A 56,474-nucleotide genomic window follows, 5' to 3' on the forward strand; every position below is an offset into this window, starting at 1 on the left:
GCGACGCCGAGAACGATCAGCGGGTTCAGGCTGTCGAAGGTGCCCTGGATGCCGAAGATGATCCGCCCGCCGCGCGGGGCCTTGGGGTCCGCATAGGGAAGGTGGGCGAAACCTGGGGGCAGGGCGGGCTGGCCGTGCATCGCTATGGCGTGCTGCACCGGGGCCGAATCAGCCAAGGCCGAGCCGCCGCGCGCCAGCAGGGCGAGCGGACTCAAGGCGAGCATCATGTTGACCCTGCGGCGGCTCATCGCCAAGGGCGATCGGCAAAAATCCATCGTAAGACCTGATTCCCTACGTAAGAATAGCATGGGCCGCCGGCCGTCACGCAGCTATTCGGGCTGGAAACCGACGCGCGAACTCGCTAAAGGCGAGACCGGGTGTCATTCAAACGCCTCAATCGCCCTTGATGTGCACGGCTTGCTATGGCCGGCGTCGTCATGCGATTGGGCCGTCGGCGGTGACGCGCGGCTTGCGAAGTCGTAATCCCCGAATTCGCCTGATAAGGAAAGACAGAGAATGTCCGCTTCGTTTCGCCTGTCATCGTCTGCTCTAGGGCTGGTTCTCAGCGCGGCGGTCGGCTTCGCGCCCGTCGCGGCTTTCGCGCAGGCCCAGCGCCCCGCGGCTCCGGCCCAGCGCCCTGCAGCCCCGCCGGCTCAGCAGCCTGCCGCCCCGGCGCAGCAGCCCGGCGCCGCTCCCAGCGGCCCGACCGTCGTCCAGGTCAAGCCCGAGCCGTCCCAGACGAGCTGGACCAAGGTCTGCGGCAAGGACCAGGCCGCCAACAAGGAAATCTGCTACACCACCCGCGACTTCGTCTCGGATCAGGGTCAGCCGGTGCTGGCCGCCGCCGTCTATGACGTGAAGGGCGACCCGAACAAGATCGTGCGCTTCCTGATGCCGCTCGGCCTGCTGCTGCAGCCCGGCATCCGCTTCGGCGTGGACAACGCCCAGCCGACCGGCGGCCGCTACGCGATCTGCTTCCCGAATGGCTGCTTCGCCGAGGCGCAGGTCAAGGACGACTTCATCAACGCGATGAAGAAGGGCACGACGCTCAACATCAGCGTTCAGAACCAGGGCGCCCGCGAGGTGACCTTCGCCATCCCGCTCGCCGATTTCGCCAAGGGCTTCGACGGCGCGCCGATCGATCCGAAGGTGCTCGAGGAGCAGCAGAAGCAGCTTCAGGACGAACTGGCCAAGCGCCAGGAAGAGCTGCGTCAGCGCCTTGGCGCCGGCGGCGCCAATGCGGCCCCGGGTGCTGCTCCGGCGCCGGGCGCGATGCCTGCCCCCGGTGCTGCTCCGGCGACCCCGCCCAAGCCCTGATAGGCGCAGTCGGAACACGAAATCGAAAGGCCGGCCCTTGGGGGCCGGCCTTTTGCGTTTATGGCTCCGTTGCGGGAGTCTGTTCCGAGGGAACCAAGCCGTCTTTCCGGGGCTTCGCGTGAGCGAAGAGCCCGGAACCCATGAACACGGCGTTAGATGATAGGACTCGTCGGGCCGGCGCCGTTATGACGGGCCGTCGTGGTCATGGGTTCCGGGCTCGGGCCTGCGGCCCGCCCCGGAATGACGAGGATATTTCCGGTGGGGGGCGGCGGGATACCCGAGCTTCGCCGCCTCAGTGCAGCTCGGTATGATCGATCCGGTAGCGGCCCTTCCGGTCGCGCCGGAAGAACTCCTTGGCGCGTGGATGGCGAATGGGCGCGCCGGAATCGTCACTGACGAGGTTCTGCTCGGAGACATAGGCGACGTATTCCGTCTCCTCGTTTTCGGCGAAGAGATGATAGAAGGGCTGGTCCTTCGACGGGCGCATGTTCTCCGGGATCGCCTCCCACCATTCCTCGGTGTTGGAGAAGACCGGGTCGACGTCGAAGATCACGCCGCGGAACGGGTAGATGCGGTGCTTGACCACTTGCCCGATCCGGAATTTGGCCGAACGCGCTTCCATGACTCATCCATACTGAGCCGGCCGATCCGCCGCCGGCTTACGTTCTCGCCGCCCTTGCGAGAGCAATGCGTCGTAAATGCGTCGAAATCAATCGATCACCCCGTATTGTCCCATCACATTCCGTAGCGTTGCGCGAGATCGGGGTCGCGGGCCGCGACCTGGCGAGCGAGATCGACGATCACTTTGGCCTGCTTCCAGGTGGCGTCGTCCTGCATCTTGCCATCGATCATCACGGCGCCGGAGCCATCCGGCATCGCCTCAAGGATGCGCCTGGCGAAGGCGACCTCGGCCGGGTCGGGGCTGAACACGCGCTTGGCGATGTCGATCTGCGAGGGATGCAGCGTCCAGGCACCGGCGCAGCCGAGCAGGAAGGCGTTGCGGAATTGCGCCTCGCAGGCGGCGCCGTCGGCGAAATCGCCGAAGGGGCCGTAGAACGGCTTGATCCCTGCGGCCGCGCAGGCATCGACCATCTTGGCGAGCGTGTAGTGCCAGAGATCCTGCTGAGCGACGGCGCGCGGCCCGCCATCGGGGGAGGGGTCCGCGATCACCTTGTACTCCGGGTGCCCGCCGCCGACCCGTGTCGTCTTCATGGCGCGCGAGGCGGCAAGGTCGGCGGGGCCAAGGCTCATGCCGTGCATGCGCGGCGAAGCGGTCGCGATCGCCTCGACATTCTTCACACCCTCCGCCGTTTCCAGGATGGCGTGGATCAGGATCGGTTTCGGCAGGGCGTGGCGTGCCTCGAACTGGGCGAGGAGCTGATCGACATAGTGGATGTCCCACGGCCCCTCGACCTTCGGCACCATCACCACGTCGAGCTTGCCGCCGATCTCGGCCATGATCGCGGTGATATCGTCGAGGAACCAGGGCGAGTTCAGCGCATTGACGCGGGTCCACAGGCCGGTCTTGCCGAAATCCACCGCCTTGCCCATGGCGATGAAACCATCGCGGGCGGCCTGCTTGGCCTCGACCGGGATCGCGTCCTCCAGATTGCCGAGCACGATGTCGACCTGGGGGGCGAGCTCGCCGACCTTGGCGCGGACCTTCTCCAGATGCGGCGGCACGAAATGGATCATGCGCTCGAGCCTGAGTGGCAGCTCTCGATAAGGATCCGGTGCGCCGATCGCGAGCGGACGGAAGAACTGGCGCGGCGTCTTGGTCGTCATCGGCGGCTCCTGTTGCGTTGCAGCAATGTGAACCAGGTTGCCGAGGGCGTCCATGATGCTTTTGACGACTGCTAGGATATTGTGCCTAAGCCAATATTCCTATCGATCCTGGTGGGTAAATTTACCTAGGCATATGGTCCTTCGGTGGCGATGCGGCGCTCAGCGCCGCTGGCTGGCCAAGAGGAGCCGTTCGGGGCGATCCTGGCAGGCGCGGTAACCATCGCCGCTCTTTCTGCCGATAGAACGGATTTTATCGACTACATTGCGTTCGGTTCGCGCGAAAACCCGGTGCGGCCATTGCATGGAGCGACATGCGGCCGCTATGACCGACCCCCGCAGCCAGTCTTTCCACCTGCGTCTCGAGACGCTGGATGCGCTGCGCCTCCTGGCCGCGCTTTCAGTCGCGCTGTTCCACTTCGGTTTTCGGGGCCTGACGCTCGATCTGACCGATGTCGCGCTCCCCAGCTATGAGGCGGTGCTCAAATACGGCTACCTCGGCGTGCAGCTGTTCTTCGTGATCAGCGGTTTCGTGATCGCCTATTCCGCCGAGGGGCGGACGCCGACCCAGTTTGGCATTGCCCGCTTCGCACGCATCTACCCGACCTTTCTCCTGTGCATGACCGTCACCTTCCTGGCGGTGGTGGCTTTCGGCAGTCCGCGCCTGCATGCGACGGCCATGCAATGGGCGGCCAATCTGATCATCAAGCCGGCGCTGCTTGGCCAGGAGGCATTGGACGGCTCCTACTGGTCCATCTTCTACGAGGTGGTCTTCTACGCCTGGGTCTTCGCCTTCATGGCCATGGGGCTGTTCAAGCGTGCCAACTATCCGGCGATCGTCGTCGGCTGGCTGCTGATCTCCGTCATCGACCGGGCGACGATCTCCAGCGGCGTCATGCGCTATCTCGTCCTGACCGATCAGAGCGCCTTCTTCTGTGCCGGACTGCTCCTCTATGCCGCCTTCCGCGATGGCTACCGCCGGAAGACGATTGTCCTGCTCGGTTTCAGCACTGTCGTCGCGATCTACCAGTCGCTGCAGCTCGCGCAATGGAGCCGGGAGCACTATCAGGTCGGCTACAGCGACACCGTGGTGGCGGCGGCCTGCATCGCGATCATCGCGATCGTGGCTGCGGCGATCCGGTTTCCGCAGACGCCCCTGCCGTCCCGCCTGATGCTGGCGGTCGGTGGGCTGACCTATCCGCTCTACCTGCTCCACCAGCACATCGGCTATGTGGTCTTCAATCAGGTTGGCTCGGCGATGCAGCCCCTGCCGCTGGTGGTCGTCGTGACGCTGGGGATGGTCGTTGCCTCCTATCTGATCTGGCGCTTCTTCGAACGCCCCGCCCAGAGCTGGACGAAATCCGTTCTGACACGGTTGGTGCCAGGCATGCCGGCCGCCCTGCTGTCAGGGCATGGCGCACGGCGGAAGGAAGGGATTGCCAACTGATCGCCTTCGCGATTTAGGCTCGGGGCCGATCAGTTGGATTGTCTTGTGTTTCTTCGTCTTTTTCCGGGACGGCGAGCGTCAACCCGGCTCGCCGGGCCGTCGAGGAAAATGGAGCCATCCGCGGATCGTCCGGCCCCTTGGCCGCCCTGATGCCAGGATCGATCGCTTCCCGATGGCCGACCTTCTCAACATCTTCAATCTGGTCGCGCCCTTCTTCGGGCTGATCCTGCTCGGCTTCGCCATTGGCCGCTACAAGCAGCTGCCCGAGGAAGGGCTCGCCTGGCTGCAGTTCTTCCTGATCTATGTCGCGCTGCCGCCGCTGTTCTACCGGCTGATCGCCGACAAGCCGCTGAGCGAGCTCGCCAACTGGAAGTTCATCGCCGGCACGACCACGGCGACCTTCTGCGCCTTCTGCCTCTCCTTCGCGCTCGGGCTGAAGCACAACAAGGGCGACATGCCGCAGGCGGTGATGCAGGGCGTCGCCGGGGCCTATTCCAACATCGGCTATATGGGCCCGCCGCTGATCCTGGCGGCGCTCGGGCCGGAGGCCAGCGCGCCCGTCGTGCTGATCTTCGTCTTCGACAGCGTCCTGCTGTTCTCGCTCGTTCCCCTGCTCATGGCCGTCGCGGGTGTCGAGAAGAAGAGCGTGCTCGCCACCAGCCGCGAGGTGATCTGGCGGGTGTTGAGTCATCCCTTCAACGTCGCGACGCTGGCCGGCGTGCTGGCGAGCTATTTCAAGCTTGAGCTGCCTACGGCGATAGACCGGATAGTGCTGTGGCTCTCGCAGGCGGCTGCGCCCTGCGCGCTCTTCCTGCTCGGCGTCACGGTGGCGCTCAGGCCGATGAAGACGATGCCCGCCGAGGTTCCGGGGCTGGTCGCGATCAAGCTCCTGCTGCACCCGCTCTTGGTCTGGGTGCTGCTGTCGGCGGTGGGCGGCATCCCGGCGCACTGGATCTATGCCGCGATCATCATGGCGGCGCTGCCGCCGGCGCTGAACATCTTCGTGATCTCGACGCAGTACCGCGTGGGCGTCGAACGCGCCTCGGCCTGCATCCTCGTCGGTACCATCGTCTCGATGATCACGCTGCCGGGCTTCCTGTGGCTGGTGAAGACGGGCAGGATAACGGCTGATCTCTTCCATTGAGGTACCGGATGCTGCCGCTGGACGATCTGCTGGTTCTCGATTTCTCGACGCTCCTGCCCGGTCCGCTGGCGAGCCTGTTCCTGAGCGAGGCCGGCGCCCGCGTCATCAAGATCGAGCGGCCGGGCGGCGAGGACATGCGCGGCTTCCCGCCGCGCTTCGGCGAGACGGCGGCGCCCTTCGCGGTGCTCAACCGTGGCAAGGAAAGCGTCGAGATCGACCTCAAGGCTGTGGATGCGCTGGCGCGGCTCACTCCGCTGATCGCGAAGGCCGATATCCTGATCGAGCAGTTCCGGCCGGGCGTGATGGAGCGACTCGGCTTCGGCTATGAGGCGCTCAAGGCCCTCAACCCGTGCCTGATCTACTGCTCGATCAGCGGCTACGGCCAGCACGGCCCGCGCGCGCAGGAGGCCGGCCACGACATCAACTATCAGGCGCTTGGCGGCCTGCTCGGCCAGTCGCTCAAGCGTGGCGAGACGCCGCCCTTGCCGCCGCCCCTCGTCGCCGATATCGCCGGTGGCACCATGCCGGCCGTGCTCAACATCCTGCTGGCGCTCAGGCAGCGCGAGCGCAGCGGCGAGGGCTGCCATCTCGACATCGCCATGGCCGATGCCATGCCGACCTTCGCCTGGTACGGGCTGGCGCAGGGCCAGGTCACCGGCTCCTTCCCCGATGGCGGCGAAGGACTCTTGACCGGAGCGAGCCCGCGCTACGGGCTCTACGCCACCGCCGATGGCTGGTTCCTCGCCGTTGGGGCGCTCGAGCCCAAGTTCTGGCAGAGCTTCTGCGAGGGCATCGGCCTCGACGAGCGGCTGCGTGACGACCGTCGCGATCCCGAGGCGACCCGCGCCGCGATCGCGCGGATCATTGCGCGGGAAAGTGCCAGTCACTGGCGCACCGTGATCGAGCCGCTGGATTGCTGCTGCACCGTGGTCCGCACGCTGGAAGAGGCGGTATCCGATCCGCAGATGACGGCCCGCGGCCTGCTCGACGCGCAGGTCGAGGAGCCGGGTGGTCGGCGCATCGTCTCGACGCCGCTGCCGCTGGCGCCGGTGTTTCGGGAGCGGGCGGAGGGGCTGCGGAAGGTCGCTGCCAGTGGAGCGGACACGAGTAGGGTGCTGCAGGCCGTCATTCTCGGGCGAAGCGAAGCGTAGACCCGAGAATCTCTGGCCGACAGAAAAACAGGAGCCTCCCCCGGCAGGAGATGCTCGGGTCAAGCCCGAGCATGACGCTCAGTTTTCAGCGCCCCGCACCGCCCGCCAGCCCCTGCCGCATCACGAAGCGCCGCAGAGGCCCGATCTGCGAGAGCGCCAGCAGCCCCGCGCCGCGCATCAGATCGGCCGGCAGCAGATCGGTCAGCAAGGTGCGGTTGAGCGCATCGACGGCGCCGGTCCGTAGCCGGACGTCGGTCTGTCGCGCGGCATCGTAAGCCGCGATCACCGCTTCGCTGCCGGGGTCCGAAGCGCCTTCGAGCGCGTCGCGTAGCGCCGCGACGTCGCGCAGGCCGAGATTGAGCCCCTGCGCGCCGATCGGCGGGAAGACATGCGCGGCCTCGCCGATCAGCGTCATGCGGTCGGCGCCGAAGCGGTCAACCGAGAGCCCGCCCATCGGGACCTTGCCGCGCGGCCCGCTCACCGTCATCGCGCCGAGCAGCGACTGCACCTGCCTTTCGACCCGCAGGGCGAAAGCCGCATCGTCGAGCGCGGTGATGTTCTCTGCCTCCGAAGGTTCGAGCAGCCAGACCAGCGAGGAGCGGCGCCCGGGCAGGGGGACAAGCGTGCAGGGCCCCTGACGCGTGTGGAATTCGGTCGAGGCCTCGCGATGGTCGCGGCGGTGCTCGAAGATCCCCGTCAGCGCCACCTGCGGATAGCGCCAGTCCCGGCTCTCGATGCCGGCCGCGGCGCGCACCTGCGAATTGCGCCCGTCGGCGCCGATGACGAGCCGGGCCTGCAGTGCAAAACCATCACCGGAGAGGCGGATTCCGTCGGCCTCCGGTTCGATGGCGCGCACGAAGCCCGGGATCATCCGCAGGCCGGGGAGCTTGCCGACCTTGTCGGCCAGGATCGTGGTGAGATCGGCATTCTCGATGTTCCAGCCGAAAGCTTCCAGCCCGATCTCGGAGGCACGGAACTCGACCGGTGGCTGGCGGAACAGGCTGCCGCTGTCGTCGACGAGGCGCATCAGCGAAAGCGGCGCCGACTTGGCGAGCAGGGCATCCTGAACGCCGAGCTCGGCCAGCAGGCGCCAGGAGCCGTCGAGCAGCGCCACGGTGCGCCCATCGCGGGGCGTCGCGACCGGGCCTAGCAGGGCGACGCTGCGCCCTTCGCGGCTCAGCGCCAGCGCGGCTGCGAGGCCGACGGCGCCCGCGCCCACGATGGCGATATCGACCGGATCGGCGGTGTGCGTGCTCATGGTTCTTCGCTAGCCGATGAGCTGCGTCTTGGCCACGGTCCGCAAAGTCGCAAGGTGCGTTCTGCGTTCGGCAAGGATGCAGCTTTCCCGCGCGATGAACTATGGTCGGCCATCCATCCAAGGGAGATGCCATTCATGGTCAAAGCCATTCGCGCCCATAAGACCGGCGGTCCGGACGTTCTTCAGTTCGAGGACGTCACCTTGCCGCAGCCGGGTCCCGGCGAAATCCTGATGCGGAACGGGGCAATCGGCCTCAACTTCATCGATACCTATTTCCGCTCGGGCCTTTATCCCGCTCCGCAGTTGCCGTTCACCCTGGGCAATGAGAGTGCGGGCGAGGTGCTCGCGGTCGGCCCGAACGTTACGGAGTTCAAGCCGGGCGATCGTGTCGCGGTCGTCTCGGCGCTCGGCGCCTATGCCGAGGAACGGATCGTACCGGCGGCCTCGGTCGTTGCGCTGCCGGAGGGCATCTCCTACGAGGCCGCGGCCAGCATGATGCTCAAGGGCCTGACCGCCGAGTATCTGCTCCACCGGACCTACAAGGTGAAGCCAGGCGACACGATCCTCGTCCACGCCGCCGCTGGCGCGACCGGCCTCATCCTCTGCCAATGGGGCAAGGCGCTGGGCGCGACGGTGATCGGCACCGTCGGCTCCAAGGAGAAGGCGGAGTTGGCGAAGGCCCACGGCGCCGACCACGTCATCAACTATCGCGAGGAGGACTTCCCGGCGCGGGTGAAGGAGATCACCGGCGGCAAGCTCTGCGACGTGGTCTATGACGGCGTCGGCAAAGACACCTTCATGAAGTCGCTCGACACGCTGAAGCCCTTTGGCCTGATGGTGTCCTTCGGCAATGCCTCCGGCGCCGTCGATGCCTTCAACCTCGGCGTCCTGTCGGCCAAGGGCTCGCTCTATGTCACGCGGCCGACGTTGAACACGCACACTGCCAAGCGCGAGACCATGGTCGCGATGGCGAAGAACCTGTTCGAAGCCGTCACGAGCGGCAAGGTCAAGGTTCCGGTCAACGCGACCTTCCCGCTGAAGGATGCGGCGGACGCCCATCGCCTGTTGGAATCGCGCGGCACTACCGGTTCGACCGTGCTGATTCCCTGACCAAGGTCGTCATTCTCGGGCTTGACCCGAGAATCCCATGACCAGAGGACTCTGGTTTCCGAGATGCTCGGGTCAAGCCCGAGCATGACGTCGGTTAACAGTCACACCATGCGCCCGGGCAACTGGGCGCATTTTTTTGCGGAGCATGAACCCAGGCGAGAAATGCCGCGACGAATGGTTGCCAGCGCATGCTGGCGACCATTCGGGACTCGACGTTCATGTCGACCAAGTTTCGGACCACCGTTTTCCTGTTCGCGGTTCTGGCCCTTTCGGGCGTCGCGCTGGCCCAGCAGGCCAGAGGAACCGGCGGGCAATCCGCGGCGCATGCTGATGCGATCCTGCAGGGCGCAGACCAGGGACGCGTCCGCGTTCCCAACGCGCTTCGCCTGCGCTACGCCGAGACCGGCTGCACGACCGGCATTTGCTCCGAGCCGCCGAAATCCGGGCCGGTCGACGCAGCTCCCGCAGGCGATGCCTGCAGCAGCCTCGGCACGGCGCGCGACCGCAACGGCCGCGTCATCCGCCGCCTCTGCGCTTTCAACTGAAGGTGCTCCATTTCCCCGCAAAGAATCCGTCATTCCGGACAAGCTGCGAAGCAGCGCCGATCCGGAATCCATCGAGAGGCGCCAGAGCCCTATGATGGATTCCGGGTCAAGCCCGGAATGACGGCGTGGTTCTCTTCAAAGGCCAGACGCAGCGGAGCGGCGTTCGTAGGGCTCAGACCGCGATACCGTGCAGGTCATAGGCGTCGGCACGCTCGATCTTCACCGTGACGATGTCGCCCGGCCGAAGTGGCCGGCGGCTCGCGACATAGACATTGCCGTCGATCTCGGGCGCATCCCATTTCGAGCGGCCCTTGGCGACGGTCGGCCCGGCCTCGTCGATAATGACCGGGATGCGCTTGCCGACGCGGCCCTTGACGATGCGGGTGGAAATCTCGGCCTGCGCCTTCATGAAGCGGTGCCAGCGCGCCTCCTTCTCCTCCTCGGGGACGAGGGCAAGGCCGAGGTCGTTGGCCGGCGCGCCCTTGACCGGCTCGTATTTGAAGCAGCCGACGCGCTCCAGCTTTGCTTCCTTCAGCCAGTCGAGCAGGAACTGCACATCTTCTTCGGTCTCGCCGGGGAAGCCGACGATGAAGGTCGAGCGGATGGCGAGGTCCGGGCAGATGTCGCGCCACTTGCGAATGCGGTCGAGCGTGCGGTCCTGGTGGGCCGGCCGGCGCATCGCCTTGAGGACGCTGGGCGAGGCGTGCTGGAAGGGGATGTCGAGATAGGGCAGCACCAGCCCCTCCTGCATCAGCGGGATGACCTCGTCGACATGCGGATAGGGGTAGACGTAGTGCAGGCGCACCCACATCCCCATCTGCCCGAGCTCGCGTGCGAGCTCGAAGAAGCGGGTGCGGATCTCGCGATCCTTCCACATCGAGGGCGCGTATTTGATGTCGAGTCCGTAGGCACTGGTGTCCTGCGAGATCACCAGCAGCTCCTTGACGCCGGCCTTGGCCAGCTTCTCGGCCTCGCGCAGCACGTCGCCGATCGGCCGCGAGACGAGGTCGCCGCGCAGCTTCGGGATGATGCAGAAGGTGCAGCGATTATTGCAACCCTCTGAAATCTTGAGATAGGCGTAGTGCCGCGGCGTGAGCTTCACGCCCTGATCGGGCACGAGATCGACGAAGGGGTCGTGCTTCGGCGGCACCGCCTGATGCACGGCCGAGACGACGCTCTCATAGGCCTGCGGGCCGGTGATCGCGAGCACGTTCGGGAAGACGTCGCGAATCTGCTCAGGCTCGGCGCCCATGCAGCCGGTGACGATGACCTTGCCGTTCTCGGCCATCGCGGAGCCGATCGCCTCCAACGACTCGGCCTTGGCGCTGTCGAGGAAGCCGCAGGTGTTGACGATGACGAGGTCGGCGCCAGCGTGGCTCTTGGAGAGCTCATAGCCCTCCGAGCGCAGCGAGGTGATGATCCGCTCGGAATCGACGAGCGCCTTCGGGCAGCCCAGCGAAACGAAGGAGATTTTCGGCGCGACGGCGTTCATCGGCTGATGGCTCGGTCAATCTGTGAAGGAGAGGCTGCCGCGTCGGAGCACGGAAACGGCGCTTCCTTTGAACCTTTTCAGTCTGTTTGGCAATGTCGCGCCGCTCAACCGGGCCGCGCGCCTTTCTCGGCATACTCCGCCATCAGCGCGCCATAGGCCGGAAAATCGGGCTGCGTCGCGAAGCTGTGGGCTGCCGAGGTCGTGGCCCAGGGCAGCTTGTGGCTGGTCCAGACCTCGACGAAGGGCGCGAACCAGCCATGGTCGTCGAGCATGCTCGGGCGGAGGTTGACGAGGTCGTCGAGCTGTTCCGGGCACGTGAACATCCAGCTCAGGCAGTACCGGCAGAAGAAATGGCGCGTCGCGCCCTTGAGACCACCCAGCACCGGTTCGCCCTGCGTGACGGCGAATCCCGCGGCCGGCACGGCCAGCGTCAGCGAGAAGGCGCTCGCCGACATGCGCTGGCAGCCATGGCAATGGCAGGCGGAGGCGAGAAGCGGCGGCGCGCTGATGGAGATCCGCGTCCGTCCGCAGCGGCATCCGCCGGCCCAGGGAAGCTTCCAGTCGCCCGCCATCGGGTTCCCGCCGTCCGCTTCAGGCCGCGGCGCCGGTCGCGACCGGTCGCTCCGGATCCTGCGTCCAGTCGGTCATCGAGCCATCGTAGAGCGCGACCTCGTCGCGGCCGAGCACCTCCGACAGCACGAACCAGTTGGCCGCGGCGGAATGGCCGGTGTTGCAGTAGGAGACCACCGGCCCCTGCGGCACCGCTGCGAAGAGCTTCTCCAGCTCACCCTGCGCCTTGAGCTTGCCGCTGCCCGGTTCGAAGGCTCCGGCATAGTCCCGCTGGATCGCACCGGGGATATGGCCGGCGCGCGTCGCCTCGGCCGACTTCTCGCGCCCCTCGAAATAGCTGGGACCGCGCGCATCGACGAGGCTCGCCTGCTTGCTGCGCGCGGCGACAAGGGTGGCGTCGGTCGTGCTGCGCAGGCCCTGCTGCGCTACGACGGGATAGGAGTCTGCGCTCTTCGGCGCGGAAGGGCCGCGCTCGACCGGCCGCTGCGGATCGGCGGTCCAGCCCTTGAAGCCGCCATCGAGGATCGCCTGCTGGCCGTGGCCGATGAATTTCAGCGTCCAATAGACCCGCGCCGCCGCGGCGAAGTCGGTCGCGGCAGTGCCGGCCGGGACGATGACGACGTCGTCATGCGGCCTGATTCCGAGCCGTCCTGCGAGCCCCGCAAGATGGTCGAGCGGCGGCAGCATGCCAGGGGCATTGCCGATCTTCGCCCGCCAGCCATCGGCTGCGTAGTCGGAGTGAACCGCGCTGGGGATATGCCCGGTCTCGAAGGCGTCCTTGCCGCCATCGGCGGCGGTGCGGATGTCGATGATGACGAGGTTCTCGCCGCCGAGCCGCGCGGCCAGCGCTTCCGGCGAGATCAGCCCTGCGAGTTCAGCCCTGCTCATTCAGCAGCCTCCTTGTGCAGTTCGTCGATCACATCGAGGCTGTAGCTCATCTCGGCCGTTGCCCCGAGCATGATCGAAGCCGAACAGTATTTTTCCTTCGACAATGTGACGGCGCGTTCCGCCTTGGCGTGGGACAGGCCTTTGCCGGTGATGCGGTAGGCGAGATGGATCTTGGTGAAGACCTTCGGATCGGTCGTGGCGCGCTCGGCCTCGACCTCGACCTCGCAGCCGGTGACCGATTCACGGCCCTTCTTGAGGATGCTGACGACGTCGAAGCCGGTGCAGCCGGCAAGCCCGATCAGCAGCATCTCCATCGGCCGGATGCCGATATTGCGCCCGCCATATTCGGGGGCGCCGTCCATCATCACGGCATGGCCGCTGCTGGCCTCGCCCATGAAGGCCATGCCTTCCACCCATTTCGCGCGTGCTTTCATCGCGATCTCCTTCCGGATCGAGGACCGGCGGCGAAGCGCCGCCCGGATTCGTCGGGGAGGCTATGGCATCGGGCCGAAAAGTGGAAACCGGTTTTCGGCACCGCCCGATGTCGAAGAATGCCGGGTCAGGCGGCGGCGAACAGATTGCCATGCGCGATGCGCAGGCGGACCCGCTCGCCGATCGCCGGCGCGACCTGGCTGGCGAGATCGACGTCGAGGCGCTTCTTCAGCCCCTCGACCGCCACTTCCGCCCGGCGCAGCGGGCCGTTGCGGCGCAGGTACTCGACCACGCCGGGCAGGGCCAGCGGCGTCTCGTCGACGATGCGCAGATGCTGCGGCCGGACATAGAGCGAGGCCGGGCCACCCTGGTTCTGCGACAATCCGCCCAGCACCGGCCGGTCGCCGAAGAAGGCCTGGCTGCCGACGACCTTGACCGGCAGCTTGTTCACCTCGCCGAGGAACTCGCAGATGAAGGGCGTCGCCGGGTGGTCGTAGACGTCGTCGGCCGAGCCGACCTGCTCGATGCGCCCTTCGTTCAGGATCGCGACACGGTCGGCGAGTTCCAGCGCCTCTTCCTGGTCGTGGGTGACGAAGACGGTGGTGTGACCGGTGCGGCCATGCAGATCCCGCAGCCAGGCGCGCAGATCCTTGCGGACCTTGGCGTCGAGCGCACCGAAGGGCTCGTCGAGCAGCAGCACGCGCGGCTCGATGGCGAGCGCACGCGCCAGTGCCACGCGCTGGCGCTGGCCGCCGGAGAGCTGGCTGGGATAGCGCTTCTCCAGACCCGGCAATTGAACGAGATCCAGCAAGCCGTTGACGCGCTTGCGGATTTCATCATTGCTCGGGCGCTCGTGACGCGGCCGGGATTTCAGCCCGAAGGCGATGTTCTCGGCGACGTTCATCGTCTTGAACAGCGCATATTGCTGGAAGACGAAACCGATGCGCCGGTCGCGCAGGGAAAGGTCGTGCGTATCGGTCTCGCCGAAGAGGACACGGCCGCGATCGGCCTGTTCCAGCCCGGCGATCAGGCGCAGCAGCGTGGTCTTGCCCGAGCCCGACGGGCCGAGCAGCGCGACGAGCTCTCCCGGTTGGATGTCGAGTGAGACGCCGCGCAGCGCCGGGAAGTTCTCGAAGCGCTTCTCGATGGTCTCGATGGTGACGGCGACCGACATGGCCCAGCTCCTTCGTCCGCGGGGTCAGTGGCGGCGGCTGGCGGCGATCGCATCGCCGTAGCGCCATTCCAGCAGGGTCTTGAGCACGAGGGTGACGAGCGCCAGGCCCGCCAGCAGCGAGGCCACCGCGAAGGCGGCCGCGCCCATGTACTCATTGTAGAGGATTTCGATGTGCAGCGGCATGGTGTTGGTCAGGCCGCGGATCTTGCCCGAGACGACCGCGACCGCGCCGAATTCGCCCATCGCGCGAGCGTTGCAGAGCAGGACGCCGTAGAACAGGCTCCACTTCACGTTCGGCAGCGTCACCGCGAAGAACACGCGCCAGGGCGAGGCGCCGAGCGTCAGCGCCGCCTCCTCATCGGCCGAGCCGAGCGACTGCATATGCGGGATCAGCTCGCGCGCCACGAAGGGGAAGGTGACGAAGACCGTCGCCAGGATCAGCCCCGGCAGCGCGAAGACGATCTTGATGTCGTGCGCCTGCAGCCACGGGCCGAAATAGCCCTGCGCGCCGAAGAGCAGCACGAAGACGAGGCCGGAGATCACCGGCGAGACCGAGAAGGGCAGGTCGATCAGGCTGATCAGCAGGTGCTTGCCGCGGAACTCGAACTTGGCGATGGCCCAGGCGGCTGCGATGCCGACGACCATGTTGAACGGCACCGCGATCGCCGCGACGAGCAGCGTCAGCCGGATTGCCGACAGCGCATCGGGCTCGGTGATCGCGGCGCGATAGGCTTCCCAGCCCTTGGCGCTGGCCTCAACGAAGACCGTGACGAGCGGCAGCAGCAGGAAGAGCAGCAGGAAAGTGAGCGAGACCGCGATCAGCACGATCTGCACGCCGAGGCTCTCGCCGCGCGCGCGGCTGGTGCTGCGAGGTGGCTGCGTCGCGGCGGCGGAGGGCAGTATGGCGTCAGACATCGCCGAACCTCCTGCAGGCGCGGGCCTGGATCAGGTTGCCTACGAGGATCAATGCGAAGGAGATCAGCAGCATCGTCGTCGCCACCACGGCCGCTCCGGCATAGTCGAACTGCTCAAGCCGGATCACGATCAGGAGGGGCGCGATTTCCGAGACCATCGGCACGTTGCCGGCGATGAAGATCACCGAGCCGTATTCCCCGACGGCCCGCGCGAAGGCGAGCACAAAGCCAGTCATGAGCGCCGGCGCGACCTGCGGCAGGATCACCCTGAAGATCGTCCTGAAGCGGCTGGCGCCGAGCAGCGCCGCCGCCTCCTCGACATCGCTCTGCAGCTCCTCCAGCACCGGCTGCAAGGTGCGCACCACGAAGGGCAGGCCGATGAAGATCAGCGCCACCATCACGCCGAGCGGCGTATAGGCGACCTTGCCGTCGAAGCCGAAGGAGAGATCGGTGAACGGGATGGAGAAGCGGAAGGCGAGCGGCGCGAGCAGCGAGCCGACCCAGCCGTTCGGCGCATAGATCGCCGCCAGCGAGATGCCGGCGACCGCTGTCGGGAGCGCGAAGGGCAGATCGACGGCTGCGTCGATCAGGCGCCGGCCGGGAAATTCGTAGCGCACCAGCACCCAGGCCAGGATCAGGCCGAACACGGCATTGATCAGCGCCGCGAACAGCGCGGCCGTGAAGGAGAGCTTGAGCGCTGCCAGCGTGCGCGGGGAAGTCGCCACTGCCCAGATATCGGCGGGGCCGGCGCTGGCAGCCTTCAGGAAGAGCGCCGCCAGCGGGATCAGCACGATCAGCGACAACGCCGTCACGGTGACGCCGAGCGCCAGCCCGAAGCCGGGCAGGATGCTGGGCTCGCGCCAGCGGAAGGTCGTCGTCGCCGTCATGCACAGGACCCTTTAGCGCGCCGGCTTGTAGAGCTGGTCGAAGGTGCCGCCATCGCCGAAATGGGCCGGCTGCGCCTTCTTCCATCCGCCGAAGACGCTATCGATGGTCACCAGCTCGACTTTCGGGAAGTTGGCGATGTCCTTGCTGTCGGCGGCCTCCGGATTGCGCGGACGATAGAAATTCCGAGCGATGATCGCCTGCGCCTTCGGCGTGTAGAGGAACTCGAGATAGGCCTGTGCCGGCTCGCGGGTCTTCTTGGTGTCGACATTGGCGTCGACCAGCGTGACCGGCGGCTCGGCCAGGATCGAGAGGCTCGGTACCACGATGTCGAACTTGTCGGCGCCGAACTCCTTCAGGGCGAGAAAGGCCTCGTTCTCCCAGGACAGGAAGACATCGCCGATGCCGCGCTGGGTGAAGGTCGTGGTCGCGCCGCGCGCGCCGGTGTCGAGCACCGGGACATTGGCGAGGAGCTTGGCGATGTAGTCGCGCACCTTCGCCTCGTCCTTGTTGAAAGTCTTCTCGGCATAGGCCCAGGCGGCGAGATAGTTCCAGCGCGCACCGCCCGAGGTCTTCGGGTTCGGCGTGATGACCTGCACGCCCGGCTTCACCAGATCGCCCCAATCCTTGATCGCCTTCGGATTGCCCTTGCGGACGAGGAAGACGATCGTCGAGGTGTAGGGCGAGGAGTTGTGCGGCAGGCGCGCCTGCCAGTCGAGCGGCAGCTTCTTCGAGCGCTCGGCGATGGCGTCGATGTCGCCGGCCAGCGCCAGCGTCACGACATCGGCATTGAGCCCGTCGATGACGGTGCGGGCCTGCGCGCCGGAACCGCCATGCGACTGGCGGATGGTGCTGATCTTCTTGTCGGGGTTCTTCGCGTTCCACTCGGCAAGGAAGGCCGCGTTGATGTCGCGATAGAGCTCACGGGTGGGGTCGTAGGAAACATTCAGAAGCTCGGTCTGGGCGCGGGCCCCGGCGACGACGCCGAAGCAGACCGTGAAGGCCCCCAGAACAAGCCCGGCCCGGAGAAGGCGGCGAAACACGGGTCGCGTCATGTCAGGGCTCCGTTGCGTTCACGGCGAAGCTCGGTTCAAGCTTCAGCCCGTTCTGAAAAACAAACGAAACGTACTGAATTGTCGGCCTCTTCTCAATGGCCTGGCGCAATGTGCGCCTTCCAAACTTGGGCGCCGGAGGAGAAAACGCATCTCCGGCGACGGCGTTCCCACCCAGCTATGAGGCCGGGCCCACGTCAGGCACGGCGACGGTCCTCGGCCGGATTCGCCTCGGCCAGGGCCGGGCCGAAGGCGTGGCCGAGCAGGACGAGGACGGGGCCGCTCGCCGGCAGCTCGCCGAGCCGCTCCGGCAATGTCGCGATGGTCGCGGCGATGCGGGTTTCGTCCGGGCGGGTGGCGGAATGCACGGCGACGGCCGGCGTCTGCGGGTCGAGCCCGGCGGCGATGGCGCGCTCGCGGAAGCCGGACAGGGTGGCGCGCGCCATGTAGATCACGGTCGAGGCGGCGGGATCGGCCATGGCGCGCCAGTCGAGATCATCCGGCAAATCGCCCTTGCGCGAATGGCCGGTGACGAATTGCAGGCGCCGCGCATGGTCGCGATGGGTCAGCGAGAGGCCGAGCGAGGCGGCCGCGCCCTGCGCTGCCGAGATGCCCGGCACGATCGCGACGGGAATGCCGGCGGCCTGGCAGGCCTCGATCTCCTCGCCGGCGCGTCCGAAGATGCCGGGGTCGCCGCCCTTCAGCCGCACGACATGCTTGCCCTGCACTGCCAGCGAGACGATCAGCGCGTTGATGTCGCTCTGCTTCACCGAGGGGCCGTAGCCGGTCTTGCCGACCAGCATGCGCTTGGCCTCGCGCCGCGCCAGCTCCAGCACGCCCGGCGAGACGAGATCGTCGTAGAGGATGATATCGGCGCTCTGCAGGGCGCGGATCGCCTTCAGCGTCAGCAGTTCGGGATCGCCCGGTCCGGCGCCGACCAGCGTGACGCGGCCCTTGCCGTCATGCGCCGCCTCGATCTGCGAAAGCCGCGCGAAGAGCTCCGCCTCGTCCTGTGGGTTTGGCGTGCGCTCTGGCTCAGCCATCGCCTTGCCGGCGAAGAGCTCCCAGAAGGCGCGCCGCAGCGTGAAGGGCAGTTCGCGAGCCTGGACCGAAGGGCGCCAGTCGGCCGCGGCCTGTGCCCAGTTCTTCAGACCGGCCGGCAGCAGCGCCTCGATCTTGGTACGGATCGCCTGGCCGAAGACCGGCGCGGCGCCATCGGTGGATACGGCGACGATCAGCGGCGAGCGGTTGACCAGCGCGCCGAAGGCGAAATCGCAATATTCCGGCTTGTCGACGATGTTGACCGGGACACCCGCCTGCCGGGCTGCGGCAACGAAAGCGCGGACCTCGTCGGAATCGTCGAGATCGGCCACGGCGATCGCCGCGTCAGTGAGGTCGTCTGCCTGCCAGGCCCGATCGTGGAGGTGCACGCGGACCTCGCCCTGCGACAGCCCCGCGAACAGCTCCGGCTCGCCGTTGGCGAAGACATGAAGCTCCGCCCCGGTGGCTGCCAGCAGCTCCGCCTTCCACAGCGCGCCCTCGGTCGCACCGGCGAGCACGACCCTGCGCCCGTCGAGCTTGTGGAAGAGCGGCAGCGTCGCCAGCGGCTCGATGCGGGCCGCGGTGGTTTGGGGCTGTCTGTCGGTCATTGCGTGGTCGCTACGGCCTTCTCATCCGCCGCACTGCGCTCGCCGCCCGCTGGTGGAGTCAGCAGCCACAATGCGGCCAGTGCCAGGATGATAAGGCGAAAGCAAAGATCGAACCAGCGCCCGCGCGCCTCGCTCGCAGGCTGACGGGGCAGCAGGGCCTCGAACTCGGCGTGAAGGCCGTCCTCGCCGATGCCCGCGGTGGTGCCGGGGCGTTCGACGGAGCTGTGCGTGGCGGTCGAGGTCATCATGCTCACTCCGCCGCGATGGGCGCCGCGGCTCTCGCCGCCCGGCGCTGGTCGAGGACGTTGCGCCCGGCCTCGCCATAGCCTCGCTGATAAGTGGCGCTGAACGATTCCCGCGCATGCAGCCATTGCGGCACGGGCTGGCGGGCGGCGCTCGCCTCCGGCAGCTCGATCGTGTCGAAGCCGCAGGAGAGGGCGTAGGCGAACTGGTCGGCGATCAGCGGGCCGCTGGCGCGGATTTCACCCGCGAAACCGGCGCGCCGGATCTGGCGGGCCAAGCTGAAGCCGCGCCCATCCGAATAGGCGGGGAAGGCGATGGCGACGAGCGCGAGCCGCGGCAGGAACGGCGCGAGCGCGGCGAAGGGGACGGAGTTGGGCAGGATCACGCCGATCTGCTGATCGGGCGTTCGTGCCTCAAGTGCCTCCGCCAGCGCCTCCCAAGGCACCAGCGCGGCCGGGATATTGCCGATCGCGGCGCCCTCGCTGCGGGTCCAGCGATCTTCCCGGTTTCCATTCCGGTCAAGCAGCGGCACGGGCGGTCTCCTGGAACGCGGCCTTGAACGGCCCGAGGCCGATACGGCGGACATTGTCGATGAAGCTCTCGCTTTCGATCCGCTCGGCCAGATAGACGGCGACGATCCGCTCGATCGCATCCGGCACCTCCTCGGCGGCGAGGCCGGGACCGAGGATCTCGCCGATCGCGGCGTTCTCGGTGGCGTCGCCACCAAGGGTGATCTGGTAGGATTCGATGCCGCGCTTCTCCAGGCCGAGAATGCCGATATGGCCGACATGGTGATGGCCGCAGGCATTGATGCAGCCGGAGATCTTAATGCCGAGCGGCCCGATCTCGCGCTGGCGCGCCTCGTCGGCGAAGCGTTGCTGGATCGCCTGTGCGATCGGGATCGAGCGCGCCGTCGCCAGTGCGCAATAATCGAGGCCGGGGCAGGAGATGATATCGGTGACGAGGCCGACATTGGCCGTCGCCAGACCGGCTTCGCCGAGCTTCTGCCAGATCGCGAAGAGGTCGCGCTGGCGCACATGCGGCAGCACGAGGTTCTGCGCATGGGTGACGCGCAGCTCGTCGAAGGAATAGCGCTCGGCCAGATCGGCAACGAGGCGCATCTGCTCGCTGGTGGCATCGCCTGGCGCCTGGCCGAGCGGCTTCAGCGAGATCGTCAGCGCCGTGTATCCCGGCACTTTGTGCGGCGCGGTATTGACCTCGACCCAGCGGGCGAAGGCCAGGTTGGTCGCCCTGGCCGCTTCCAGCGTGTTGCTGACGGCCGGCAGCGTCTCGTAGCGCGGCGGCGCGAAATAGGCAGCGATCCGGGCGACCTCGTCGGGGTCGGCATTGATCGAAGGGCCGTCGAGCTGGGCGAACTCGGCCTCGACACGGCGGGTGAATTCCTCGGCGCCGATCTCGTGGACGAGGATCTTGACGCGCGCCTTGTACTTGTTGTCGCGCCGGCCCTCGAGATTGTAGACCCGCATGATCGCCTCGAGATAGGCGAGCAGATCCTGCTTCGGCAGATAGTCGCGCACCACCTTGCCGATCATCGGCGTGCGGCCGAGCCCGCCGCCGACGCTGACCTCGTAGCTGATTTCGTGGGTATCCGGATGGCGGCGCAGCCTCAGCCCGATGTCGTGCGCCTTGATCACAGCGCGGTCATGCTCGGCGCCAGTCACTGCGATCTTGAACTTGCGCGGCAGGTAGCTGAACTCGGGATGGGCCGAGGACCATTGCCGGATCAGCTCGGCGGTCGGGCGCGGGTCCTCGATCTCGTCCTGCGCGACGCCTGCGAAGTGGTCGGCTGTCACGTTGCGGATGCAGTTGCCCGAGGTCTGGATGCAATGCATCTCGACATCGGCGAGCAGACCGAGGATCGCTGGGATGTCGCGCAGCTTCGGCCAGTTGAACTGCAGGTTCTGGCGTGTGGTGAAGTGGCCGTAGCCACGGTCGTACTTCTCGCCGACCAGGGCGAGCTGGCGCAGCTGTCGCGAATTCAGCGTGCCGTAGGGGACGGCGATCCGCAGCATATAGGCGTGGAGCTGGAGATAGACGCCGTTCTTGAGCCGCAGCGGCTTGAACTCGTCCTCAGTCAGAGAGCCGTCGAGGCGGCGCCCGACCTGGTCGGTGAACTGCGCCACCCGCTCCCGGACGAAACGCTCGTCGAATTCGTCGTAACGATACATGAATCAGCCCTTCGGCGCGGACACGATGCCTTCACCGGCCTGCTTGCCGAGATCGGGACGATTGCTGGGACCAAGCGTCTTGAAGCGCTCGCGGAAATGGCGCGGAACCGGGCGGCCGCCCTCGACCGTCACGTCGACCAGATAGGCATCGACGACCTTGTTGCCGCGCAGCTCTGCGGCGGCGAAGGTTTCCAGCCGTTCGGCTGCCGCGTCGTCGGCCGCGACAACCGCCAGTGCCGGGTCGCGCGTCCAGACGAGGGCGCCGGTTCCGTCGATCGTGGCGAAGACGACATCGCCGTCGAGCAGGTCGTTGGCGAGCAGGATCGCCGGCAGCGGGACGCGTTTCGTCGCGGCGGCCATCACGCGGCCTCCGCGAGCGTCAGCGTCAACCCGTCGAGATGGCTCAGGCCCTGTCGATTGATGACGTTCAGAATCGCCACGGCAATATCCATCCCTGTTCTGTCTTCCGAACAGGATTTTACGCTATTGACGGGCGATAGCTCAATTCACATCAGATAGTGTGTTTTTCTGTATTCTCGGGCGCGAGGAGTATAATCATCTCGCAACACGGATTTTCGGCCGTTTCCTCGCAAATTTATGCCAAAGCAGGCGATGCTTGGCCCAGAGGCGACACGCCGCCCCTATGATCGTCGCCTCAGGCGCTCTTCAGGATCGTTTCGACGATTTCCTGCACATCGAACGCCTCGCGCAGCGTTGCGAGATGATGGGGCTCGGCGCGCGTGAGCTTCGCCACGCCTTCGAGCTGACGGCGCAGCGCCAGCGGGCGCGCCTCATTCTGGGAGAGCGCCTCCGGATCGCGTTCCCAGCTGCCGTCGGGGCGACGGCGCTCGGCATGTGACCAGTCGCAGAGCCGCACCGCACCCTTGTCGCCTTCCAGCGTCCAGACATTGTGGTCGTCCTTGGCGGTGGTGCCAACACTGCCGAGGAGGGTGACGGGCAGGGCGCCTGCGGTCAGTGTCGCCTCGATCCGGCGCTCGCTCCTGCCGGCTTCGGGGAAGCTGGCCTTCGCGGTCAACCCGGCGAAGGGCCCGGCGACGCGGCGGGTCAGGAACAGGAAGTGCGAGACGACCTCGCGGGTGAAGCCGCCCTGCGCCGGGCCGTCGAGCCAGCTGGCTGCATCGACCTGCCAGGAGCGCGGCCAGGTCGCGAAGGCGACCTCGATCGCGACGCGCTGGGGTGTGCCGACCACGCCCGAGTCGATCCAGTCCCGCAGCCGCGCCACGGCAGGCGAGGAGGCGAAGGGGAAGTTTACTGCGCCGCGCTCTCCGGCCTCAGTGACGAAGGCGCGCGCATCGGCGAGATCGACGGCAAGCGGTTTCTCGCAAAACACGGCCTTGCCGGCGGCGAGCGCCGCGCGGGCATGGGCGAGGTGGGAGGAGGGCGGCGAGGCGATGTAGACGCAGTCGCTCGCCGCGATCAGGGCGGCGGCGTCCGGCTGGCGCGGCACCGCGGGCAGGGCACGGGCGATGCGTTCCATGGCTTCGGCCGAAGGGTCCCAGATGCCGGAGACGGTGAGCGCCGTCGTCGGCTGGTCGAGCGCCGCGCGCAGCATGCGCTCGCCCATGATGCCGGCGCCGATCAGGCCGAAGGAGATGGGAGTCTGGGACATGGCAGAAGCTCGAGCAGGCGGTGGGAGGCGAAACACCGCGCCCTGCATGGCACGCCGGGCCGGTCGGACGGAAGCCGTTTCGGCGCGCGGTCCGGTCGACGCCGAGACGCTCGCCTCCGCGCCGTGAGCGAAAGCCCCATCACCGCCAGCGCGAACGACGGTGACGCAAGCAACAAGGGCTCCCTCTCGGGAGCCCTTGCGAATTGTCTTCTTCCTCTCGGGCGCGCTCAAGCGAAGCGGAAATCATCCGCCTGCAGCGAGCCGATCTGCACGTTCGCCAGGGTCAGAGAGGTGTCCGCGTCGATCGTGAACACCACATCCGTTCCCACCTGAGCGGCATGCGCCATGGCGGCATCGAAATCCGCGAAGAGGGCGCTCGCGAACTCGACGGTGTCTTCATGCCCGCCGGCGAAGTCAGTGATCGTGTCCTTGCCGAAGCCGGGCGCGAAGACGAAGACGTCGTTTCCGGAGCCGCCGGTCAGGATGTCGTCGCCAGCGCCGCCTTCGAGGCGGTCGTCTCCTGAACCGCCGCTCAGCACATCGTTGCCGAGGCCGCCGAGCAGGATGTCGTCGCCGGAGCCGCCGGAGAGGTTGTCATCGCCGGCGCCGCCGTCGAGAAGATCGTCGCCGGAGCCGCCTTTCAGCGTGTCGTTGCCGAGGCCGCCGAGCAACGTGTCGTCGCCCGCGCCGCCGTTGAGCGTGTCATTGCCTGCGCCACCGTCGAAGCTGTCGTCGCCATTGCCGCCGGTGACGACATTATCGCCATCGCCGAAGAACAGGTTCTCGATGTTGACGAAGGTCTGGACGCCGATGCCGGCGCCGGCCATGCGGCCCGAGGCCATGTCGACATAGAGGGCGCCGCTCGCGGCCGAGAGGTCGAGCGTATCGTAACCGTCACCGCCGTCGATAGAGTCGTTGCCGGGGCCAGCCTTGATCACGTCGTCGCCTGCGCCGGCATAGATGGTGTCATCGCCAGCGCCGCCGCTGATGATGTCATTGCCGGCGCCGCCATGGATCGTGTCGTTCCCGGCCTCGCCGTACAGCACATCGTCGCCGTCGCCGCCGTCGATGAAATCGTTGCCACCGCCGGCATAGATGACGTCGTTGCCAATGCCGCCGCGGACGGTGTCGTTGCCGGCGTCGAGATAGATCTGGTCGTCGCCTTCCTCACCGTCGATGTCGAAATCGTTCCACGAGGTGGCGGTGACGAGGTCATTGCCCTCGCCGAGCAGGATCTTGCCGACGACTGAGGCGCCGACATAGAGGTTCACATGGTCGTCGCCGGCGCCCATGTCGACCGCCGAGCCTCCGGTCGCCTGGATCAGGCCGGAATTGCCGAGCTTGTCGTTGCCGCCGCCCATCGAGACGCCACCGATGATGCGGCCGCCGCTGGTGTTGATGATCTCGTCGGCATAGTTGCCGACCAGATTGATCGCCTCGTTGCCGCGCAGGTCGAAGCGGGCGGCATCTTCGGGCGATACGTTCTCCGGACCGTGGCCGTCGCCCTGGATCAGGCCGCGGTTGACCACGAGCGTAGCACCCAGCGCATTCTGGTTGCTGGAGTTGTCGACCTGGATGGCCCGGCCATAGCCGTAGATCCTGCCAGTGGCGTCGTTGATGATGGTGCCGCCGCCGATCGCGATGCCTTCGGAAACGTTCGGCTCGCTATCATGATAGCCGTTGGCACCGAGGCCCTCGACCGTGCCGGAGTTGTTGAGGAAAAGCAGGCCGTCGACGTCGATCGCGTCGCCGTCGCTGTCGGCGAGGCCGGCCGAGCGGCCCTGCATAATGCCGCGATTGGTGATGCTGACGAGGTCGGCTTGCGAGCCGTCGCTATCGATGTTCACCGCCGAGCCGTTGCGGCCGATGACGGTGCCGTCATTGACCACGGTGACGCCGTGGTCGCCGGTGATGGCGTGTTTGGCGCCTTCGAGCAGACCGCCGATGTGGTTGTTGACCTTGCCGCCGGTGTCGCTCTGGAAATCGATCAGGTCGCCATTGGCGGCGAAGCCTTCACCCGTGGCAATCGTGCCCCAGTTGTTGATGGTGCCGTTCCGGCCGGGCCGGATCACATCGGTATTGGTGCCGTACTGGCGGATGATGCCGCCGGCGAGGTTGTTGATCGTGGCGCTGGCGCCGTTGTCGTCGAAGTTGCGGAAGTCGAGCACCCGCCCGTTGGCCTCGATCAGGCCGGCATTGTTGACGGTGATGCTGGCCGCCGCCGCGCCGGCCTGGCTCGGGCTGAGCGCGCCGCGCAGGGTGCCGGAGGAGAGGTTGTCGATGGTCAGCGAGCCGGTCGCTCCAGCCGTCGTCTGCAGCAGGCGCCCGGCCGCCGCGACCTCGATCAAGCCACCATTGGTCAGCACGGCATTGCCGCCGCCGGCCCAGGTCACGGCATTGTTCGAAACCGAGAGCTTGCCGCCCGCATCAATGCCGACCTTGTCGTCCTTGTCGATGACGAGGCCGGAGGTGACGGTGGCGCCAGTGCGGATCGCGATCTCGTCATAGCCGGCGCTGCCGGCAACCGACCAGCTGCCGCCCTCGACCTCCAGGCGCTCGACGCCGGTGGGGGCGGCGAGGGAGCCGGTGCCTGTTCCGAGCAGCTTTACCGTGTCATGGCCCGTGCCGCCGTCGATGCTGGCGGCAGCGCCCATACCGGCCTTGACCTCGATGGTGTCGTCACCGGCGCCGCCGAGTACGGTGTCGCCGGCACCCGCGACGATGCGGTCGTTCCCCGCGCCGCCGTCAAGAGTATTGGCCAGGTCGTTGCCGATCAGCACGTCATTGCCGGCGCCGCCGATGACGTTCTCGATGCCGACCAGCGTGTCGCGGCCGATGCCGTTGCCATTGGCCTTGCCGGTGGAAAGATCGACGGTGATGCCTGCAGCCTCGGCTGAGTAGTCGACCGTGTCGGTGCCGTCGCCGCCATCGAGGAGATCATTGCCTTCGCCGCCGACCAGTGTGTCGTTGCCGGCGCCGCCGAACAGGAAGTCATCGCCCCGTCCGCCGATCAGGCGATCGTTGCCGTCGCCACCCTGGAGGGCGTCGTCGCCTTCGCCACCGTCGAGGAGATCATCACCGGCACCGCCGCGGATGAGATCGTCGCCCGCTCCCGCCAGCACGATGTCATTGCCCGCGCCGGCATCGACGACGAGATCGTCCTCGACCGCGCTCGCCGTCAGCCTGTCGTTCCCGGCGCCGAGGCGGATCTCGCCGTAGAGCTTCGAATCTTCAAGGAGCGTGACCTCGTCATTGCCGTCGCCCATATCGATGGCGACGCCGTCGAGGCCGATGATCGTGCCGGAGTTGACGAGCCTGTCGTCGCCGCCGAGCATCGAAACGCCGCTGAACAGCACGTCCTCATTGGTCAGGCTGTCATTGCCGTCGCTGAACACGGGCGCGGCGGCAAGGGCCGGCGTCTCGGCGTTGCCGGGCTGTGTCGCAGCCGGAGCATCCTGCAGGGCGGAAAAACTCGCGCTCGCGGTCGTGAACGTGTGCGCCGCGTGCCCGCCACCGGACGGGGCCGTATCCACCAGACCGGCTGACCGCGCCGCCGCGCTGCCGGTCGATACATCGGTGCCGATTGCGGGGCTGACGAAGCCGTTCGACGTGACGGATGATCCCAGCAGGCTCAGATCCGTCGAGCTGCCCTGGACGATGCGGGCTCCCTTGATGCTGCCGGTGGCGTCGACATCCGTTTCCATCCCGACCTGAACCGAGGTCGCTCCGGAGCCGAGACCGTTGATCGTGACCGTCGCGCCGGCCGGAAGATCGCGATCGGCTGTCCAGTTCCAGCTCGCGCCCTTTTCACCGCCCGACCCTTCCGAGATGTCAGCGGGAATGGCGATCACGCTGCCCGCGAGGACGGGCTCGATGACCTTGAAGACAATGCCGTTTCCGGCATCGGGGCTATAGCCGACGAAGCTGACCGAACCGACGGGGTGCGCCATGGTGCAAATCCTTTAGCCAATGCATCGAGAGCCCCGTCCGCCGCCAGCCGGGGAGCGGCCCGCATACAGCGAGCCGAGGCGCGTTAATGACTTGGCAAGGATGACGATTGTTTAACGGTTGATTGACAAAGTGAAGTATTTTTGGGAGCCGGAACCAGCGCCAGGCGCCGTTCGATAGGATGAAATGCGGCATTCGCCGCGTCCTTCGGGGTCAATTTTGCCGAGGGTTGCTCTAAGAAATCACGCAAACGAGCGGAGTTCAGCGAGTCAATTGTCCGGATGAATGCAAAAATCACGCATTTTCTGATCTAAACATAAGCTATACATCTTCTCAACGCAGGTGGATGCGGAGAAGGACAGGGCGGTCATAGGCCCGGCGAACGCGCGAACACGAGGCGTCCAATAGCGGCGACAAGCTAGTGCGGCCTTCAGCCGTGCGCGAATCCATTTCGACAATGGAGGGTATGGATATTTTCGATGGCTCCTGGCGTCGGTGGTTTCACCGAGCTGTCATCTCGTCCTCCTATCGCTGCGGCCGATCGCCGGGCGCAGAGGCTCGGTCGGTGGGCAGGCGGGCCCATCGACGTGCGGTTTCAGGGGCTGCGGCGGATTCTGCCGGCAAGCGGCTCCTCCAATTGGTCTGCGTCAGGGAAACTCGCCCTTGCTCCCAAAACCCTCCAAGAACGCCGCCAGTGAGGCCTTGGCCTCGTGCCGTTCCGCCTTCCTCGCGGTCGCGCTGTTCTCGGCCCTCGTCAACGTGTTGATGCTGACGGGCTCGCTCTACATGCTGCAGGTTTATGACCGGGTGCTGCCCTCGCGCAGCGTGCCGACGCTTGTCGCGCTCTCACTGATCGTCGCCGCGCTCTACATCCTGCTTGGGGTGTTCGACTGGCTGCGCCAGCGCATTCTGAGCCGCATCGGCGTCGAGCTCGATCGCCAGCTCGGCGGGCCGGTGCTCGGCGCCATTCTCGGCGGGCAACTGCGGGGTGCGCCGGGCGGCACCCAGCTGTCACGTGACCTCGACAGCGTCCGTGGCTTTCTGTCCGGGCTGGGGCCGACCACGCTGTTCGATCTGCCCTGGATCCCGCTCTACGGCGCGCTGTGCTTCATCCTGCATCCCTATCTCGGCTGGACGCTGGTCGCCGGCGCAGCGATCCTGATCGTGCTTGCGCTCATGACCGAATTGATGTCGCGGCGGCCGAGCGTCGATGTCGCCCGCTCGTCCGGCGAGCGCGCTGCCCTGATCGAGGCTGCGCGCCGCAATGCCGAGGCGGTGACGGCGCTCGGCATGAGTGCCCGGATCGGACGGTTGTTCGAGCGCACCAATGACCGGCACGTCGCGGCCAGCCTCAGGGCCTCCGATATCACCAGCGGGCTCGGCGGCATCTCGAAAGTCATTCGCTACATGCTGCAATCCGCCATGCTCGGGGTCGGCGCCTGGCTGGTGATGCATGATCAGGCCTCGTCCGGCGTGATGATCGCCTCGTCGGTGCTGAGCAGCCGCGCGCTGGCGCCGATCGAGCTGGCGATCAGCAGCTGGCGGCCCTTCATCGGTGCGCGTCAGGCTTGGCGTCGGCTTCATTCGGAGCTCGGCTTTGCGCCTGCGCCGCTTGCGGTCGCGCCCGAGCGCCCGACGCAGCGTGTCGCGCTGGAGCAGGTCTTCGTTGCGCCACCCGGCAGCCCGACACCGACCGTCAAGGACGTCGGCTTCACCCTGCAGGCGGGGCAGGGGCTTGCGGTGATCGGCCCCTCGGCTTCGGGCAAGTCGACGCTTGCGCGGGCGCTCGTCGGCGTCTGGCCGGTGCTGCGCGGCTCCTCGCGCCTCGATGGCGCGACGCTCGACCAGTGGCCGGAGGAAGAGCGTGGCGCGATCATCGGCTACATGCCGCAGGACGTGCAGCTCTTCGCCGGAACCATTGCGGAGAATATCGCCCGCTTCGACCCGGCGATGACGGAAGAGGCTGTCCGTTGCGCTGCCAGGGCCGCCGGCGCCTATGACCTCATCCTCGGCCTGCCGAAGGGGTTCGAGACAGCGATCGGCGAGGCGGGCGGCATCCTGTCCGGCGGTCAGCGGCAACGCATCGCGCTTGCACGCGCGCTCTACCGCGATCCCTTCCTCGTCGTGCTCGACGAGCCCAATGCCAATCTCGATGCGGATGGCGACGCTGCGCTCACGGCTGCGATCGCCGGCGTGCGGGCCCGCGGCGGCATCGTGGTCGTCATTGCCCATCGCCCCTCGGCGCTGGCCGGCATCGATCTGGTCCTGATCCTGGCAGACGGCCAGGTTCAGGCCTTCGGGCCGAAGGAGGAGGTGCTGCGCAAGAGCCTTGCGGCCAAACCGGGATCGGCCGCGCCGAACCCGTCCCACACCCGAATTGCGGTGGCAGCCGATGCGCGCGGTTAACGAGAACAGGTCCGGCGGTCAGCCGCCTGCGAGCACGATCGCGGCTGAGGGGCGCCGTGCCGATCCCCGCCGCGATATCCGGCGTGCGACGCTGTTCGGGGTCGCGACCATCGCCGTGCTGTTGGGCGCGGTCGGGCTGTGGGCGGCGACCGCACCGCTTTCCGGCGCGGTGATCGCTTCGGGCAAGGTCGTCGTCGAGAGCAATGTCCGGCGTGTGCAGCACCCGTCCGGCGGCGTCGTCGCCGAAATCCGGGTCAAGGATGGCGACCGCGTCAAGGCTGGCGACGTGGTGGTGCGGCTCGACGAAACCAATGCCAAGGCAAGCCTCGCATTGATCGAGATCGAGCTCGTGCGGTTCCAGGCGCGCAAGGCGCGGCTGGAGGCCGAGCGCGATGGCCTGTCTGTTCTGGCGCTGCCTCAGGAATTGCGTGAGAAGGCGGACGATCCAGCCGTGATCCGGGCGGTCGCTGGCGAGGAACGGCTTTTCCGGACCCGCCGCGTTGCGGCCGATGTCCAGCGCTCCCAGCTGCGCGAGCGGATCGCGCAGTCGCATGAGGAAATCAAGGGCCTGGCGTCGCAGATCGAGGCCCGGCGGGCGCAGGCGACGCTGATCGAGCAGGAGCTCGAAGGCGTGCAGAAGCTCTACGACCAGAACCTCGTTGCGCTCTCGCGCCTGACCTCGCTCCAGCGCGAAGCCTCGCGTCTCGTCGGCGAGCGCGGCAGCCTGACCTCCGATACCGCCCGGGTAAAGGGCCGGATCGCCGAGATCGAATTGCAGATCGTCCAGATCGACGAGGATCTGCGCCGCGAGGTCACGACCGAATTGCGCGATGTCGACGGCAAGATCGCCGATCTGTCGGAGCGCCGCGTCGCTGCGCGCGACCAGCTCGACCGCATCGAAATGCGAGCGCCGCAAGATGGCATCGTCCATCAGCAGACCGTGCATACGATCGGCGGCGTCATCGGTCCCGCCGAGCAGATCATGCTGATCGTGCCGGAGACCGACGGGCTCGTCGTCGAAGCGCGCGTCGAGCCGGCGCTGATCGACCGGCTGCGGATCGGGCAGGCGGCGATCCTGCGCTTTCCGGCCTTCGACAGCGCAACCACACCGGACCTCAAGGGACATCTGATCCATGTCTCGGCGGATGCGAGCACGGATCAGCAGTCCGGCGTGTCGTTCTACACGGCACGCATCGCGCTCGATCGTTCGGAGGTCGATCGTCTCGGCGGCAAGAGCCTGCTGCCCGGCATGCCGGCGGAGGCCTTCATCCAGACCGGCTCGCGCACGGCACTCGCCTATATCGTCAAGCCGATCGAAGATCAGCTCGCGCGGGCCTTCCGCTACGATTGAAGGGCTAGAGTCTGCTGATTTTACACGGAACCACCCCGTCATTCCGGGCGAAGCGAAGCGCAGACCCGGAATCCATTGTAGAGCGCGACGCCCTTCGATGGATTCCGGATCGGCGCGGCTTCGCCGCTTGTCCGGAATGACGGGGGTGTTTCCGTGTAAACCCTGCGCGCTCTAGGGATCGGCGCCGCGCCTGCCGAGGCGGGATCGTCAGGCCGCCTCGGGGCTCGAGCGCCCCGCCGGTTGCTGGAACGCATCGGCGGCACAGCGGAAGAACTCGGCGATCATCGGCATGCGCCGGCGCTCTTCAAGGCAGACGACATATTCGTTGATCGCGATGCGCGCGTCGTGCAGCGGCAGGAAGTGCAGGCGTGTGTCGAAGCCGAATTCGAGATCGGCGATCGCGCCCATGCCGAAGCCGGCGGCCACCGTCTCGCGCACACCGTCCCGCGTCGACACCTCGATGACGTCGCCCAGCGTAACGCCATAGGCGGCCAGATTCTGCTCGAAGACCTCGCGGGTGCGCGAGCCCCGTTCACGCAATACGAAAGGCAGCCCCTGCAGCTCCGTCACGGAGACAGATTGCCGCTGAACCCAAGGATGGCTCTTCGGCAGGAAAACCCCGACCTTCATCGTGGTCAGCGGCTGGATGTGAAAGCGATTATCCGTCGGCATCTGTGCGGTGATGCCGACATCGGCGCGGTATTGCGTGATCTGCTCGATCACGCTGTCGGAATTGTGGAGCTGGATCGAGAAGACGAGCTTGGGCCGGCGCCGGCGCAGCGCGCCCAGGATCGGCAGCGAGTGGACGGTGCCGTCCGAGGCCAGCCGCAGGCGCCCGCCCTCCGCCTTGCGGCTCTTGAGCATCCGCCCGGCTTCGGTGAGCGCCGAAAACAGGCGGGACGTGACCTCGTAGAGCGCCTCGCCATCGGCCGTCAGCGTGACGTCGCGCGGCCCGCGCTCGAAAAGTACAACGCCGGAGATCGCCTCGAGCTGCCGTACCTGGCCGGACAAGGTCGATTGGCTGACCGCCATCTCGCGCGCGGCCTGCGAGTAGCCACCCGATGTCGCGACGAAGTGAAAGGCGCGAAGATGCGTGACCGATGCCATGGCTTCCAACTCGCCGGACAGCGTCCGGACTCCGGGCGCGCTATGGCCGTACCAGAAGCAAAGGCCTCACGCATCGGTATGCTATCGGAAGCACTCTGCAGGATTATGACGGGATCGACAGAATTTTGAATAATTGCATGCAATAATGAGGATTGTGCAAATATACTTTGCTGGCAAATGTGAAGCTAGACTTCCGATATAGGGTATCGCTACTTTCGATATCCTGGCTTTTCGTGATTTCAACGATCCGTCACACGGCGCTCCTACCCCTGAAAACGGATTATCAACCACGTTCAGCTGGTTCGCGGCTGGCGTGACGATGGACCGTTTTGGCAACAGGAACCCGATCCATGGCTACGATCAGCAACTCCATCCTCGACTATATTGCGACGAAGGGCTCGGAGAACCGCGTCATCGACCTCGCCGGCGTGTTCTCCGGCACGGGCCTGACCTATTCGGTTCAGAGCAGCGACCCGGCCATCGCCAATGTCGCGATCGAAAATGGCAAGCTCGTCATCGACTACACTGATGCTCTCGGCTATACCGACCTCAAGATCACGGCGACCGACAGCAACGGCCAGAGCGTGACTGACAATGTCCGCGTCCGCGTCGCCGGCGAGAACGCCTATACGATCGCCGTCCTGCCGGATACGCAGGATTACACGAACGCTGCCAATGTCGGCACGTTCAAGGGCATGACGCAGTGGCTGGTCGACAACAAGAACAGCCTCAACATCCAGTTCGTCACCCATGTCGGCGACATCACCACCGAGAACGGAACCGGCCACTGGGCCTATGCCAAGGACGCGCTCAGCATCCTCAACGGCAAGATCCCCTACGGCCTGACGCTCGGCAACCATGACGGCGTCTCGGGCAGCTACTCTTCCAGCCGCATCAACGACTATTTCTCGGTCGATTACCTGAAGAATGCCAATGGTGCGAGCTTCGGCGGGACATACGACCAGCAAGCGGCGCTCTCGAACAACAGCTATTCGACCTTCACCGCCCCCGACGGCACGAAGTGGCTGGTGCTGAACCTGGAATTCGGCGCACGCGAGGACGTGCTGCGCTGGGCCGGCGAGGTGATCGAGGCCAATCTCGACCACCGCGTCATCCTCACCACCCATTCCTACATGAACTGGGCCGGCCGCCACGACGCCACCGGCGCGCCGCTCTATGACGAGGGCACCGGCTACGATTACGGCCTCGGCAGCTCCAAGGAAGGCGCGACCGACGGCGAGACGATGTATCGCGAGCTGGTCAAGAAGTATCCGAACGTCACCTTCACCTTCTCGGGCCACATCTTCGGCGACGCGGCCGAGACGCTGGTCAGCTACGACCAGTTCGGCAACCCCGTCTACCAGATGATGGTGAACTACCAGAACGGCGTTTCGAGCGAGATCACCAGCGACGCCGGCCAGGGTTCCGGCAGCGCCGGCGGCAACGGCGCCATCCGCCTGGTGACGATCGATCCAGACAATGGCGCGATCTACACCTCGACCTATTTCGCCAAGCTCGACGACTATATGGACAGCGTCCGCGGCGACGGCGCGCTCAACCGCGACGGCCTGACCGGCCCCTATCGCGGCCATCAGGAGACCATCACCGGCGTCGATCTCGGCACGCCGGAGGTCCCCGCCATCGCCAAGGCCGGTAACGACAAGTTCGTCACCGCGGAGGCTGGCCAGGAGAAGGCCTCCATTACGCTCGATGGCGACCGCACGCTGAATCCCGGCAATGATGACGGGCTCGCTTACGTCTGGACCGACCGCGACGGCAATGTCGTCGCCACCGGTGCGACTCCGACGCTTCAGCTCGGCGCCGGCCAGTATCAGCTCACCCTGACCGTGACCGACAGCGCCGGCCGCGTCTCGACCGACGAGGTTCGCATCGTCGTCGCCAACGAGAACACACTGCTCGTCGACAACTTTAATGACGGTGACGCCCGCGGCTGGAACGCTCCCGGCCAGACCCAGACGCTGTCCGTCTGGACTGGCTCTATTGCGAATTCCGGCCTTCCGGTGCTACCGGCGACCGACAGCAATCCGGCCGGCACCGACGTCAGCTTCATTCCGAAGCTGACGCCGACCCAGGCGCTGAAGCTGACCCCGGCCACACCGCTGCCGACCGGCGTCTACAAGGTGTCGAGCTACACGATGGCCTTCGACATCCTGGTGCCGGCCGCCGGTGTGAACAGCTTCGTCAGCCTGTTCCAGACTGATACCGGCAACACCAGCGACGGCGATTTCTTCATCCGCAAGAACAGCAACGGCACCGGCGGCATCGGCATCGGCGGCAACTATCCCGGCGCCTTCAAGTTCGACCAGTGGCAGCGCGTCGTGGTCAAGATCGAGACGGCCGCCGACGGCTCGGCGGTGATGTCGAAATACATCGACGGCGTGAAGGTCGGCACCCAGGGCGTCGACGCCAGCCGCTACACCATCGACCTCGCCAAGGGCGTGCTCCTGTTCTCCGACGAGGATGGCGAGACGGCCACTCTCTTCGTGTCGAGCTTCCTCTTCACCGACAAGCTCTACAGCGATGCCGAGATCGCGGCGCTGGGCGGCGCCAAAGCCGGCGGCATCGTCGAAACGCAACCGACCCCGTATTCGGTGCAGATCGACTTCAGCAAGCCGGGCATGGCGGACGAATGGGGCAATTCCTCGGTCGTCGCCGGTCAGGTCGGCAGCAGCGTCGGCGGCTTCCTGGTGAAGGGCACGGCGAATTCGCGCGACACGGTCGCGGATGGTCAGGCCGCGCTCGAGGGCCGCGTCTACGAGCAGTCCGACGGCGCCAACAAGATTCTGGTCTGGAACGATGCCGCCGCCAAGAACTGGTCGAACTACGAATTCGAGGCGACGCTGAAGACGACCGACAACGACGGCACCGGGCTGGTGTTCTATTACAAGGATGCCGGCAACTTCTATAAGATCGTCCTGGATGCCGAGACCAGCACGCGCTCGCTGATCAAGGTCCAGAACGGGGCCGAGACCGTGCTTGCCAGCGAGCATGGCGGCACGCCCTGGAGCCGCGACTTCCAGCTCAAGGTCGTGGTGGTCGACGGCACGATCAGCGCCTTCCTCGATGGGCACGACCTGTTCGGAGAGGTTGCCGATAGTGCGCCGCTCGCCGGCGGCTCCGTCGGCTTCTACTCGAACAACCAGCGCAGCTCGCAATTCGACAACGTCACCGTGAACAAGGTCACGCTGACGGCCCACGCCGGCGACGATCTGCGCCCGGTCGATGCGGATGGCGACGGCAAGGTCGCGGTCGCTCTCGATGCCGGCGGCAGCTACGGTCTCTCCGACATCGTCGCTTACGTCTGGACCGACAAGGACGGCAATGTCGTCGCTGAGGGGGAGCACGCCAGCGTGACGCTCGATGCGGTCAGGCAGGTCCTGACCCTGACCGTGACCGACGCCAGCGGCAAGACCGCGACCGACAAGGTCACGGTCGATGCGATCTCTGAGGCCCGCCTGCTGCTGTCCGAAGACTTCGGCGGCAGCGACTTCTCGGCCTGGACGATCGTCGACGAGGGCGAGATGGGCGGTGTCGGCGCCGACGGCAAGTCCTCGCAATGGGAGCTGCGGGACGGCGCGCTCGTTCAGCTCTCCGACCTCAAGAGCCGTCAGCTCACCTGGAACGGCGCCTCGAATTCCGATCCGTGGAAGAAGGGCTGGAGCCCGCTGGGCGACGGCGTCAACGTGCTGCGCAAGGGCACCTACGCGCTCTACAACGATGCGGCGGCGAAGGAGTGGACCGACTATGCGGTCGAGGCCACGCTCAAGTCGCCGGACAACGGCGCGCTCGGCCTGCTGTTCTACTACCAGGACGCGAACAACTACTACAAGCTCGAGCTCGACGCGAACGGCGACTACGATCGCAATCCGGGCAATGGCGCGGGCAGCCTGTTCCAGCTCATCCAGGTCAAGGATGGCATCGAGAAGTACCTCAACCAGTTCCCGGCGAAATATACGCCGGGTGAGGCCTTCCAGCTGCGCGTCGAGGTGAAGGACGGCAAGATCCAGGCCTATGTCGACGGCATGGCGCTCTTCGCCTACGCCATCGAGGATCGGGCGCAGAGCAAGGGCTCGATCGGCCTGTTCTCCTGGGACAGCGCCGGGGTCTCCTTCGACAATGTGCTGGTCTATGACCTTGCCAGCGAGAGTGTCCTGCCTCCGGGCGGAGGCCCGATCCTCGGCACGGACGGCGACGACGTGCTCGTCGGCACGGCCGGGGATGACGTGATCCTGGCGGGTGCGGGCGACGACACCGTCCAGGCCGGCGCCGGCAACGACCGCGTCGAAGGCGGCGAGGGCGATGACAGCCTGGACGGCGGCGCGGGCAACGATATCCTCATCGGCGGCGAAGGCGACGACAAGCTGTTCGGCGGCGAGGGCGACGACCTGCTCAAGGGCGGCGCGGGCGATGACCTGCTCGATGGCGGCGCCGGCATCGACACGGCCGACTACTCCGACGATACCGTCGGCGTGACGGTCGATCTCGCGGCCGGTACGGCCTCGGGCGACAAGGCGGGCGAGGACGAGCTCGTCTCGGTCGAGACCGTCATCGGCGGTTCCGGCAACGACATCCTGATCGGCGACGGCGCTGACAACCGCCTCGTCGGCGGCCTCGGCGACGACGTGCTGAAGGGCGGCGCCGGCAACGACCTGCTCGATGGTGGCGCAGGCGATGACGTGATCGAGGGCGGCGCGGGCGACGACATCATCCTCGCCGGCCTCGGCGACGACGTCATCGACGGCGGCGCGGGCTTCGATACGCTCGACCTCTCGGCGGCGACGGGCCCGGTTACCGTCAATTTCGCGGCGGGCAAGGTCTCCGGCGCGGGCATCGGCTCCGACAGCTTCAGCAATATCGAGAAGCTGCTCTTCGGCGCGGGCAACGACACCGTCATCGGCGGCAATGGCGACGATGCCTTCGACGGCGGCGCCGGCAACGACACGCTCAAGGGCGGTGCCGGCAACGACACGTTGTGGGGTGGCGCGGGCGACGACCTCCTGGATGGTGGCTCGGGTGACGATCAGGTCTATGGCGGCATCGGCAACGACACGATCAAGGCCGGCTCCGGCATCGACCATGTCGAAGGCGGCGAGGGCAATGACGTGATCGATGCCGGTTCGGGTGACGACGTCGTGCTCGGCGGTGCCGGCAACGATGTCATCGACGGCGGCTCGGGCAATGATCGCATCGAGGGCGGCGCGGGCGACGACATTCTGACCGGCGGCTCCGGCCACGACGCCTTCGTCTTCGCCGTCGGCTTCGGCAAGGACATGGTCACCGACTTCCGCACCTCCGGCTCCAGCGCCGACGTGCTGGAGTTCTCGGTCGGCGTCTTCGCCGATTTCGGGACGGCCATGGGCGCTGCCCAGCAGATCGGTGCCGACACCGTCTTCTCGATCGATGCCGACACCACGCTGACCCTCAAGGGCGTCCAGCTGTCGAGCCTCGCCCAGGACGACTTCCGCTTCGTCTGAGCGGGAAAATCCTTCGACCAAGGGGAGGGGCGCTCGTCGGGCGCCCCTTTCGTCATTGTGCCCTGATTGACCTTTTCTTCTGGTCATCGTACTGGTCTTACCAGAACGAAGAAGAATGGTTTCAGGGATGGATGCTCAAGATGCCGACAGCGCGTCGGGGTTCGAGCGCGTTTTCGCCTATCTGCAGGAGCGGCTGCTCGACGGCACGCTGAAGCAGGGCGAGCGGCTCATGGCCGAACGCGAACTGGCCGCCCAGCTCGGCGTGAGCCGGCCGATTGTGCGCGAGGCGCTGCGCGCGCTGCACATGCTCGGCATCGTCGAGATCCGCGAGCGCGTCGGCACCATCGTGAAGCGGCCCGACGCCTCGATGCTGAAGGACTTCTTCACGCTCGCCCTGGCCCAGCAGGCCGACCTCATCGACGACGTGATGGAGGCGCGCATTGCGATCGAATGCCAGGCGGTGCGCCTGGCCTGCGAGCGCGCCACCATCGCCGATTTCGAGCGGCTGCAGCGCGCGCTCGTCCGTATCGGCGAGACGATCGACGATGCCGATGCGGGCGGCGCGGCCGATTTCGAATTCCACCGTGCCATCGTGCTGGCGTCGCGCTCGCCGACGCTCGCAGTGCTGCATGAATCCATGTCGACCCTGCTGGCGCGCTCGCATCGCAGCCGCCGCGAGCTCGTCCAGCAGTTCAGCTCGATGAAGAGCTACCTGATCGACGACCATAAGCGCGTCTTCGACACCATCGTCGCGCGCGATCCCGATCGCGCCGAGGTGACGCTGCGGCGTCATTTCGCGATCGGCGACGAGTACCGGCGCCGCGCCGTCACGGGCGAAGGCGACAGGCCCGAGACGCGCAGCGCGCAGGGAGCCTGAGGCTCCGGATTCCAGAGACAATGCCGCGAGAACAGAGCATGGGACAGAACGAGACGGGCAGCGTCGGCTTCATCGGGCTCGGCACGATGGGCCGGGAGATGGCGCGCAACCTCCTGAAGGCAGGGCACAAGGTCACCGCCTTCGACATTGTCGAGGATGCAGTCGTAGCGCTGGCCGCCGAGGGTGTGAAGCCGGCGAAGAGCCCGGCAGAGGCGGCGGCCGAGGCCGATATCGCGATCACCATGCTGCCGGACACGCCGCAGGTCGAGGAGGTGATCTATGGCGAAGGCGGTCTGCTGGCCTCGCCGCCGCGCGGCCGCCTGATCGTCGACATGAGCACGATCTCGCCGGTCGCCGTCCGCAGGATGCATGGCGATCTCAAGGCTGCGGGCACCGATTTCATCGATGCTCCGGTCTCCGGTGGCCCGATCGGTGCCAGGAACGCGACGCTGACGATCATGGCGGGTGGCGAGGCGGCAGCCTTTGCCAAGGCAGAGCCGTTCTTCCGCGGCATGGGCACGACCATCACCCATGTCGGCGCGCCCGGTGCCGGCCAGGCGGTCAAGCTCTGCAACCAACTCATCTGCGGCATCAACATCCAGGCCGTCTGCGAGGCGATCGCGCTCGGCCGCGCCTCCGGCGTCGACCTGGAGCAGATGCGCAGCGTGCTGCTCGGCGGCTCGGCGGCCTCCTGGATGCTCGACAAGCTTGGCCCGGCGATGATCGCCGGCGATGCCGGGGCGGGCTTCCGCATCGATCTGATGCTGAAGGACCTGCGCCTCGTGCAGGAGCAGGCGCAGGCGCTCTCCGTGCCGCTGCCGGGCACCGCGCTCGTCACCAGCCAATACATCGAGGCGCGCGCCCATGGCGAGGGCGGCAACGGCAACCAGGCGCTGTTCCGCGTCTATGACCGCATGACGAACCGGGCCTGACGGCGGCGATGGGGCTCGACCTCGACTTCTCCGTCGTTCTGGAGCGCTGGCCGCTCTTTGCCGACGGCGCGGTGATGACGCTGAAGCTCGCCTTCATGGCGATCCTGATCGGCGGCGCGATCGGCACGTTCTGCGCCATCGGCCGCGGCAGCAGCAACCGCTTCATCGCCGGGCTCTGCGCCGGTTATGTCGAGACGATCCGCAACACGCCGCTGCTCGTCCAGATCTTCCTGGTCTATTTCGGCCTGGCCAGCATCGGCTTCAAATTCTCGGCCTTCTCGGTGGCGGCGGCGGCGCTCGCCATCAATGTCGGCGCGTATACCGCCGAGATCATGCGGGCAGGCTTCGAGTCGATCCCGCCCGGCCAGATCGAGGCTGCCGAGGGTCTCGCGCTCTCGCGCTTCCAGATCTACTGGCACGTCATCCTGCTGCCGGCGATCGAGAAGGTCTATCCGTCGCTGACCAGCCAGTTCGTGCTGCTGATGCTGGCATCCTCGGTCACCTCGCAGATTTCGGCCGAGGAGCTGACGGCCGTCGCCAACTACGTCCAGTCCGACACCTACCGCGCCTTCGAGACCTATATCCTCGTCGCGCTCGGCTACATAGCGCTCTCGCTCGTCCTGCGCGCCGCCTTCTGGGCGCTGGGGCTCGTCCTCTTCCCGCGCCGCCGGCGCCTCGGCACGCCGCTCTAGGGTCTGTACGCATGGTGGATGATGTTCTGATCGGGCCAAAATGCCCGAAAGCCAGGAGGAGCCCGCCGCCCGATGCCCCACGGCATCGGGCAAGGGACCGACACAGCTATCGGGCATTTTCGCCCGACCCTTTCGGGCGCGGGCCTTTTGATCGGCTGGTGCGTCGCGCGGCCTTGCAAACCGGGCGGTTTGCTGCGGCCACGCTCCTGCCCGCCGATCAAAATGCCGCGCGTCAGAACACCATCCACCATGCGTACAGACCCTAGAGGTCGGTCATGGGCGGCTCCCTCAACGCGAACCATCTCCTCTTCCTGGCCCAGGGCGCGCTCTGGACCATCGGGCTGTCGGCGATTGCGCTGATTGGTGGCGGGATCGTCGGCTTCCTGATCGCGCTCGCCCGCATCTCGCCGAGCAAGGCGGTGCGGCTGATCAGCGGCGCCTATGTCCAATTGGTCCAGGGCACGCCGCTTCTGGTGATCATGTTCCTCGGCTATTTCGGGCTTTCGGCGCTCGGCTTCAGGATCACGCCGCTCTGGGCGGCAGGCGCCTCGCTGACGATCTATGTCGGCGCCTATTTTGGCGAGATCTGGCGCGGCTGCATCCAGGCCGTGCCGCGCCCGCAATGGGAGGCTGCCGAGGGGCTGGGCCTGAGCCGCACCCAGCGGATGCTCAAGGTCATCCTGCCCCAGGCCATGCGCATCGCCACGCCGCCGACCGTCGGCTTCATGGTGCAGATCATCAAGAACACTTCGCTGGCCTCGGTCGTCGGCTTCGTCGAGCTCGCCCGCTCCGGCCAGATCATCAACAACTCGCTGTTCGAGCCCTTCCTGATCTACGCGATCATTGCCCTGATCTACTTCGCGCTCTGCTTCCCGATTTCGCTTCTCAGCCGGCGTCTCGAACGCCGCATGGGCGTCGGCCGCGCGAAGCTGATGCCGGCCTGACGAGACGAAAAGCCATGAGCCAGGAACGCATCATCGTCGAACGCCCCATCGTCATCCTCGACAAGGTCCACAAGAGCTTCGGCGCCCTCAAGGTGCTGGACGGCGTCAGCTTCACCGTCGAACGCGGCGAGGTGCTGGTGCTGATCGGCCGCTCCGGCTCCGGCAAGAGCACGGCGCTGCGCTGCATCGACCGGTTCGAGAAGATCGATTCAGGCGAAATCCGGGTCTGCGATCACCGTGTCGACGCCGCCGATATCGACCTCAGGGCGTTGCGGCAGGACGTGGGTATCGTCTTCCAGAGCTACAACCTGTTTCCGCATCTCACCATCGAGCAGAACATCACGCTGGCGCCGGTCTCAGTGAAGGGCGTGAAGAAGGCGAAGGCGCGCGAGCTCGCCAAGGCGATGCTGGCCAGGGTTGGCCTTTCCGAAAAGCTCGACGCCTACCCCGAGCAGCTCTCCGGCGGTCAGCAGCAGCGCGCGGCGATCGCCCGCTCGCTCGCCATGCAGCCCAAAGTGATGCTGTTCGACGAAGTCACCTCCGCGCTCGATCCGGAGCTGACCGGCGAGGTGCTCAAGGTCATCGAGCAGCTCGCTGCCGACGGCATGACGATGGTCATGGTCACCCATGAGATGGGGTTCGCACGGGGCATCGCCGATCAGGTGGTGTTCATGCATGCGGGCAGGGTTCACGAGGCCGGAAGTGCCTCGATCCTGTCGGCACCGGCCACGCCGGAACTCGCCCAGTTCGTCGGAACCGGGCTCTAACGACCAAAAAAGGGAAGGAAGCAAGGATGAAACGCTATCTCACGATTGCCCTGCTCGGCACGTCGGCGCTCGCCTGCGCCAGCCAGGCGGCCCGCGCCGACATGCTCGATGACATCACCAAGGCCGGCAAGATCCGCATCGCGACCGATCTCGCGATCCCTCCGTCGGGCATGATCGACAATGCGATGAAGCCGACCGGCTCCGACGTCGAGACGGCCGAGCTCCTCGCCAAGGACTGGGGCCTGCAGCTCGAATTCATCCAGACGACCGGCGCGACCCGCATCCCCAACGTCCAGACCAACAAGGCCGACATCATCATCTCGACGCTCTCGGTCACGCCCGAACGCGCCAAGGTCATCGACTTCTCCAAGCCCTATGCGGCGCTGCAATCGGTCGTGGGTTGCCTGAAGTCGGTCGAGGCCAAGAGCTGGGAGGATCTGAAGGGCAAGACGATCGCCGTCTCGCGCGGCACCACACAGGACACGACACTGACCAACATGAAGGAGCGCGACCTCAAGCTCTCCCGCTATGAAGACGATGCGACCATGGTCACGGCGGCCGTCTCCGGCCAGGCCGACTGCGTCGCGACCTCGGCGACGATCGTCTCGCAGATCGGCGTCAAGGCGCCTGCGCGTCCGTTCGAGTCCAAGGTCTCGATCACCAATTTCGACCTCGCCATCGGCGTGAAGAAGGGCGAGCCGAAGCTGCTCGAGAAGCTCGACGCCTGGGTCGAGCAGAACCTCAAGAACGGCAAGCTCAACGCGATCTACAAGAAATTCCACGGCACCGAACTGCCCGCGAACATGCGCGGCTAATCCATTTCCCGCCGGCGCCCGACAGGGGCGCCGGCGCTTCGCTCCAACCCACAGGACATCTCATGCGCCTCGTCATCGGCTCCGACCATGCCGGCTGGTCCCTCAAGCAGCACGTCATCGACCACATCAAATCGCTGGGCCACGAGGTCGTCGATGTCGGCTCCCATGACGATAAGCCGGTCGACTTTCCCGACATTGCCCGTGAGGTCGCCCGCAAGGTCACATCCGGCGAGGCCGAGCGCGGCATCATGGTCTGCGGCACCGGCGTCGGCGCCTCGATCGCCGCCAACAAGATGAAGGGCATCCGCGCCGCCGTCTGCCACGACATCCATTCCGCCCATCAGAGCGTCGAGCACGACGACGTCAATGTCATGTGCATCGGCGCCAAGATCGTCGGCCCCTGGCTCGCCAGCGATCTGATTTCGTCCTATCTCTCGGCCGAGTTCTCGACCGACGAGGATTTCCGCCGTCGGGTCGAGAAGCTGCACCAGATGGACGCCGAAGGCTGAAGCGAGGGTAGGGCCCGATGATCCTGGTTTTCGGATCGATCAATGTCGATTTGGTCGCGCGGGTCGCGACCATTCCGGGACCGGGCAAGACGGTGCTCGCACCGTCCTATGAGCGCCATTTCGGCGGCAAGGGTGCGAACCAGGCTGTTGCCGCCGCACGCCTCGCCGCGCCCGGCCGCGTCGCCATGGCGGCTCGTGTCGGCGATGACGGCTTCGGCCGGGAGTCGATCGACAACCTCGCCGCCAACGGCATCGGGATCGATCTGGTCGGCGCCGGCGTGGCTCCGACAGGCTGTGCCTTCATCACGGTCGATGCAGGCGCGGAGAATGCGATTACCGTCGCCAGCGGCGCCAATCTCGAGCCCAAAGCGGACGACGTGCCGGAGGCGCTGCTAGGCGCCGATACGCTGCTCGTGTTGCAGATGGAGGTGCCCTTTGCGCAGTCGCTGGCGCTTGCGCGGCGCACTCGGCAGTCGGGCGGGCGTGTCATCTGGAACTGCGCGCCGGTGCCTGACGGCTTCCCGGCGGCCGAGGCGGCTGCACTCCTCGCCGCCAGCGATGTCCTGATCGTCAACGAACACGAGGCCGCCGATATCGTCGCCATCCTTGGGCACCCGGGTGGCGAGATCGCGCGCCTGATCGAGGGCACCGCGACGCGCTGCATCGTCACGGCCGGTGCCGACGGCGCCTTCGCCTACATGCCGGAAGGCGAGACGCTTCACGTACCCGCACCGCGCATCGAACCGGTCGACACGACAGGCGCTGGCGATACCTTCGTCGGCGCTATCGCGGCTGCTCTCGATGAGGGGTTGGGCCTGCAGCAGGCGCTCGACCTTGGCTGCCGCGCCGCCGCTCTGTCCTGCCTCGCACAGGGAGCGCAGGCGGGTATGCCGTTCCGAAGCGCGATCGGCTGAGCGACCGAGGCTGGGGTCTTTAGAGGCGGGCGAAGGCGTGAGACGCGCTTCTCACACCATTCCGGTGGCCAAGCCGTAGAGCAGCCCGGCAGCCGAACAGGCTGCGATGACCTTGATCATTCCGACCTTGAAGCGGAACACCGCGATCATGGCCGCCAGCGTCAGCAGCAGCGAGGCGACGTTGACGGTGCTCAGGACCGGCACGTCCAATTCCATGCCATAGCCGCGAATTTGGCGGACCTCGGCGAACAGGACATGCAGCGAAAACCAGATTGACAGGTTCAGGATGACGCCGACGACAGCGGCCGTGATCGCGCCAAGCGCTGCCGATAGCGCCTTGTTGTTGCGCATCGTCTCCATGAACGGCGCGCCCAGGAAGATCCAGAGGAAGCACGGGACAAAGGTGACCCAGGTCGTCAGCAATCCACCAAGCGTGCCGGCCAGCAGCGGGTTCAGCGAGCCCGGCGCGCGGGAGGCGCCCATGAAGCCGACGAACTGCGTGACCATGATCAGCGGCCCGGGCGTGGTTTCGGCCATGCCGAGGCCATCCAGCATTTCACCCGGCTTCAGCCAGCCATAGTGCTCGACCGCCTGCTGGGCGACATAGGACAGGACCGAATAGGCCCCACCGAAGGTCACCATCGCCATCTTGGAAAAGAAGATGGAAATCTCGGTGAAGACATCGCCTCGGCCGAGCGTCGCCAGCAAGACGATGACGGGCGCGAACCAGAGGAAGAAGCCGATGGCCGCGACCTTCAACGACCAGCTCAGCGGCGGCCTGGCATGGGCCGGAATGCCCTCGCCAAGCGCCGAGTCGACGTCGGCGACCTGCTTGCCTCCGACTTTGCCGTGACCGCCGCCCACCAGGAATGCAGACCAGCCGGCGCGGCCGCCGACATAGCCGATCAGGCCAGCCCCCAGGACGACGAGCGGGAAAGGGGCCCGGAAGAGCGTCAGGGCGAGAAAGGCGGCCACGGCGAGGCCGATCATGACCCCGTTCTTGAGGGAGCGCCGGCCGATCCGGAGCACGGCTTCGAGCACGATCGCCAGGACCGCAGCCTTCAAACCGAAGAACAGCGCCTGCACGCTCCCGACATTGCCGAAGATGGCGTAGATCCAGCTCAGCGCCATGATGGCAATGAGGCCCGGAAGCACGAACAGGGTTCCAGCGACGAGGCCGCCCTTGGTCTTGTGCAGGAGCCAGCCGATATAGACGGCCAGCTGTTGGGCCTCCGGCCCGGGAAGCAGGGTGCAGTAGTTCAGCGCATGCAGGAACCGGGTCTCGCCGATCCAGCGCTTCTCCTCCACGATGATGCGATGCATCACCGCGATCTGCCCGGCAGGGCCGCCGAAGCTGAGCGCCGCGACCCGGGCCCAGACGCGCAGAGCCTCACTGAATGAAATCCCATGATCGGGCTCGGCGCTCTGCTTGGGAGGCGCAGCGTCGATGGTCTCGCTCTTGTTCATGACGTTCCCCGGTCGTCAGGCGCGCTTCGACCTGAAGTACTGGTAGAGGTTGTCGAAGACAGCCGCGCCTTGCGCGATGCGGTCTTCGTCCTGAGGGTTGGCGGTACATACGCCCGAAATCAGGCTCGCAATACCTGTCGTCTCCTCGCGCCCGAACTTGCCGTCCTTCAAGTCAATGTCGTGGACGATCTCGGAAATGGCCTGGAGCGCGGCATCGGCGATGCCGATGCGGGTCAACAGGACTTCGAAGCTGCAGCGATCGCCTTCATGGGTGATCTCGCCTTCGAACATGTCGAAGCGCAGCTCTCCGGGCTTGGGTTCGTATCCCTTGCCCGGAACGAAGCGGATGACGGCACTGGGGTCGATGAAGCGGCGGATCAGCCAGCTACACGCGATCCGGTCGACATGCACGCCCTTGCGCGTCACCCAGACGCGCCCCTTAAGATCGGCTGCGGTCCGTGCCGGTGCTTCCGGCGAAGGCGTCGTCATATCGGTATCCTCCGCAAGCCCGCGCTCGATCTCGGCGACCAGGCTCTCGGCCGAGAGGCGGCCGGTCGCTCCGAAAAAATCGATCGCGGCAATGTCTGCGAGCCGTTTCCGCAGACGATTGGTTTGCGAGCGAACTTCCGCCCTGTCCTCGGGCGTGGCGGTTGCCGTGAGACGGGCCGAAAGAGCGCGCGCCTCCTTGGAGATCGCCCCGTAATCCTCATCGCGTGCCGCGTCGAACAGAGCCCGTGCCTGGCTGTCAGAGAGGCCGTCGATCAGGCGCGCTTCGCAGACCATCGCCTCGCCGCCGCCTTCAACGATCTCCTTCAGCAGCCACTCGAAATCCTCCTGCGTCTCGGCATTTGCCGGCAGCGCATAGACCGTGCTCTTCACCGCGACGGCGCCGATCCCTTGCAGGCGCCGCCAGATCTTCACCCGGAAGTAGGCTGGCTTGCTCGGCAACTGATGGATCAGCAGGAGCCAGCGCTGCTCTGCGGGGATTATGTCGTCGCTCATGTTCGTACCGTATCATCAAAAAGATTAAAAGCAACACTTGTATCATTTTTGATTCGAGCGTAGCGTCCCGTCATCGCGTATCCCGGAGGAGGGGTGCCATGCATCGGATCATGCCCTTGCCTTTCAAGCCGCCGCGCCTTGACGGGCTCTCCGAGCGGCTCCTGGCGAGCCATTACGAGAACAATTACGGAGGTGCCGTGCGGCGCCTCAATGCGATCGAGCGCCGCCTCGACGAACTCGACTGGAGCCAGGCTCCGGTGTTCGACATCAACGGCCTCAAGCGGGAGGAACTCATCGCCGCCAATTCGGCGATCCTGCATGAGATCTATTTCGACGGGCTCGGCGGCACCGGCGACGCCGCGGGCGAGCTGGCCGCTGCGCTGGAGCGGGATTTTGGCAGCGTCGCCGGTTGGCGTTCGAAATTCTCCGCCTGCGCGAAGGCGCAGGCCGGCGGCTCGGGCTGGACCTTGCTGGTCTGGTCGGAGCGCCATGAACGCCTGATGATCCAGTGGGGGCAGGATCACACGAACTGCCTCGCCGGCAGCATCCCGATCATGGCGCTCGATATGTACGAGCACGCCTATCACATCGATTTCGGTGCGAAGGCTGGAGCCTATGTCGACGCCTTCATGAAGAATATCCACTGGGAGCGGGTTGGCGCCCGCTTTCAGAGGGTGGCCATGAACCACCGCGCAGCCGCCTCCGCCGTTTCCGAAGACGGCATCGCCGCCGAGGACCTGCTGGCGCGCTTGCAGCGCCAGGACGATCTCGTCCTGCTGGATGTCTGCCTCGCGGAGGACCTGGCGAAGCGCAGCGATATGATCCCGGGAGCGCAACTGCGTGCTCCGGAACAGATCGCCGATTGGGCCGATGACCTGCCGAAGGACAAGCCGATCGTCGCCTATTGCGTCTACGGCTTCCAGGTCAGTGGCGACGCCGTCGCTGAACTTCGCCGCCGCGGCCTCGATGCCTGCTCGCTCGCAGGCGGCATTGCCGCCTGGCATGCGATCGGCGCTCCAACCGTTCCGCTCACCACCGCTGAAGGGAGGCCTACGCCATGAAATGGGTCACACGCGAACGCCCCGTCATCGATCGGATCGCCTGTCCCTGGCTGATCACGCGGTTCATCGACAAGGAACCCGAGTTCCTGTTCGTGCCGCCGGACCAGGTTCGAAAGGTGGCCGAGGAAACCGGCGCCATTCCCTATGATGTGCCCGGCGTCGAATACACGCATGTCGGCGAGGGATGCAGCTTCGACACTTTCGTGGAGAAGCACGACCTGGCCAAGGACCTCGCCATCGCCACGATCGCCGCCATTGTTCGCGGCGCCGATACGGACAAGCACGATCTCACGCCGCAATCGGCGGGGCTGCTGGCAATCTCGATGGGGCTGCGCGACCTTTCTTCGGACGATCACGAGGTGCTGAAGCACGGCTTCATCATCTACGACGCGCTCTACGCCTGGGCATCCCGTCGAAAGGGCGAGACCCATAGCTGGCCGCCGGTGATGAAGGCGACCGCCGCCTGACGGCATCTCTCCGGTATTGGAGAAAGCCCGTGCTACGCTTCGCAGCGGATCGTGATGGATTATGCCGTCACGCAGCCAGGGCTTCGGTCGCCGCCGTCACCTGCCAGCCCTGCAATTCGCGCCAGTTGGGCTCCAGCTCGGCAAAGCGCGACAGCTTGAAGCTGGAGATGTCGGCGAAGCTGCATTCGCCGTCGATGACGAGATCGCGGATTGCGTGGCCGCTTGCGGGCGAGAGGCCGAAACCGACGCTCGACAGGGTCGCGACCACGACATTGGCCTGCGAAGCCAACCGGTCGATCACGGGCCGGCCGTCCGGCGTATTCTCGATCACGCCGGCCCAGGAGCGGATGATGCGGGCATGGGCGGCCTTGGGCAGAAGCTCGGCCAGGCGCTTGCCCATATGCAGCATCAGTGGCGAGGTCGGCTTGGCGGGCGTGCCTTCCTCGGCCATGGCCAGCCATTCATGCGGCCCACCGCCATAGGCGAGGTTGCCGCGTAGCGTCTGGCGCCCGTAAAGCCCGCAGCCATCGACGCCGCCGAGCGGCATCAGGGGCAGGGGCTCCGTCACGATCATTTCGCAGCGCGCCGATTGCACGGGAATCTCCTGACCGAGCATCGCCGAGAGGCGCCCGCTCTGCGGGCCGGCGGCGAGCACCAGGCTGTCGCAGCCGATGACGCCACGGTCGGTCTCGACAGCCGTCACGCGCCCGCCCTCGCTGCGGAAGCCGGTGACGGTCGTGTGCTGCAGGATGCGCCCGCCATGGTCCTGCATCGCCCAGGCATAGCCCTGCAGCGTGCGGTGCGGATTGGCGTGGCCGCCGAACTTGTAGTGATAGCCGCCGACGATGGTGTCGCCTGCCAGCGGCACCATCTCCTTGGCCTGCTTGACGTCGAGCACCGCGGACTGGAAGCCCTGCCGCTCGGCGTTGCGCAGGGCGCGGCCATAGAGCGCCATCTGGTGCTCGCTGGAGGCAAGGCGGATGCGCTCGCCCCTGAATTCGGTCGGATAGCCGAGCAACTCGTCCATGATCGGCCAGAGCCGCTGCTCCTCGGCGAAGAGGGGAGAGTGGTGATGCGAGCAGCCGCCGCCGTTGCGGCCGGAGGCTTCCCAGCCGATCAGGCCCTTTTCCAGCACCAGCACGTCGACGCCGTCGCGCGCCAGCCACCAGCCCGCGGAAAGGCCCGTGACGCCGCCGCCGACGATGACCACGGAAGCTCCCTTGATCTCGCTCATGACTGAGAGCTCCTAACAGAACCTGGAGGGGTCTCGACGCCGGCAATTCGCTCGATCCGCCAGGAGCGGGGTGAAGCCGATACCATCGGTATCGGCAAGCGCCGCGACGCCGCGGGCGGGCGAATTCCCGGCGCCGAAGGTGAGCCTTGGAGGGCCACCTGCGGCGTCGGATCGACTTGCCGATATCGAAGGATATCGGCTGCGCGCTCCTCCTGGCATCTGGCTCCTCCAAGGCTCATCGAGACCCCTCCAGGTTCTGTTAGGAGCTCTTATCTCACTCGCTCGCGACGGGGCCGGTCGCGTCGTTGGTCCCGACGGTGTAGCGCTCCGGCACCTCCCAAAACGGCACCCATTGCGCGTGCATGCCGAACCAGGTGTCCCAATGCTCGGCCTGCTCCGGCGCTTCCGGCACATGCGCGGTCATCGACAACGGCATCGGCCGCGTCGGGGCGCGGTAGCCGGCGAGGGGAATGGCCGAGAGCGGCTGCGCGGCGGCGAGCGCCAGCAGTGCCGCGACCTGTTCGCGGCAGCGGCGGCCCTGGCACGGGCCCATGCCGGCGCGGGTTAGGCGCTTGACCTGATCCGGGTTGGGCGGGCCTTCGCCGAGCAGTGCCGTGAGCGAACGGTCGTTGCGGCGCTCGTTCTGCCAGTCGAGATAGCGCGGCGGACGGACTTCGAGGATTTCCCGCGCCGTCACTTCCTCGCATTGGCAGACATGGAATTCCGCACGCGCCTCGACGACGCTCGCCCGCACCCAGGCCAGGCGGTAGTCGGAGATGTCGTGTTCCGGCGCCGGCAGGCTCGCGGCGCTGCCCGTCATTGCAGCCGTGCCGAGCGCGGCGACGGCGCGTGCGGCTTCCGCCTCGGCGATTGCGCGGTCACGGGTCTTTGCAGCCCAGATGCCGGCGCAGTCGCCAACAGCGTAGACGTTAGCGATGCTGGTGCGCTGGTCCGCATCGAGCACCGGTGCATAGCCGCCACGCTCGGCCTGGAACGCCACCTTGCAGCCGGCGGCATCGATCAGGTCGATGACCGGCGTAGTGCCGACCGCCAGCACGATGCCGTCGCAGGCGATGGCGCGCTCATTGCCCGCCGGATGGCCCTTTTCGTCGAGCTTCGCAACCGTGGCCGCCTCGACGCAATCGCGACCGGTCGCTTCGCGCACGACGTGGCGTGTCAGGATTTCCGTGCCGCCCTCGCGCAGGCTCGCCAGCAACGCCGCGTCGCCGACGGCTTCGGGGGCCTGCTCCACGATTGCCACGATCTCGGTGCCTGCCTCGCGCAGCGCCAGCGCTGTGGTCAGCGCCTCCGTGCCGGAGCCGAGGATGACGATCCGGCGCGGGCCGAGCGCGCCGTAGCGCGTTGCGAGATTGAGCGCGGCCGTTGCGCCCATTACCCCCGGCTTCTCCCAGCCCGGGAAGCCGAGACCCATGTCGCGCCGGCCGCAGGCGAGGATGACGTGCTGCGCCTGGACTAGAAAACAGCGCTCCTCGTCAGCGAGACCTGCGACGAGGCCGGGCATCCAACCGAGCGCCGGTCCGTTCGCATAGAGACCCCAGCAGGCGGTGCCGAGGCGGACGTCGACGCCGGCCTCAAAAGCCTCCTCGATCCGCGGCTCGGAGGCGATGAAGGCCTCCATCATGGCATTGCGGTTGCGCGCGTTGGCCGCCATGCCCTGCCCGAAATGCAAGGGCACGTCGTCGCCCATCGTCTTGAACGGCACCGGGTTCTCATCGACCAGCAGGACGCCGAACCCGCGGGTCGCCGCGCCGATCGCAGCCTCGAGCCCGGCGGCACCACCGCCGATGACGAGGACATCCACTTTCTCGTCGATGGCCAGCGGCTTGCCGGTGACGGATTTGGGATCTGAGGCCGGGGTGTTCATGGAGCACGCTCTCGAATGACGGCGTTCATTCTTGGACGGGTGGTTCGCGGTGGCCGGTCGGTTTGCGACATCGAACGGCCCGGACGCGACATGTCGCGTCAGAGCACCTGGTCGAGGAAGGCGCGGGTGCGTGCCTCGCGCGGCGCGCCGAAGAACGCGGCCGGCGGCGCGTGCTCGACGATGACGCCGCCATCGGTGAAATAGACATGGTCGGCAACTTCGCGGGCGAAGCCCATCTCGTGGGTGACGAGGATGCAGGTCATGCCCTCGGCGGCGAGGTCGCGGATGGTGACGAGCACCTCCTTCTTGGTCTCCGGGTCGAGCGCGGCGGTGACCTCGTCGAACAGCATCACCTTCGGGTTCATCGCCAGCGAGCGGGCGATCGCGACGCGCTGCTGCTGCCCGCCCGAAAGCTCGCCCGGATAGGCCTGGTGCTTGTGCGAGAGCCCGACCTTGGCGAGCAGGCGCTTGGCCCGCTCCTCGACCTCGGCGCGGTCCTGCTTCAGCACATGGATCGGCGCCATCATCACGTTCTGCAGCGCCGTCTTGTGCGGGAAGAGATTGTATTGCTGGAAGACGATGCCGACGTCGCGGCGTAGCGCCAGCTTGTCGAGCGCGGGGTCGTTGACCTGGCGGCCAGCGACCGTGATCGAGCCCCTGCTGATCGGCACCAGCGCGTTGATGCAGCGCAACAGCGTCGACTTGCCCGAGCCTGACGGGCCGATGATGCAGACGGTCTCGCCGCGGCGGATGGTGAGGCTCACATCCTTCAGTACCGCGAAGGCGCCGAAGGCCTTTTCGACGCCCTCGACGACGACGACGGGCTCGCCGAGTTGATGCTTGGCGACCATGGTCATCCCTTCACGTTGAAGCGGCGTTCGAGCGCCATGGTGAGGCGCGCGATCGGGTAGCAATAGGCGAAGAACATCAGCAGGAGCAGCAGGTACATCGGCAGCATCAGCTCCGGCCGGCTCTCGGCGACGAGGGCGGCGCGCGTCACCGTCAGCCCGTCCTGGATGCCGACGACCGAGATCAGCGTCGTTGCCATCGTCAGGATGGCGTAGAGGTTCATCCAGGGCGGGATCATCCGCTTGAAAGCCTGCGGCAGGATGATCATCCACATCGTCTGGCGGCGGGTGAAGGCGAGCGCCTCGGCCGATTCCCACTGGCCCGAGGGAATCGAGCGGATGCCGCCGCGCACGATCTCGGAGACATTGGCCGCAACCGGAAGCGCCAGCCCGATGATCGCCTTGATCCAGGCCGGGAAGGCGATGGTGACCGGGCCGAGCCTGAGCTCGAAGGGCAGCAGGAACATCGCGTAGAACAGCAGGACGAGCCAGGGCGCGTTGCGGAAGAACTGCGTCGCGACCCAGGCAGGCTTGCGCAGCGCCGCGGATGGCGAGACCTGGCCGACGCCGAACAGCACGCCGACCGCCGTGCCGAGCGCCATGGAGAGGAAGCTGATCAGCAGGTTGAACAGGAAGCCCTGGAAGATCAGCGGCGCCCAGCGCAGCAGGATGGTGACGGCGCCATCGCGTGCGGTCGAACCGGTCGCCTGCGCCACGGCCAATGAGGCGGCGAAGATGACGGCGGCACTCGCGACGAGGCCCGCGCTCAGGAGAGTGGGCGCGGCGAGGCCGCTCGGCGCGATCGGCTCAGCGCGGAACGGCTTCAGGACCGGGAGATCGGTGGCACCGGTCTTCATGGCATGTAGCCCGGAATGCGCATGGCCTTCTCCCAGCGATGCATCACCCAGACCAGCACTGCGACGAGCAGGACATAGGTCACCAGCAGCACGTTCATCATCTCGCGGACGTTGAACATCTCCGACCAGATCTGCGAGGCGGCATAGAGCAGTTCGGGCACGCCGATCGCGTAGGCGAGGGTGGTGGTCTTCACGAGATTGACGAGGTTGTTGTTGAGTGCCGGCAGGCAGATGCGGAAGGCGAGGGGCAGCACGATCTGGCGCCAGAGCTGGAAGCGCGTGTAGCCGAGCGATTCCGCCGCCTCGACCATCGTCTCGGGCACGGCCTCGATCCCGGCGCGGAAGATCTCGACGTTGAAAGCCCCGGCGAAGAGCGAGAAGGCGATGATCGCCCAGCCGGTGCCGCTGACGAGTGGCGATTGCCCGCCGAAACCATCCGAGACCGTCGGCAGCAGGCCTCCCACGGCAAAATAGAAGAAGGAGAGCTGGACCAGTGGCGGCGTGTTGCGGAAGAACTGGACGTATATCCGCACCACGAGCCGGCCGAACCGCGAGTTGCTGCCCGCGATCCAGACACCGAGCAGGCCGATCGCGAGCGACGCCAGGATCGAGACGACGCAGATATAGGTCGTGGTCCACAGCCCGGTGAGGAAGCGGGAACGATCGAAAGCGTCGTAGAAGATCGAGAAGTTGAGGCCATGAACGTCGTTCAGGCGCTCGAAGAAGGCTGCGATCATGGGAGATGGCTCACCGGAATGTGCTCCGCATCGTCATCCCGGACGCAGCGAAGCGGAGATCCGGGATCCATCGTAGCGCGCAGCGCTCGATGATGGATCCCGGGCCGGGCCCGGGATGACGTGGTGGGTGAGGCGCCTGCGGCGCCCTTTCCGGCGCTTACGAACCGCCCTTCAGCTTCTTGTTGGTCTCGATCAGGTAGGGGCTCTGCTTGATGCCCCATTTGCTCTCGAGCGCGAGCAGCTTGCCGCTCTTGTGCCACTCGACCGACATGTCCTTGAGCAGCTTGCCGAAGGCGCCGTCGAGATCGTCAAGGCGCACGCCGACCGCCCAGAGCTGCGGATCCTCGGAGGTCAGCGGCATCTCGTAATTCGCCCATTTCGGATCGCCGCCCGCCAGCGTCGAGACGATCAGCGTGTCGTCGAAGAGGAAGGCGACGCAGTTGTTGCCCTGCAGCGCGTTCAGCCCGTCCGGCACCGAGGGGAACACCACGAGTTCGGGCGAATAGATCTGCGAGACGCGGCGGTTGTAGTAGGCGCCCTGCACGGCGCAGACCTTGCGGCCCTTGAGGTCTTCCCACTTCTTGAGGCCGGCGCTCTTCGGCGCGAGCACATTGGTGGCGCCGGCATAGTAATTCGGCTCGATCATGCCGATCTGCTTGCGCCGGTCTGCGGTGTCGCCCAGCGTCGCCAGGATCAGGTCGATCCGGCCCTGACGCAGGAACTCGATGCGGTTGGCGGCGATGACGGGGATCATCTCGAGCTTGACGCCGAGCTTGTCCGCAACCTCCTGCGCGAGATCGATCTCGAGGCCGACGATCTTGCCTGACGGATCGAGGAAGCCCCAGGGCTTGTAGTCGTTCTTCACGCCGACGGTGAGGACGCCCTTCTCCTTGATCTTCGCGAGCGTATCCTGCGCGAGCACCGGCACGGCGGCGAGCGTGGCGGCAAGTGCGAGCGCCAGAGCGGTCAGTCGTTTCATCGGTCGCGATCCCCTTTTTTCTGAAGCCTTAGACTTCAGGCGGATCGGGCCACTGATTTGATCAGACGCGACGTATTCTTGCTGGCTAGCGCCAATCCGGGGATGTGGCGCGCAGGCGTTCCGCCCGCGGCGGATGGCCGAAGCGATCGCGATAGCTGCGGGAGAAATGGCTGGCGCTGGCGAAACCGCAGGCGAGGGCGGTTTCGAGGATCGAGAGGCTGGTCTGCCGCAACAGATCGCGCGCGCGATCGAGGCGCAGGGCCAGGTAGTGCTCACCCAGCGAGCGGCCGAGATGCTGACGGAAGAGGCGCTCGAGCTGGCGCAGCGAGACATTGGCAAGGCGGGCGAGATCCTCGCGCGGTTCGGGATGCTCGATGGTCTGCTCCATGCGCCCGATGACGCGCAGCAGCGGCGCATGCGCGATGCCCAGCCGCTCGCGCAGCGGCATGCGCTGCGGGCCGGCGCCTTCCCGGACATGCGTCTGCAGGAACCACTCGCTCACAGCCAGCGCCAGCTCGGTGCCATGCTCGCGTGCGATCACGGCATGCATCATGTCGAGCGGCGCCATGCCGCCGCTACAGGTCAGCCGGTCGCGGTCGATCTCGTACAGAGAGCGGCGCAGGTCGAGGTCGGGATATTCCTCCAGGAAGGCGGGCGCATGCTCCCAATGGATCGTGAAGCGGTAGCCGGTCAGCACATTGGCGCGCGCCAGCAGATACGGCCCGCCCGAGATGCCGCCGATCCGGACGCCGCGCCGCGCGAGCTGGCGCAGCCAGGCAAAGGTCGGCTGATGGTGGAAGAGAGCCGGGTTGCCCCCTGCGCAGACGAACAGATAGTCGAGCCGCAAATCAGCGCCGACGCTCGCATCCGCCGCGATGGCGACGCCGTTCGAGGCCGAGGCGGGCGCGCCGTCGATCGAGACATGGCTCCAGCGATAGAGCGGCTGGCCGGAAAGCCGGTTGGCGGCGCGCAACGGCTCGATCGCCGAGGCATAGGGCAGCAGCGCAAAATCGGGGATCAGCAGAAAGCCGACATGAGTCGGTGCGCTGTCGTCGCTATTGGACAATCGCGTGTCGCTATCGAGCATGTCGCGAAGCCTATGTCGGTCAATCTCCTGATGACAAGCCCGCCCGGATCCTTCGATGCGCTATTCCGTCTTCTCGTTGCTCGCCCAGGCCTTCCAGGGTCATAAGGGCTGGACCCCGGCCTGGCGCGATCCTGCGCCCAAGGCCGAATACGACGTCGTGATCATCGGCGGCGGTGGACACGGCCTCGCGACGGCGCATTACCTCGCCAGCCGGCACAACATCACCAATGTCGCGGTGCTGGAGAAGGGCTATCTCGGTTCCGGGAACGTCGGCCGCAACACCACGATCATCCGCTCGAACTACCTGCTGCCGGGCAATACGCCGTTCTACGAGCTCTCGATGAAGCTCTGGGAAGGGCTGGAGCAGGATCTGAACTACAACGCCATGGTCAGCCAGCGCGGCGTGATCAACCTCTATCATTCGGATGCGCAGCGTGATGCCTTTGCCCGGCGCGGCAATGCGATGCGGCTCGCCGGTGTCGACTCCGAATTGCTCGGCCGCGAGCAGGTCAGGGCGATCCTGCCCTATCTCGATTTCGACAATGCCCGCTTCCCGATCCAGGGCGGTCTGCTGCAGCGCCGTGGCGGCTCGGCCCGGCACGACGCGGTCGCCTGGGGTTATGCACGGGCCGCCGACAGCCGTGGCGTCGACATGATCCAGAACTGCGAGGTCACCGGCATCATCATGGCGGGCGGGCGGGCCGTTGGCGTCGAGACTTCGCGGGGACCGATCCGGGCGAAGAAGATCGCCATGGCGGTGGCCGGTAATTCATCACGGGTGGCGGCGATGGCCGGCCTGCGCTTGCCGATCGAGAGCCACGTCCTGCAGGCCTTCGTCTCGGAAGGGCTCAAGCCCCTGATCGACACTGTCGTCACCTTCGGTGCCGGCCACTTCTACATCAGCCAGTCGGACAAGGGCGGGCTGGTCTTCGGCGGCGATATCGACGGCTACAATTCCTACGCCCAGCGCGGCAACCTGCCGGTGATCGAGGACGTGATGGAATCGGCCATGGCGCTCTGGCCGGGCCTTGGCCGGGTGCGGATGCTGCGCCATTGGGGCGGTGTCATGGACATGTCGATGGACGGCTCGCCGATCATCGACCTGACGCCGGTCGAGGGGCTCTTTCTCAATTCGGGATGGTGCTATGGCGGCTTCAAGGCGACGCCGGCCTCCGGCTTCTGCTTCGCGCATCTGATCGCGACGGGAGAGCCGCATCCGGT

The 56,474-nt window shown here is 66.5% G+C and carries 49 protein-coding genes (2 of these 49 only partly in view); 20 read left to right on the top strand and 29 right to left on the bottom strand.

The genetic code is table 11. The features are described from left to right. A protein-coding gene (locus FQV39_RS02430; RefSeq protein WP_149128857.1) for an extracellular solute-binding protein crosses the window boundary here: on the bottom strand, window positions 1-248 show its beginning. Its footprint begins 1,579 nt before the window's first position; 248 of the gene's 1,827 nt are visible here — the first part of the coding sequence; the start codon lies at window positions 246-248; its stop codon lies beyond the left edge, outside the window. Window positions 249-516: 268 nt separating this feature from the next. Here FQV39_RS02430 and FQV39_RS02435 point away from each other — a divergent pair, with 268 nt between their 5' ends. Then, the gene (locus tag FQV39_RS02435) at window positions 517-1,317 is read left to right on the top strand and encodes an invasion associated locus B family protein (RefSeq protein ID WP_149128858.1); all 801 of its coding nucleotides are present in this window, start codon (window positions 517-519) and stop codon (window positions 1,315-1,317) included. A 292-nt stretch (window positions 1,318-1,609) separates the two neighbouring features. Here FQV39_RS02435 and hspQ read toward each other — a convergent pair whose 3' ends face one another. Then, window positions 1,610-1,939: a heat shock protein HspQ gene (gene hspQ, locus FQV39_RS02440; RefSeq protein WP_149128859.1), complete on the bottom strand. Its 330-nt coding sequence runs from the start codon at window positions 1,937-1,939 to the stop codon at window positions 1,610-1,612. 113 nt (window positions 1,940-2,052) lie between these two features. Continuing rightward, the gene (locus FQV39_RS02445; protein ID WP_149128860.1) at window positions 2,053-3,102 is read right to left on the bottom strand and encodes an HpcH/HpaI aldolase/citrate lyase family protein; all 1,050 of its coding nucleotides are present in this window, start codon (window positions 3,100-3,102) and stop codon (window positions 2,053-2,055) included. A gap of 322 nt (window positions 3,103-3,424) precedes the next feature. Between FQV39_RS02445 and FQV39_RS02450 the strand changes: the two genes are divergently transcribed. The 3 genes from FQV39_RS02450 to FQV39_RS02460 all read left to right on the top strand — a co-directional run bounded on the left by FQV39_RS02450 (window position 3,425) and on the right by FQV39_RS02460 (window position 6,841). Then, the gene (locus tag FQV39_RS02450; protein ID WP_149128861.1) at window positions 3,425-4,546 is read left to right on the top strand and encodes an acyltransferase family protein; all 1,122 of its coding nucleotides are present in this window, start codon (window positions 3,425-3,427) and stop codon (window positions 4,544-4,546) included. A gap of 172 nt (window positions 4,547-4,718) precedes the next feature. Next, window positions 4,719-5,690 carry an AEC family transporter gene (locus tag FQV39_RS02455; RefSeq protein ID WP_149128862.1) on the top strand — a complete coding sequence of 324 codons (972 nt, stop codon included), beginning with the start codon at window positions 4,719-4,721 and terminating at the stop codon, window positions 5,688-5,690. An 8-nt stretch (window positions 5,691-5,698) separates the two neighbouring features. Beyond that, on the top strand, window positions 5,699-6,841 hold the full coding sequence (locus FQV39_RS02460) for a CaiB/BaiF CoA transferase family protein (RefSeq protein ID WP_149128863.1): 1,143 nt from the start codon (window positions 5,699-5,701) through the stop codon (window positions 6,839-6,841). An 85-nt stretch (window positions 6,842-6,926) separates the two neighbouring features. Here FQV39_RS02460 and FQV39_RS02465 read toward each other — a convergent pair whose 3' ends face one another. Beyond that, complete coding sequence (locus FQV39_RS02465; protein ID WP_149128864.1) at window positions 6,927-8,099, bottom strand: UbiH/UbiF family hydroxylase; 1,173 nt, start codon at window positions 8,097-8,099, stop codon at window positions 6,927-6,929. A 135-nt stretch (window positions 8,100-8,234) separates the two neighbouring features. Between FQV39_RS02465 and FQV39_RS02470 the strand changes: the two genes are divergently transcribed. Together FQV39_RS02470 and FQV39_RS02475 are read left to right on the top strand one after the other, a co-directional pair. After that, window positions 8,235-9,209, top strand: coding sequence for a quinone oxidoreductase family protein (locus FQV39_RS02470; RefSeq protein WP_149128865.1), 975 nt, complete (start codon window positions 8,235-8,237; stop codon window positions 9,207-9,209). A gap of 218 nt (window positions 9,210-9,427) precedes the next feature. Then, complete coding sequence (locus tag FQV39_RS02475; protein WP_149128866.1) at window positions 9,428-9,754, top strand: hypothetical protein; 327 nt, start codon at window positions 9,428-9,430, stop codon at window positions 9,752-9,754. A gap of 172 nt (window positions 9,755-9,926) precedes the next feature. Here the strand turns inward: FQV39_RS02475 and rimO are convergent, their stop codons facing one another. The 15 genes from rimO to FQV39_RS02550 all read right to left on the bottom strand — a co-directional run bounded on the left by rimO (window position 9,927) and on the right by FQV39_RS02550 (window position 26,822). Further along, window positions 9,927-11,246, bottom strand: a complete 1,320-nt coding sequence (gene rimO, locus FQV39_RS02480) for a 30S ribosomal protein S12 methylthiotransferase RimO (RefSeq protein WP_149128867.1) — start codon at window positions 11,244-11,246, stop codon at window positions 9,927-9,929. A 104-nt stretch (window positions 11,247-11,350) separates the two neighbouring features. Further along, complete coding sequence (locus FQV39_RS02485) at window positions 11,351-11,818, bottom strand: GFA family protein (protein WP_149128868.1); 468 nt, start codon at window positions 11,816-11,818, stop codon at window positions 11,351-11,353. A 19-nt stretch (window positions 11,819-11,837) separates the two neighbouring features. Further along, a complete protein-coding gene (locus FQV39_RS02490; RefSeq protein ID WP_149128869.1) occupies window positions 11,838-12,704 on the bottom strand; it encodes a sulfurtransferase in 867 nt (288 codons plus the stop codon). Continuing rightward, on the bottom strand, window positions 12,701-13,138 hold the full coding sequence (locus FQV39_RS02495) for an OsmC family protein (protein WP_149128870.1): 438 nt from the start codon (window positions 13,136-13,138) through the stop codon (window positions 12,701-12,703). Before FQV39_RS02495 ends, FQV39_RS02490 begins: the two co-directional genes overlap by 4 nt. A 125-nt stretch (window positions 13,139-13,263) precedes the next feature. Continuing rightward, window positions 13,264-14,310 carry a sulfate/molybdate ABC transporter ATP-binding protein gene (locus tag FQV39_RS02500; protein WP_149128871.1) on the bottom strand — a complete coding sequence of 349 codons (1,047 nt, stop codon included), beginning with the start codon at window positions 14,308-14,310 and terminating at the stop codon, window positions 13,264-13,266. A 24-nt stretch (window positions 14,311-14,334) separates the two neighbouring features. After that, on the bottom strand, window positions 14,335-15,225 hold the full coding sequence (gene cysW, locus FQV39_RS02505) for a sulfate ABC transporter permease subunit CysW (protein ID WP_149128872.1): 891 nt from the start codon (window positions 15,223-15,225) through the stop codon (window positions 14,335-14,337). Then, a complete protein-coding gene (gene cysT, locus FQV39_RS02510) occupies window positions 15,218-16,111 on the bottom strand; it encodes a sulfate ABC transporter permease subunit CysT (protein ID WP_149128873.1) in 894 nt (297 codons plus the stop codon). The genes cysW and cysT overlap by 8 nt, the downstream gene beginning before the upstream one ends. A gap of 12 nt (window positions 16,112-16,123) precedes the next feature. Continuing rightward, on the bottom strand, window positions 16,124-17,164 hold the full coding sequence (locus tag FQV39_RS02515) for a sulfate ABC transporter substrate-binding protein (RefSeq protein ID WP_149128874.1): 1,041 nt from the start codon (window positions 17,162-17,164) through the stop codon (window positions 16,124-16,126). Window positions 17,165-17,358: 194 nt separating this feature from the next. Continuing rightward, on the bottom strand, window positions 17,359-18,810 hold the full coding sequence (cysG, locus tag FQV39_RS02520; protein WP_149128875.1) for a siroheme synthase CysG: 1,452 nt from the start codon (window positions 18,808-18,810) through the stop codon (window positions 17,359-17,361). Then, complete coding sequence (locus tag FQV39_RS02525) at window positions 18,807-19,058, bottom strand: hypothetical protein (protein WP_149128876.1); 252 nt, start codon at window positions 19,056-19,058, stop codon at window positions 18,807-18,809. Before FQV39_RS02525 ends, cysG begins: the two co-directional genes overlap by 4 nt. Before the next feature lie 2 nt (window positions 19,059-19,060). Beyond that, on the bottom strand, window positions 19,061-19,585 hold the full coding sequence (locus FQV39_RS02530) for a DUF934 domain-containing protein (protein ID WP_248313212.1): 525 nt from the start codon (window positions 19,583-19,585) through the stop codon (window positions 19,061-19,063). Beyond that, window positions 19,572-21,242, bottom strand: coding sequence for a nitrite/sulfite reductase (locus tag FQV39_RS02535; protein ID WP_149128878.1), 1,671 nt, complete (start codon window positions 21,240-21,242; stop codon window positions 19,572-19,574). The genes FQV39_RS02530 and FQV39_RS02535 overlap by 14 nt, the downstream gene beginning before the upstream one ends. 3 nt (window positions 21,243-21,245) lie before the next feature. Further along, window positions 21,246-21,602, bottom strand: a complete 357-nt coding sequence (locus tag FQV39_RS02540; protein ID WP_149128879.1) for a DUF2849 domain-containing protein — start codon at window positions 21,600-21,602, stop codon at window positions 21,246-21,248. A gap of 295 nt (window positions 21,603-21,897) precedes the next feature. Then, a complete protein-coding gene (locus FQV39_RS02545; RefSeq protein WP_149128880.1) occupies window positions 21,898-22,872 on the bottom strand; it encodes a Gfo/Idh/MocA family protein in 975 nt (324 codons plus the stop codon). 227 nt (window positions 22,873-23,099) lie between these two features. Then, entirely contained in the window at window positions 23,100-26,822 is a 3,723-nt protein-coding gene (locus FQV39_RS02550; RefSeq protein WP_149128881.1) for a beta strand repeat-containing protein, read from the bottom strand. Window positions 26,823-27,483: 661 nt separating this feature from the next. Here FQV39_RS02550 and FQV39_RS02555 point away from each other — a divergent pair. Both FQV39_RS02555 and FQV39_RS02560 read left to right on the top strand, forming a co-directional pair. Beyond that, complete coding sequence (locus tag FQV39_RS02555; RefSeq protein WP_248313213.1) at window positions 27,484-29,226, top strand: type I secretion system permease/ATPase; 1,743 nt, start codon at window positions 27,484-27,486, stop codon at window positions 29,224-29,226. Continuing rightward, on the top strand, window positions 29,213-30,577 hold the full coding sequence (locus FQV39_RS02560) for an HlyD family type I secretion periplasmic adaptor subunit (RefSeq protein ID WP_149128882.1): 1,365 nt from the start codon (window positions 29,213-29,215) through the stop codon (window positions 30,575-30,577). The genes FQV39_RS02555 and FQV39_RS02560 overlap by 14 nt, the downstream gene beginning before the upstream one ends. A gap of 207 nt (window positions 30,578-30,784) precedes the next feature. On the opposite strand, the gene FQV39_RS02565 is transcribed toward FQV39_RS02560, so the two are convergent. After that, window positions 30,785-31,684 carry a LysR family transcriptional regulator gene (locus tag FQV39_RS02565; RefSeq protein WP_149128883.1) on the bottom strand — a complete coding sequence of 300 codons (900 nt, stop codon included), beginning with the start codon at window positions 31,682-31,684 and terminating at the stop codon, window positions 30,785-30,787. A 350-nt stretch (window positions 31,685-32,034) separates the two neighbouring features. Between FQV39_RS02565 and FQV39_RS02570 the strand changes: the two genes are divergently transcribed. The 9 genes from FQV39_RS02570 to FQV39_RS02610 all read left to right on the top strand — a co-directional run bounded on the left by FQV39_RS02570 (window position 32,035) and on the right by FQV39_RS02610 (window position 43,629). Beyond that, on the top strand, window positions 32,035-37,179 hold the full coding sequence (locus FQV39_RS02570; RefSeq protein WP_149128884.1) for a 3-keto-alpha-glucoside-1,2-lyase-like domain-containing protein: 5,145 nt from the start codon (window positions 32,035-32,037) through the stop codon (window positions 37,177-37,179). A gap of 127 nt (window positions 37,180-37,306) precedes the next feature. Then, window positions 37,307-38,056: a FadR/GntR family transcriptional regulator gene (locus FQV39_RS02575; RefSeq protein ID WP_149128885.1), complete on the top strand. Its 750-nt coding sequence runs from the start codon at window positions 37,307-37,309 to the stop codon at window positions 38,054-38,056. Window positions 38,057-38,094: 38 nt separating this feature from the next. Further along, window positions 38,095-38,988, top strand: coding sequence for an NAD(P)-dependent oxidoreductase (locus tag FQV39_RS02580; RefSeq protein ID WP_149128886.1), 894 nt, complete (start codon window positions 38,095-38,097; stop codon window positions 38,986-38,988). Between the two features lie 8 nt (window positions 38,989-38,996). Beyond that, window positions 38,997-39,680, top strand: a complete 684-nt coding sequence (locus tag FQV39_RS02585) for an amino acid ABC transporter permease (RefSeq protein ID WP_149128887.1) — start codon at window positions 38,997-38,999, stop codon at window positions 39,678-39,680. Between the two features lie 275 nt (window positions 39,681-39,955). Further along, on the top strand, window positions 39,956-40,624 hold the full coding sequence (locus tag FQV39_RS02590) for an amino acid ABC transporter permease (protein WP_149128888.1): 669 nt from the start codon (window positions 39,956-39,958) through the stop codon (window positions 40,622-40,624). A 14-nt stretch (window positions 40,625-40,638) separates the two neighbouring features. Beyond that, entirely contained in the window at window positions 40,639-41,391 is a 753-nt protein-coding gene (locus FQV39_RS02595) for an amino acid ABC transporter ATP-binding protein (protein WP_149128889.1), read from the top strand. 26 nt (window positions 41,392-41,417) lie between these two features. Then, window positions 41,418-42,206 carry a transporter substrate-binding domain-containing protein gene (locus FQV39_RS02600; protein WP_149128890.1) on the top strand — a complete coding sequence of 263 codons (789 nt, stop codon included), beginning with the start codon at window positions 41,418-41,420 and terminating at the stop codon, window positions 42,204-42,206. Between the two features lie 62 nt (window positions 42,207-42,268). After that, complete coding sequence (gene rpiB, locus FQV39_RS02605) at window positions 42,269-42,715, top strand: ribose 5-phosphate isomerase B (protein ID WP_149128891.1); 447 nt, start codon at window positions 42,269-42,271, stop codon at window positions 42,713-42,715. A gap of 17 nt (window positions 42,716-42,732) precedes the next feature. Then, a complete protein-coding gene (locus FQV39_RS02610) occupies window positions 42,733-43,629 on the top strand; it encodes a ribokinase (RefSeq protein WP_149128892.1) in 897 nt (298 codons plus the stop codon). A gap of 51 nt (window positions 43,630-43,680) precedes the next feature. On the opposite strand, the gene chrA is transcribed toward FQV39_RS02610, so the two are convergent. Continuing rightward, entirely contained in the window at window positions 43,681-45,096 is a 1,416-nt protein-coding gene (chrA, locus tag FQV39_RS02615; RefSeq protein ID WP_149128893.1) for a chromate efflux transporter, read from the bottom strand. Window positions 45,097-45,111: 15 nt separating this feature from the next. Continuing rightward, window positions 45,112-46,098 carry a chromate resistance protein ChrB domain-containing protein gene (locus FQV39_RS02620; RefSeq protein WP_149128894.1) on the bottom strand — a complete coding sequence of 329 codons (987 nt, stop codon included), beginning with the start codon at window positions 46,096-46,098 and terminating at the stop codon, window positions 45,112-45,114. Window positions 46,099-46,196: 98 nt separating this feature from the next. Between FQV39_RS02620 and FQV39_RS02625 the strand changes: the two genes are divergently transcribed. Further along, on the top strand, window positions 46,197-47,159 hold the full coding sequence (locus FQV39_RS02625; protein WP_149128895.1) for a Fe-Mn family superoxide dismutase: 963 nt from the start codon (window positions 46,197-46,199) through the stop codon (window positions 47,157-47,159). Further along, window positions 47,156-47,626, top strand: coding sequence for a chromate resistance protein ChrB domain-containing protein (locus FQV39_RS02630; RefSeq protein ID WP_149128896.1), 471 nt, complete (start codon window positions 47,156-47,158; stop codon window positions 47,624-47,626). The genes FQV39_RS02625 and FQV39_RS02630 overlap by 4 nt, the downstream gene beginning before the upstream one ends. 67 nt (window positions 47,627-47,693) lie before the next feature. Here the strand turns inward: FQV39_RS02630 and FQV39_RS02635 are convergent, their stop codons facing one another. The 7 genes from FQV39_RS02635 to FQV39_RS02665 form a co-directional block, all read right to left on the bottom strand. Further along, window positions 47,694-48,860: an NAD(P)/FAD-dependent oxidoreductase gene (locus FQV39_RS02635; RefSeq protein ID WP_149128897.1), complete on the bottom strand. Its 1,167-nt coding sequence runs from the start codon at window positions 48,858-48,860 to the stop codon at window positions 47,694-47,696. Between the two features lie 274 nt (window positions 48,861-49,134). Beyond that, a complete protein-coding gene (locus tag FQV39_RS02640; RefSeq protein ID WP_149128898.1) occupies window positions 49,135-50,745 on the bottom strand; it encodes an NAD(P)/FAD-dependent oxidoreductase in 1,611 nt (536 codons plus the stop codon). A 98-nt stretch (window positions 50,746-50,843) separates the two neighbouring features. Next, the gene (locus FQV39_RS02645) at window positions 50,844-51,602 is read right to left on the bottom strand and encodes an amino acid ABC transporter ATP-binding protein (protein WP_210251156.1); all 759 of its coding nucleotides are present in this window, start codon (window positions 51,600-51,602) and stop codon (window positions 50,844-50,846) included. Next, window positions 51,599-52,450, bottom strand: a complete 852-nt coding sequence (locus FQV39_RS02650; RefSeq protein ID WP_149128900.1) for an amino acid ABC transporter permease — start codon at window positions 52,448-52,450, stop codon at window positions 51,599-51,601. Before FQV39_RS02650 ends, FQV39_RS02645 begins: the two co-directional genes overlap by 4 nt. Then, complete coding sequence (locus FQV39_RS02655) at window positions 52,447-53,187, bottom strand: amino acid ABC transporter permease (protein ID WP_149128901.1); 741 nt, start codon at window positions 53,185-53,187, stop codon at window positions 52,447-52,449. Before FQV39_RS02655 ends, FQV39_RS02650 begins: the two co-directional genes overlap by 4 nt. 157 nt (window positions 53,188-53,344) lie before the next feature. Continuing rightward, a complete protein-coding gene (locus FQV39_RS02660) occupies window positions 53,345-54,166 on the bottom strand; it encodes a transporter substrate-binding domain-containing protein (protein WP_149128902.1) in 822 nt (273 codons plus the stop codon). An 85-nt stretch (window positions 54,167-54,251) separates the two neighbouring features. Next, window positions 54,252-55,253: a GlxA family transcriptional regulator gene (locus FQV39_RS02665; RefSeq protein ID WP_149128903.1), complete on the bottom strand. Its 1,002-nt coding sequence runs from the start codon at window positions 55,251-55,253 to the stop codon at window positions 54,252-54,254. A 55-nt stretch (window positions 55,254-55,308) separates the two neighbouring features. Here FQV39_RS02665 and FQV39_RS02670 point away from each other — a divergent pair, with 55 nt between their 5' ends. Next, window positions 55,309-56,474, top strand: the 5' portion of a protein-coding gene (locus FQV39_RS02670; protein WP_149128904.1) for a sarcosine oxidase subunit beta family protein. Its footprint extends 85 nt past the window's final position; 1,166 of the gene's 1,251 nt are visible here — the first part of the coding sequence; the start codon lies at window positions 55,309-55,311; the stop codon falls past the right edge of the window.

Source organism: Bosea sp. F3-2, assembly GCF_008253865.1.
Classification (GTDB): domain Bacteria; phylum Pseudomonadota; class Alphaproteobacteria; order Rhizobiales; family Beijerinckiaceae; genus Allobosea.

Excerpts from the sequence above, each read along its gene's own strand:
- FQV39_RS02435 (WP_149128858.1), top strand. The coding sequence starts at position 517 with ATGTCCGCTTCGTTTCGCCTGTCATCGTCTGCTCTAGGGCTGGTTCTC.
- hspQ (WP_149128859.1), bottom strand. The coding sequence starts at position 1,939 with ATGGAAGCGCGTTCGGCCAAATTCCGGATCGGGCAAGTGGTCAAGCAC.
- FQV39_RS02445 (WP_149128860.1), bottom strand. The coding sequence starts at position 3,102 with ATGACGACCAAGACGCCGCGCCAGTTCTTCCGTCCGCTCGCGATCGGC.
- FQV39_RS02450 (WP_149128861.1), top strand. The coding sequence starts at position 3,425 with ATGACCGACCCCCGCAGCCAGTCTTTCCACCTGCGTCTCGAGACGCTG.
- FQV39_RS02455 (WP_149128862.1), top strand. The coding sequence starts at position 4,719 with ATGGCCGACCTTCTCAACATCTTCAATCTGGTCGCGCCCTTCTTCGGG.
- FQV39_RS02460 (WP_149128863.1), top strand. The coding sequence starts at position 5,699 with ATGCTGCCGCTGGACGATCTGCTGGTTCTCGATTTCTCGACGCTCCTG.
- FQV39_RS02465 (WP_149128864.1), bottom strand. The coding sequence starts at position 8,099 with ATGAGCACGCACACCGCCGATCCGGTCGATATCGCCATCGTGGGCGCG.
- FQV39_RS02470 (WP_149128865.1), top strand. The coding sequence starts at position 8,235 with ATGGTCAAAGCCATTCGCGCCCATAAGACCGGCGGTCCGGACGTTCTT.
- FQV39_RS02475 (WP_149128866.1), top strand. The coding sequence starts at position 9,428 with ATGTCGACCAAGTTTCGGACCACCGTTTTCCTGTTCGCGGTTCTGGCC.
- rimO (WP_149128867.1), bottom strand. The coding sequence starts at position 11,246 with ATGAACGCCGTCGCGCCGAAAATCTCCTTCGTTTCGCTGGGCTGCCCG.
- FQV39_RS02485 (WP_149128868.1), bottom strand. The coding sequence starts at position 11,818 with ATGGCGGGCGACTGGAAGCTTCCCTGGGCCGGCGGATGCCGCTGCGGA.
- FQV39_RS02490 (WP_149128869.1), bottom strand. The coding sequence starts at position 12,704 with ATGAGCAGGGCTGAACTCGCAGGGCTGATCTCGCCGGAAGCGCTGGCC.
- FQV39_RS02495 (WP_149128870.1), bottom strand. The coding sequence starts at position 13,138 with ATGAAAGCACGCGCGAAATGGGTGGAAGGCATGGCCTTCATGGGCGAG.
- FQV39_RS02500 (WP_149128871.1), bottom strand. The coding sequence starts at position 14,310 with ATGTCGGTCGCCGTCACCATCGAGACCATCGAGAAGCGCTTCGAGAAC.
- cysW (WP_149128872.1), bottom strand. The coding sequence starts at position 15,225 with ATGTCTGACGCCATACTGCCCTCCGCCGCCGCGACGCAGCCACCTCGC.
- cysT (WP_149128873.1), bottom strand. The coding sequence starts at position 16,111 with ATGACGGCGACGACGACCTTCCGCTGGCGCGAGCCCAGCATCCTGCCC.
- FQV39_RS02515 (WP_149128874.1), bottom strand. The coding sequence starts at position 17,164 with ATGACGCGACCCGTGTTTCGCCGCCTTCTCCGGGCCGGGCTTGTTCTG.
- cysG (WP_149128875.1), bottom strand. The coding sequence starts at position 18,810 with ATGACCGACAGACAGCCCCAAACCACCGCGGCCCGCATCGAGCCGCTG.
- FQV39_RS02525 (WP_149128876.1), bottom strand. The coding sequence starts at position 19,058 with ATGATGACCTCGACCGCCACGCACAGCTCCGTCGAACGCCCCGGCACC.
- FQV39_RS02535 (WP_149128878.1), bottom strand. The coding sequence starts at position 21,242 with ATGTATCGTTACGACGAATTCGACGAGCGTTTCGTCCGGGAGCGGGTG.
- FQV39_RS02540 (WP_149128879.1), bottom strand. The coding sequence starts at position 21,602 with ATGGCCGCCGCGACGAAACGCGTCCCGCTGCCGGCGATCCTGCTCGCC.
- FQV39_RS02545 (WP_149128880.1), bottom strand. The coding sequence starts at position 22,872 with ATGTCCCAGACTCCCATCTCCTTCGGCCTGATCGGCGCCGGCATCATG.
- FQV39_RS02550 (WP_149128881.1), bottom strand. The coding sequence starts at position 26,822 with ATGGCGCACCCCGTCGGTTCGGTCAGCTTCGTCGGCTATAGCCCCGAT.
- FQV39_RS02560 (WP_149128882.1), top strand. The coding sequence starts at position 29,213 with ATGCGCGCGGTTAACGAGAACAGGTCCGGCGGTCAGCCGCCTGCGAGC.
- FQV39_RS02565 (WP_149128883.1), bottom strand. The coding sequence starts at position 31,684 with ATGGCATCGGTCACGCATCTTCGCGCCTTTCACTTCGTCGCGACATCG.
- FQV39_RS02570 (WP_149128884.1), top strand. The coding sequence starts at position 32,035 with ATGGCTACGATCAGCAACTCCATCCTCGACTATATTGCGACGAAGGGC.
- FQV39_RS02575 (WP_149128885.1), top strand. The coding sequence starts at position 37,307 with ATGGATGCTCAAGATGCCGACAGCGCGTCGGGGTTCGAGCGCGTTTTC.
- FQV39_RS02580 (WP_149128886.1), top strand. The coding sequence starts at position 38,095 with ATGGGACAGAACGAGACGGGCAGCGTCGGCTTCATCGGGCTCGGCACG.
- FQV39_RS02585 (WP_149128887.1), top strand. The coding sequence starts at position 38,997 with ATGGGGCTCGACCTCGACTTCTCCGTCGTTCTGGAGCGCTGGCCGCTC.
- FQV39_RS02590 (WP_149128888.1), top strand. The coding sequence starts at position 39,956 with ATGGGCGGCTCCCTCAACGCGAACCATCTCCTCTTCCTGGCCCAGGGC.
- FQV39_RS02595 (WP_149128889.1), top strand. The coding sequence starts at position 40,639 with ATGAGCCAGGAACGCATCATCGTCGAACGCCCCATCGTCATCCTCGAC.
- FQV39_RS02600 (WP_149128890.1), top strand. The coding sequence starts at position 41,418 with ATGAAACGCTATCTCACGATTGCCCTGCTCGGCACGTCGGCGCTCGCC.
- rpiB (WP_149128891.1), top strand. The coding sequence starts at position 42,269 with ATGCGCCTCGTCATCGGCTCCGACCATGCCGGCTGGTCCCTCAAGCAG.
- FQV39_RS02610 (WP_149128892.1), top strand. The coding sequence starts at position 42,733 with ATGATCCTGGTTTTCGGATCGATCAATGTCGATTTGGTCGCGCGGGTC.
- chrA (WP_149128893.1), bottom strand. The coding sequence starts at position 45,096 with ATGAACAAGAGCGAGACCATCGACGCTGCGCCTCCCAAGCAGAGCGCC.
- FQV39_RS02620 (WP_149128894.1), bottom strand. The coding sequence starts at position 46,098 with ATGAGCGACGACATAATCCCCGCAGAGCAGCGCTGGCTCCTGCTGATC.
- FQV39_RS02625 (WP_149128895.1), top strand. The coding sequence starts at position 46,197 with ATGCATCGGATCATGCCCTTGCCTTTCAAGCCGCCGCGCCTTGACGGG.
- FQV39_RS02630 (WP_149128896.1), top strand. The coding sequence starts at position 47,156 with ATGAAATGGGTCACACGCGAACGCCCCGTCATCGATCGGATCGCCTGT.
- FQV39_RS02635 (WP_149128897.1), bottom strand. The coding sequence starts at position 48,860 with ATGAGCGAGATCAAGGGAGCTTCCGTGGTCATCGTCGGCGGCGGCGTC.
- FQV39_RS02640 (WP_149128898.1), bottom strand. The coding sequence starts at position 50,745 with ATGAACACCCCGGCCTCAGATCCCAAATCCGTCACCGGCAAGCCGCTG.
- FQV39_RS02645 (WP_210251156.1), bottom strand. The coding sequence starts at position 51,602 with ATGACCATGGTCGCCAAGCATCAACTCGGCGAGCCCGTCGTCGTCGTC.
- FQV39_RS02650 (WP_149128900.1), bottom strand. The coding sequence starts at position 52,450 with ATGAAGACCGGTGCCACCGATCTCCCGGTCCTGAAGCCGTTCCGCGCT.
- FQV39_RS02655 (WP_149128901.1), bottom strand. The coding sequence starts at position 53,187 with ATGATCGCAGCCTTCTTCGAGCGCCTGAACGACGTTCATGGCCTCAAC.
- FQV39_RS02660 (WP_149128902.1), bottom strand. The coding sequence starts at position 54,166 with ATGAAACGACTGACCGCTCTGGCGCTCGCACTTGCCGCCACGCTCGCC.
- FQV39_RS02665 (WP_149128903.1), bottom strand. The coding sequence starts at position 55,253 with ATGCTCGATAGCGACACGCGATTGTCCAATAGCGACGACAGCGCACCG.